We start from the raw sequence: 56,629 nt of genomic DNA, 5'->3' as shown, positions 1-56,629 counted from the left end.
TGTCCCCGACCAGGATCACGTGGCCGCGGGACGTCGAGAACTGCTTGGACTCCATCGTCATGAACTCGCTGGAGACCACCTCGGTCGGCAGGTTCAGCGTGCCGTACCGGCCCGGCTCGCCGCCCCGGTCGCCCTGGCCGTTGTAGCCGAGCAGCTCGGCCGGCCAGATCTGGGAGTGGAAGACGATGTTGTCCTTGCCCATGAAGTAGTACGACAGGGCCTCGGGGTCGTTCCACCAGTCACGCCAGCGCTCGGGGTCGCCGAGGCGGCGCGCCCACTCGATGCTCGCCGAGAGGTACCCGATCACCGCGTCGAACCAGACGTACAGCCGCTTCGTCGGCTGCTCACGCCACCCCTCGAGGGGGATCGGGATGCCCCAGTCGATGTCCCGGGTCATCGCCCGGGGGCGGACCTCCTCGAGCAGGTGCTGGCTGAACTTGATCACGTTCGGGCGCCACAGCCCGGTGGCCTCGCGGCCGTCGAGCCAGGTACCCAGCGCGCCGGCCAGCGCCGGCAGGTCGAGGAAGAAGTGCTGCGTCTCGACGAACTCGGGCGTCTCGCCGTTGATCTTCGAGCGCGGGTCGATCAGGTCGGTCGGGTCGAGCTGGTTGCCGCAGTTGTCGCACTGGTCGCCGCGGGCCTCGGTGTAGCCGCAGATCGGGCAGGTGCCCTCGATGTAGCGGTCCGGCAGCGTGCGACCGGTCGACGGGCTGATCGCCGCCTGGGTGGTCTGCTCGACCATGTAGCCGTTGCGGTGCACCGTGGTGAACAGCTCCTGCACCGTGCCGTAGTGGTTGCCGGTCGTGGTGCGGGTGAACAGGTCGTAGGACAGCCCGAGGTCCACCAGGTCCTGGACGATGATCGCGTTGTTCTTGTCCGCGAGGTCCTTGGCGGAGACGCCCTCCTTGTCGGCCTGCACCAGGATCGGTGTGCCGTGCTCGTCGGTGCCGGAGACCATCAGCACGTCGTGGCCGGCCATCCGCATGTAGCGGCTGAACACGTCGGACGGGACACCGAAGCCGGCGACGTGGCCGATGTGACGAGGACCGTTCGCGTAGGGCCATGCGACGGCGGACAGGATGTGGGCCATGGCCCCCGATCCTAGTGATCGCGCAGCAGGACCCCGGACCGTGCGCTCGGACGCCCCGCGAGGTCGACGGACGGGCCGCTAGAGCTCGCCCACCCGGCGCAGCACGCGCATCGCCAGCCAGCCGATCGGGATCTGCAGCCAGTAGGTCGCGACCCGGAACAGGAGGACCGCGGACGCTGCGACACCGGCGTTCACGCCGGCCGCGGAGAGCAGACCGATCAGCGCCAGCTCGATGCCGCCGACCCCGCCCGGGGTCGGCACGGCAGACCCCGCGAGGTTCCCCGCGAAGTAGATGACGGCGACCTGGATGAGCGAGAGATGGACGCCGAACGCCGCGAGCGCGGTGTCGAACGCGAGCACCCAGCCGAGCGTGAGGATCGCGTTGCCGGCCACCGCGACGACGACCCGCCCGGGCTGACCCATCACGTCGATCAGCCGCGGCCACACCTGCTCGAGCATCGGCATGACCTTGGCCAGCGCCCAGCGCCGGATCTGCGGGACCAGCAGCAGCGCTGCGACCAGCAGCACCGCCGCGGCGATCAGCTCGAGGGTCCCACCGCTGGGGATCAGCGCCGTGGCGGCCTCCGACCCCGAGGCCACCGAGACCACGACCAGCAGCACCACGGTGACCACGAACTGCGACAGCTGGACGAGCGCCACCGTCGCCACGGCGAGCGCCCCGTTCACGCCGCGACGCATCATCATCCGCACGTTCAACGCACCGGCGCCCAGGTGCGCCGGTGTCGCCAGCGCGAGGAACGCTCCCCCGGCCTGGACCAGCGTCACCCGCCACAACGGCAACGACACCGGCGAGAACGCCTGCACGGTCAGGGCCGCACCGAAGAACGTCGCGATCCCGAGCAGGAAGGAGGCCAGGGCCCAGCGCCAGTCGCTCTGCTCGACTGCCGCGACCACCTCGTCGACGTTGATCTTCGCCAGCACCACGACGATCGCGACCACGGGCAGCACGACCGTGATCAGCGTGCCGAGCGAGAACCTGGTGAGCCGTACCGGTGCGATCTCGGCGTCGCCGAGGTCCTCGGCGAGTGCCTCGCGGAGCCGGGCGAGGACGTCCTGGTGATCCCGCAACGCCGTGCGGGTCGTGCGAGGCATGACGACCGGCTGCAGCAGCGGCGCCAGCGCGGCGAGCTCACCGCCGGGCAGCACCGCACGGGCGGCGTCGAGCGCCCGGGCCTCGCCGGCGGTCAGCGCCTGGACCGCGAGGAGCTGCGCCGCGTCGATCCGCCGGGTCAGGTCCGGGACCGCGATGTCGCCGTCGGCCCAGCCCACCAGCCAGGCCTGGCCGTCGTTGGTGACCCGGACCGCGGACGCGTCCAGCGACCGGTGCGCGAGACCGGCCCGGTGCGCCGTGCGGAGCTGGCGCCACGCGTCGACCAGCGCTTCGTCGGCGACCTCGGCCGGCAGGTCGTCGAGGTCCGCCAGGGTTCGCTCCGGCGCGGGTTCGGTGACCAGCAGCATCGAGTCTCGCGACTGCCCGACCGCGACGACCTGGGGGGTGCGGGTGCCCGCGGTGCGCGCCGCGTGCGCCACCAGCGCCGCGCGCTCGGCGGCCTGCCGCAACGACTGCCAGGCGCGGCCCTCGATGCCGCGCAGGCGCAGCGACCGCCACAGTCGGGTCAGCACACCGAGCACCTGCCGGTCGCCGTCGAGCACGGTGAGCACAAGAGGCCCGTCGGACGTGGTCATGGCGTAGGTGCGCGGACCGTCACCGGGCTGACGCACGAGCCGCAGCGGTGCGATGCCGACCCGGCCGAGCCCCTCGACGAGCGCCGGGCCGTAGGCGCGTGCGGTCGGCACGCCGGAGACCAGCCGCACGACGCTGCCGGCCAGTCGCCCGAGCAGGACCGCGATCACGACGCCGGGCAGCGACACCCGGCCGGCCACGAGCTGGACGCCGATCGCGACCGCGAGCGCGTTCTGCGACCAGGCGACCGGACGCCGCGCCGAGCGCGGCCCCGCGACGGTGAGCAGTCCGGCGAGCGTCGCCCACTCGAGCGGGATCGAGCTTCCACCGCGGGGCGCGGCGAGCCCCCGCACGAGGGCGTCCGAGCCGACCCACTGCACGACGAGCACCACGACGCCCGCGAGGACGGCCCCACCGACCGCGCCGAGCAGCGCGTCGAGGACCTGACGCCCCGAACCGCGGACCGCGAGGTCCACCAGCACGATCACCGGCACGGTGATCGCGACGATCCCCGCGATCACCGCGACCGGCACGACGAGGATCTGCCCGAGCAGCGCGTCGATGCCCTGGACGTCCTCGGCGACCCCGGTGGTCGTGGCGTGCGCGTAGACCGCCAGCAGCATCACCGCGGCCACGCCGAGCGCGGAGAGCACGGCGCCGACCGCGTCCTCGGCGCTGTGCACCCGCACGGACGAGCGGTCGACGACCTGTACGCCGGTCGCCGTCATGGCCGGGAGTCTAGGCAGCGCGCGCGGCGGGGCGGCGTGTGGCGCACCGGGCCCGGGCGACCGTCACGGAGGCGTGATCCGGACGATCCGGTCGTCCCCGGCTCGTGGGTTCCCCCGGCCGTCGGTGTTGTTGGTCACGATCCACAGGGCGCCGTCCGGCCCGACCTCGACGTCCCGGAGCCGGCCGAGGCCGTCGAGCCCGACCACGGGGGTGCCGACCGCCCCGTCGGCGAGCGGGACCTTCCAGAGCCGCTCACCGCGCAGCGCCGCGAGGTAGACCGCGTCGTCGGTCACCGCGATGCCGCTCGGCGACGCGTCGTCGGTGGGCCAGGTCACCACGGGGTCCACGTACCCGCTGCGGTGCCCGACGCCCTCGACGACCGGCCAGCCGTAGTTCGACCCGGGCGTGATCACGTTGAGCTCGTCCCAGGTGTCCCAGCCGAACTCGCTGGCGTACATCGTGCCGTCGCTCGTCCAGCCGACGCCCTGCACGTTGCGGTGCCCGTAGGACCACATCGGGTTGCCGTCGATCGGGTTGCCTGGCGCAGCCTGGCCCTCGGCCGTGATCCGCAGGATCTTGCCCGCCGGTGAGCCGGTGTCCTGCGACAGCGGGCGGTCGCCCGCGTCCCCCGTGGTGACGTAGAGGTACCCGTCGGGGCCGAACGCGAGTCGGCCGCCGTCGTGGTAGCTGTTGTGCGGGATCCCGTCGAGCAGCACCTGGAGGTCGCCGAGCGTGCCGTCGGGCGACAGCTCGGCGCGCACCACCTGGTTCCCGGACGGCGTCGACCGGTAGAGGTAGACCAGGCGGTCGTCGAGGAAGTCCGGGGACACCTCGATGCCGAGCAGCCCGGCCTCGCTCTCGGTGTACGCGTCCGTGGCCAGCAGGTCCGCGCCCGGGCCGGTCAGCGTGACCGGGCCGTCGGCGGTGAGCATCGAGACGGTGGTCAGGTCCCGGTAGGTGACCAGCACCGCGCCGGACGGCAGGAAGGCGAGGTCCCACGGCGCGTCCAGCCCGGTGACGACGTCCTGCGGTGTCGCCGTGGCCGCGGGCAGCGTCGGCCCGGCCGGGAAGGGGTCGGCGGGTGTCGCAGGAGCTGCGGGCGACGTGCTCGTCGACGCCGGTGCCGTGGCGCTCGTCGAGGCGCGGGCCGGCGCGCTCGTCGTGGCCGTCGGGCCGGCGCCGCCTACGGTGCACGCGCCGAGGGCCACGACGAGGGTCGCGGCGAGGGCCGTGGCGAGCGCGGCCCTGATCACGCCGCCGGTGTGCGTGCGCATGACGGCAGTCTCACCGCCCTGCCCGCGTCCCGCACGCCGCCTAGGGTGAGGTCCATGGCCGACACCCGCCGTGCGCTGATCGTGGTCGACGTCCAGCCGACGTTCTGCGAGGGCGGTGAGCTGCCGGTCGACGGCGGCAACGCGGTCGCCCTGGCGATCGCCGGCTACGCCGCGGCGCACCGCGACCGTTACGACCTCGTGGTGACGACGCAGGACTGGCACGTCGAACCGGGACGGCACTTCGCGACCCCGCCCGACGAACCCGACTTCGTCGACACCTGGCCGCCGCACGGGCGTGCCGGGACCCCGACCGCCGCGCTGCACCCGGCGCTCTCGGGGCTCGCGGCCGACGCCGCGGTGAAGAAGGGCCAGTACTCGGCGGGCTACTCGGGTTTCGACGGCAGCACCGGGGACGACCGCGACCTGCGCACGGTGCTGGCCGACGCGGGCATCACCGACGTCGACGTGGTGGGGATCGCCGAGTCGCACTGCGTGCGCGCGACCGCGCTCGACGCGCTGGCCGCGGGGCTGGGCACGCGGGTGCTGACCGACCTCACCGTCCCGGTCTCGGCCGAGCTGGGTGCCGCCGCGCGAGCCGAGATGGCTGCGGCCGGGGCCCTTCTGGTGCCGTCCGAGAAGGCTTGACGCGCACCTCTCGGGACGCGCGCGCAGCGCTGACCGGGCACGCCCCCGGGGCCCGCCCGGTCAGCGTCCGCGTGCGGCGAGCGCGGCGGCGTAGAGCTCGCGCTTGGCGACCCCGGTCGCCTCGGCCACGGCGGCGACCGCGTCCTTGAGCCGTTCGCCGGCGTCGGTCCGGGCCAGCACCTCCGGGACGAGGTCCTCGAGCGCCGGGGGCGCGTCGGTCGCACCCCCCACCACGAGCACGATCTCGCCCCGTGGCTCGTGCTCGACCGCCCACCGGGCCAGCTCGCCGAGCGGCGCCCGGACGACCTCCTCGTGGGTCTTGGTCAGCTCGCGGCACACTGCGGCGGGCCGGTCGGCACCGAAGGCCTGAGCGGCGGCGGCGAGCGTCGCGGCGAGCCGGTGCGGCGCCTCGAACAGCACGATCGTGCGCGGCTCGTGTGCGAGCGCGCCGAGTGCGGCCGCTCGAGGACCGGCCTTGCGCGGCACGAAACCCTCGAAGCAGAACCGATCGGTGGGCAGGCCGGAGAGCGCGAGCGCGGTCAGGACGGCCGACGGCCCGGGCAGCGCGGTGACCCGGACCCCGGCCTCGACGGCCGCACGCACCAGCACCAGCCCGGGGTCGGACACGGTCGGCATGCCGGCGTCGCTGACCACCGCGACGGTGCCACCGGCGCCGGCCACCTCGAGCAGCTCCGCGACCCGGCCCGCCTCGTTGTGCTCGTGGTGACTGACCAGCCGACCCGTGATCGTCAGGTCCAGCCGCCGCGCCAGGTCACGGACGGTCCGGGTGTCCTCGGCGGCGACCACGTCGGCGGTCGCGAGCAGCTCACGCAGCCGGGCCGAGGCGTCGCCGACGTCACCGATCGGCGTCGCGGCCAGCACCACGGGACTCACCGGGCCAGGGTACGGGCCCAGGACCCCGGCCGACGCCGTAGCCTGTGCCCGTGCGTCCCGCCTCGGTCCTGCGCGAGCACCGGTTGCGTGGGTGGCTCGTCGCAGCCGGGGTGACGGCCCTCGCAGCCGCGCTGCGGCTGCCGGCGCTCGGCCGTCCCCACGCGCTGGTCTTCGACGAGACCTACTACGTCAAGGACGCCTGGACCTTGATGCACCTCGGCTACGAGGCGCAGTGGCCGGAGGACCCGAACGCCGCGTTCGAGGCGGGTGACGTCAACAGCTACCTCGACAAGGCGTCCTACGTCGTCCACCCGCAGATCGGCAAGTGGATCCTGTCGGGCGGCCTGCGTCTGCTGGGCGCCGAGAGCAGCGTCGGGTGGCGCCTGTCCTCGGTGGTCGCCGGGATCCTCGCGGTGCTGCTGCTGACCCGGATCGCGCGGCGGTTGTTCCGCTCGGACGCGCTCGGCGCGGCGGCCGGGCTGATCCTGGCCCTGGACGGCCTGGCCATCGTGCACAGCCGGACAGCGCTGCTGGACGGCGTCCTGATGCCGCTGCTGCTGGCCGCGTTCGGGGCGCTGCTGATCGACCGCGACCGGACCGCCGAACGGCTGGAGCGGCTCGTCGCGGCCGGCGGCGTCGGCGCGCTCGGGCCACCGCTGGGCTTCCGTGGTTGGCGGCTCCTCGCGGGCGTGCTGCTCGGCCTGGCCTGCGGGGTGAAGTGGTCGGCGATCTGGTACGTCGCGTTCTTCGGCCTGCTCACGGTGGGCTGGGACGCGGTCGCCCGGCGTCGGGTCGGGCTGCGCTCGTGGTGGCAGGGCGCGTTCCTGCGCGACGCCGGACCGGCCTTCGTGTCGCTGGTCGGGGTCTCGGTGGTGGTCTACCTCGCGGGCTGGTTCAGCTGGTTCCGCACCCCGGGCGCCTACGGCAAGACCTGGGCGGTGCGCCATCCCGGCGAGGGGGTGACCTGGCTCCCGGACGTGCTGCGCTCCTTCGTCGAGTACCACCGGCAGATGTGGGAGTTCCACACCCACCTCACGTCCGAGCACACCTACGCCGCGAAGGCCGTCGGCTGGCTCATCCAGTGGCGGCCGACGTCGTTCTACTACGAGTCGCCGACCCCCGCGCAGGAGCTGTGCGGCGCCGACAAGTGCTCGCAGGCCATCACGTCGCTCGGCAACCCGCTGATCTGGTGGCTCGGCACCATCGCGGTGGCGGCGTGCGTGTGGTGGGCGATCCGGCGGCACGACGGGATCGCGGTCGCGGCGGTGAGCGGCCTGTTCGCCGGCTGGCTGCCCTGGTTCCTGTACTGGGACCGCACGATCTTCACGTTCTACGCGATCGTCATGCTGCCCTGGCTCGCGCTCAGCCTGACCTGGGCGGGGGCACGCTTCCTGCGGATGCACGATCCCGGGGCACCGCCGGCGCCCCGCTGGCGTCTGTACGCGGTGATCGCCGCCGCGGTGCTCATCGTCGTGGTGACGGCGTTCTACTACCCGATCTGGACGGCGATGACGGTGCCGTTCCGGTTCTGGCAGCTGCACATGTGGCTGCCGAGCTGGGTCTGAGCGGGCACGGCTGAGCGGGCATGCCCGGGCGGGCCGGGCCCCGGGCGGCCGGCGCCGCCGACGCTAGGCCAGCGCCGCGTCCAGAGCCGCCGCGAGCGGGACGTCGCCCTCGGTCACGACGAGCTCGTGGCCGACGGCGCGTGGGTCGTCGAGCGCCAGCACGACGAGCGCCGCGATGTCGGCGCGGCGCGTCGCAGCACCGCGCGCGCCGTCGGCGGTGCTCACCTCACCGCTGCCCGACCCGGGCCCGTCGAGCAGGCGACCCGGCTTGACGATCGTCCAGTCCAGGCCGGAGCCCCGCAGCGCGTCGTCCGCCTGGCGCTTCGCGTCCCAGTAGGCCGCGAACACCGGGTCGGTGCCCGGCGCCGTCGGCAGTGCGGCTCCGAGGAACGAGACCTGCACCAGCCGTGCGACCCCGGCCTGCTTGGCGGCGTCGATGGTCGCGAGCGCCCCGCCGAGATCGACGGTCCGCTTGCGCAGCACACCGGAACCGGCGCCGGCACCCGCGGAGAACACCACCGCGTCGGCCCCCGCCAGGACCGCCGCGAGGTCCGCCGCCGCACCGGTCTCCAGGTCGTGCACCACGACCTCGGCGCCCGCCGCGCGCACGTCGTCGGCGTGCTCCGGGTTCCGCACCACCGACCTCACCCGGTCGCCGCGCCCGCTGAGCCGGCGCGCCAGCTCGAGCGCGATCCGGCCGTGCCCACCCACGATCACGACGGTTGCCATCGGTCCTCCAGTCCTGGCCGCCCGGGAGACGCCGCCCGACGCACGCTCGGCAACCCGGGAACGACGAACGGCCCGGCGGGTCCGCCGGGCCGTTCTGGGGTGGAGCTGAGGGGATTCGAACCCCTGACCTTCTCATTGCGAACGAGACGCGCTACCAACTGCGCCACAGCCCCAGAGCGTGGACAAGGCTAGCACCCCATCGACGCCGGCCCGAACTCGGGATCGGTCACTCCCCGGATGCCCGGCGCCGGGCCAGGATCGCGTCGAGCTCCATGCCTCCGGTCGTGGGGCGACGCTCGGGCTCCTCACCGCCGTGGCCGTCCTCGGTCGCGGCCACGCCGGTCGCGACGGGCTGCTGCCCGGTCAGCGGACGAGGCTCCGGACGACGCGCCTCGGGCTTGAGGGTGTAGGCGGGCGGCGGCACGGGCACCGGCACCCACACGGCCGGGTCGTCCTCGTCCGCGGAGGCCGCAGGTCGTGCCGGCCGCGGGTCGCTCGACACCCGGTCCGGCTCCCCCACCATCGGCACCTCGCCGACGACGGGGACCTCACCGGTCGCCAGGACCCTGGACGCGGTCGCCCGCACCGGGCCGGTGGGCACCTTGGCCATCACCTCGGTGATCGCTTCCGACGGGTGCACGGCGCGGCCCACGGCCACGGGACGCCCGGGTACGTGCGGACGTGGGCGTGCCGCACGACGCGCTGCGCCCTCGGCCCAGGCCACGTCGGCACGCTGCCCCGCGAGGACCGCGCGACGGCCGGCGACCAGCACCGCGGTCAGCAGCGCGGTCGGCGCGACCGCGAGCGCCACGGACACCGAACCCAGCGCGGCACCCACCCAGGCACCGGCGGTGAGCATCAGCAGGGTGAGGGCCAGGGCCGCGCGCCGCCGTGCAGCAGCAGCGCGACGGGTCAGCGCCGCGGCACGTGCGGCGTGCTCCGCGGCGGTGAGGTGGGCGGCGTCCGCGCTCACGCGGTCGCCCACGGACTGTGGTCGGTACATCGTCCGTTCCCCTCCTCGTGGGTGCAGCTGCACCCGGCCGTGCGACGGGGCGTGCGCCCCGGACGGTAGGTCCGGATCGGCCACCCGGAGCACCCGGAGATGCTCCGAGAACCGGTCGTCGAGCCTGGCCTCGGCGAGCTGCTGACGGTGCCGGAGCAGCTGCGGGACCAGGTAGACGATCCACAGCGCGGCCAGCGCGGTCACCACGAGGCCGCCCGTGTCCTTCCCCACACGCTGACGGTAGGCGCCCGGGGATCGCCCCTAGCGGACGCGTCGCGGCGTGTCGGGCCCCGTGCCGGGCTCGGTGCCCCGGACGGCGCGCCACCGGGCGATCAGACTGCCCGGGACCTCCTCCGTCGTCACCGCGAACGTGCGGTGGTCGCGCCAACCGCCCTGGATGTGCAGGAAGCGCTCGCGCAGCCCCTCCTCGCGCAGGCCGAGCTTGGCCACGACCCGCAGGCTGGCGGCGTTCTCCGGCCGGATCGCGATCTCGACGCGGTGCAGACCGACGGGCCCGAAGCAGTGGTCGACGGCGAGCGCGACCGACGTCGGGATGATGCCGCGGCCCGCGACCTGCCGGCTCACCCAGTACCCGATCGACGCCGACAGCGCGGAGCCCCGCTGGATCCCCGAGACGGTCAGCTGACCGACGAGCTCGCCCTGGTGGACGACGGCGAACGGCAGCGCCTCACCGCGTCGCCCCTGGCGCTGGAGCATCCGGACGTACTGGCCGAAGGTCGGCGCCGGGCCGCGCGCCGGCTCGGGCGAGGTCGCCTCCCACGGCGCGAGCCAGTCGGCGTTGTCGCGCCGCACGGCCATCCAGGCGCGAGCGTCGGAGCGCCGCAGCGGACGCAGCACCACGTCGCCCTCGCGGAGCACGGCCGGCCAACCCCTCGCCATGCTCATCCGTCCAGCACCAGGCAGGCGAGCGTGTCGCCGGCCCTGACCCGGGTGGTGTCCTCGCCCACCACCAGCAGCGCGTTGGCCGCGGACAACCCGGCGAGCGACGGGTCGCCTGCCCCACCGAGCGGGTCGACGACGTAGCCCTCGGACGGCGAGCCGCTCAGACGGGCGGGCACGAACTGGCGCAGCCCTGCCGGCGAGCTGATCGGGCGTGCGACGGCCGCCCGCAGCGAGGGACGGTAGACGTCCGAGTGGCCGCCCATCGCGCGCAGCGCGGGCCGGACGAACACCTCGTAGCAGACCAGCGCTGCCACGGGATCCCCGGGCAGCGCGAACAGCGGGACCCCCGAGCCCCCGGTGCCGAGGCCGCCCGGGTGCAGCAGGTCCGTCGCGTCGTCGAGCACCCGGACCGTGCCGAAGCCCTGCCGCCCTCCAGGGGCCATCGCGACCTGGTCGAAGCGCACGGTGCCGAGCGGCGCGAGCACGTCCGCGACCGTGTCCCATGGCCCCGGGCTCAGTCCGCCGGTCAGCACCAGCAGGTCGGCCCGGACCAGCTGGTCCGCGATCGCCTCGCGCAGCCCGCCGCGCTCGTCGCCCACCGGTCCGACGCGCAGCGCGCTCGCACCGGCGTCCCTAGCGGCAGCGGCGAGCGCGTGCCCGTTGGCGTCCGGGCGGGTGCCCGGACGGGCGGCGCGCCCCGGCTCGGCGAGCTCGTCGCCGACCGTCATCACCACGACGCGCGGCCGGGGGTGCACCGCGAGGCGTCCCCGCCCGACGGCGGCCGCCACGGCGAGGTGCCGCGCCGCGAGTCGGGTCCCGCGCGTGAGGACCGTGGCTCCGACCGGCACGTCGTGCCCGGCGGGGCGGAGGTTCTCCCCCGGCTCCGCGCCGCCTCGGATCACCACCCGTGCCCGGCCACGGTCGGTGCGGTCCAGCGGCACGACCGCGTCGGCACCGGCCGGCACCGGCGCACCGGCTGCGACCAGGGCAGCGGCCCCGGCGACGAGCCGCAGCGGCTCGGGTGCGGTGACCGCGACGTCCTCGACCACCGGGAGGGTCACCTCGCTCGCGGGACCGGGCCCGCGCAGGCCGACGTCGGAGGCGTGCACGGCGTAGCCGTCGCAGGCGGCCACGGTGAACCCGGGGACGTCGTGCGGAGCGTGCACGTCCTCGGCGAGGACGCAGCCCTCGGCGTCGGCGAGCACCACGTCGAGGGCCGCGACCGGACGCGCCGCGTCCAGGACGGCGGCGAGGTGGTCTGCGACGCTTCTCATCAGGGCGCCATCATGGCAGCGTCACACCGGCAGCGGGGGGACCCGTCGCCCGGCGTGCTTCAGCCGCCGGGAGCGGGCGATCCCTCGGGCACTCGACCGTCGGGCAGCGCGTCGTCGAGCACGGCACCGTCCGGGATCGTCCCGCCCTCGCCGGCCACGTGCACCACACCGCGCACCCGGACGTCGCGACCGAACGTCCAGTCGCCGGTCACCACGAGGCTCTCGCAGCCCACCAGCGAGGGCGCCCCGGACGGGAAGCGCGCGTCGAAGTCGGGGAGCAGCCTGTACGCGTCGCCGAGGTGCACCAGCGGCGCGACGCCGCCCGTCGCGAGCTCAAGCTCGCCGCCGTCGTTCAGCCGGTAGGCGTCGGAGCGGAGCACCAGCAGGTCGCTCGTCGTCTTCACGGGCAGGAAGCGCGAGCGGTCGACCTCGATGGCCGCCGCCCCGTCGAACACCCCGATCGCGGCGCCCATCGCGGTCTCGATCTGCACGACCCGCGGCGAGCTCGGGTCGGACGGGTCGACGTTCTTCACGTTCCGGATCAGCGGGAGCCCGAGCACGTCGTGCCCGGCCCGCAGGTGCTCGTCCAGTGCGTGCAGGTCGAGCCACAGGTTGTTGGTGTTGAAGAACCGGTGCCGGTCCACGTCGCCGAAGGCCTCGGCGTCCTCGTCGTGAGTCTGGGCGAGCTCCCGCAGCACGAGCTGGCCGTCGGCGCGGCGGCGCGCGAGGTGCCCGCCCTTCCGGTCGGCCGCGGTCCGGCGGCAGAACTCGGCGGCGAACGGGAACCCGCCGCCGGCGAACCACTCGGCCAGGCGCGGGTCCGGCCAGGCACCGAGGTTGTCCGCGTTCGACACGAACATGTACCGGTAGCCGCGCTCGAGCAGCATCGCGAGCACGCCCGAGGTCTCCAGGGCCGTGTAGATGTCCCCATGGCCCGGCGGGCACCACTCCAGGGACGGGTCCGCCGGCCAGCTCACCGGCGTGAGGTCGTCCACCAGCAGCTTCGGCTCCTGGTGCTGCAGGAAGTCCAGCGGCAGCCCGTCGATCGGCAGCTCGGGGTGCGCGCCGAGGGCCGCGAGCGTGTCCTCGCGGGTGCGGAAGCTGTTCATCATCAGCAGCGGCAGGTCGGCGTCGTACCGGGATCGCAGGTCGAGCACCTGCTGGGCGATCAGGTCCAGGAAGCTCCGGCCGGGACGGACCTCGACGAGCGACTTCGCCCGGTCCATGCCCATCGACGTGCCCAGGCCGCCGTTGAGCTTGACCACGACCGTGCGGCGCAGCGCCTCGGCCGCCGCGTCGTCGTCCACCTCGAGGTCGTCGATGTGCGGCAGCTCGGCGACCGGTTCGAGGTCACTCTCGGCGAGCACCCCGGTCTCGCCCTCCGCCAGCACCCGGTAGTAGTAGGAGAACACCTCGATCGCGTGCGGGTGCACACCGATGTCACGCATCAGCGATCGGGCACGGGCGAGGCCGTCGAACTCCATGATGAGCATGCTAGGCAGTGCCCGCGGCCGACCTCATCCCGAGAGGTGCGCGCCACGCCCTCGCTGATCCGCGCCACGGCGCCACCGGGTGTGCGAGGGTGGCGCCATGAGTTCGATCGGCCAGCCGTACGTGCCGTTCGGCGACGGCGACGAACTCCCGGTGGTGAAGGACCAGCTGCGCCGCGCCATCATCGCCGAGCGGGACAAGCGCTCGCCGCGCGAGCGCGAACGCTCGGCGCTGGACTTCGCCCAGGTGGTCGGTGACCTCGACGAGGTCAGGGGTGCGACGACGGTCGCCGCCTACGCATCGCGCGCGAACGAGCCCGGCATGGTCCCGTTGCTCGACCGGCTCGCCGGTCGCGGCGCCCGCGTCCTGCTCCCCGTGCTCGGCACCGGGCTGCAGCGCCAGTGGGCCTGGCTGACCAGCACCGACGAGCTCGAGCAGCGGGCACCCGGACGCCCGCCCGAGCCGCCCGGACCGACGATGGACGCCGAGGTCCTGGCGCAGGCCGACGCGGTCGTCGTCCCGGCGCTCGCGGTCGACACCTCGGGGCAGCGCCTGGGCCACGGCGGCGGCTGGTACGACCGGGTCCTCGAGCACGTGCGGCCCGGCGTCGTCGTGCTCGCCGTGGTCTGGCCCGAGGAGATCTACGACGTCGACACGCACCCGTTGCCGGTCGAGGCGCACGACCGCAAGGTCGACGGGGTGGCCACCCCGTCCGGCTGGCGGATGCTGCCCGTCTGACCGCCGGCGGGCCTCTCCGCCGGACGGCTGGTCACGGCGGCGGCGGCAGCCCGACGCTCCCTGCGCGCGGCGACCGGACGCGGCGTCCGCGTGGGCCTAGCCGGCGGGGCGCAGCGTGAGCGTCGCCCGCTCCGCCTCGTCGACCGCGTCCGCGGTGAACGGCCAGGGGTACTGCCGGCCCTCCGCCCAGGCGCCGATCTGGTCGGTGTAGTGCCTGCTCCCGGGGTGACCGGACGTCCCGGTGCTCACGACCCACGTCGCGGCGTCCCAGTCGGCCAGGTCGGTCACCATCCGCATCGACGGTCCGGACACCGCGTCGTACGAGCCGGACGCGGCGTCCCAGGCCATCGCGTCGATGATCGAGCTACCGCCGGGCACCGACACCGGGGTCGGGTCGACGACGTAGCCCACCGGCCAGGGTGCGGTGCCGTTGCCGAGCACGGGGTGGTGCAGCGCGGCGCGGTGCAGGCGGCCCCACTGCCAGCCGGACGGGTCCTTGCCGAGCTGCACGGTGAGCTCGAGCCGGGCCTGCACGAGGGAGCGCGAGAGCACCTCGTCGCGGGTCTCGACGACGTTCACCGTCGTCCGGTCGTCCCACCACGGGCTGGCGGGCTGCTCGAGCAGCGCGGCGACCACGGCGTACCAGCGGTCGCCTCCGTCCGGCCACTGGGACTCGGGCAGGTCGTCGTCGAAGGTCTCGGAGAGCAGCTCGTCCCAGACCGCGGCGACGTACGCGGCAGCCGCGCTGTCCTGGTCCATCCGACCGTCCCAGTCCCGCAGCAGCGCCACGGCCTCACGGGTGAACTCGTCCGGCACGGGAGCGGCCAGGAGGGCAGGCACCAGGAAGTCGGCCAGCCCGGTGCGGTCGTCGACCTGGATCTGCTGCATGGCGGCGACGTCGAGCGGTGTGCCGTCGGCGATCGCGGTCTCGAGGAGGTCCCGGATCCGCGCGGCGCGGTAGCCGTAGTCCCAGTCCCGCGCGAGGAACGGCCCCTCGCCGCTCGCCGTGACCTGCTGGTTCGCGGCGACGATGAACCCCTCGGGCGGGTCGACCTCGGCGGGCAGCTGGTCGACCGGCACCCAGCCCTGCCAGTCGTACCGCGAGTCCCAGCCCGGACGGGGCCAGGTGCCGTCGGAGGGCACCGGGCCGTCGGTCACCCGGGCACGCACCGGGATGCGCCCGGGCGCCTGGTAGCCGATCTGCCCGTCCGTGGTGGCGAACACGATGTTCTGCGCCGGCACCTCGAACAGCCCGGCGACCTGCGCGACGTCCTGGGCGTCGCTCGCGGTGTCCATCGCGAAGATCGCGGCGGCTGTCGTGCCGGGCTCCAGGCCCGTCCAGGCGAGCGCGACCGCGGAGGTGCCCGTCCCGCCGCTCGGCACCGGGGCGCCGAGCAGAGGGTCGAGGACGTCGGAGACGATCGGGCCGTGCACCGTGGTGCGCACCTCGAGCTGGACCGGGTCCCCGCCGGCGACCTCGATCGTCTCGGTGCGCCGCTCCAGGGCGATCTGCTCGCCGTCCCGAAGGTACGTCCTGGCCTCCGGGTCCGTCCGCTCGAGGAAGAAGTCCGAGGTGTCCGCCCCCATGTTCGTCAGCCCCCAGGCGAGGTCCGCGTTGTGGCCGACGACCACGCCGGGCAGACCCGCGAACGAGAAGCCGGAGACGTCGAACGGGCAGGAGGTGCCCACCTGGGTGCAGTGCAGGCCCACCTGGGACCAGACCCCCGGCGCGGACAGCCCGAGGTGCGGGTCGTTCGCGAGCATCGGGGCGCCGCTCGCGGTGTGCTCGCCGGAGACCACCCACGAGTTGGAGCCGAGCCCGTCGCCGCTGCCGAGCAGGTGGGGCACCGCGGCCAGTGCCTCGTCCGCGAGCTCCATCGCGCGCTGCGCACCGCTGCCCAGCACCACATCGGTGACCGACGAGGCAGCCTCGACCTCACCGCCGACGATCGGCGTGGCGGCGCTCGCGGTCGGGAAGAGCTCGTCGGTGAGGCTCACGTCGCCGACGGCGGCGTAGACCTGCACCCGGGAGACCTCGTCGCGGTCGTTGCTGCGCAGGTCCCAGGCGATCGCCTTGAGCCACGCGAGCGAGTCGATCGGGTCCCAGGGCTCGGGCTGGTCGAGCGTGACGCGCGCGCCGAGCACCTCGTACTCGACGCCGAGCCCGGTCAGGTCGCGCGACTCGACGTAGGCGTTGACCCCGTCGGCGTAGGCCTGCAGGTAGCCGCGCGTCGTGTCGTCGAGCATCTCCCACTCGGCCGCCGCGACCCGCCGCCAGCCGAGCGTGCGGACGACCTTGTCCGAGGCGATCGCCTGCTCGTCGTCGCCGACCAGCTCGGCGAGCCGGCCCGCGGTCACGTGCCGGCGAAGGTCCATCTGGAAGAACCTGTCCTGTGCGTCGGTGTAGCCCTGCGCCCGGAAGAGGTCCTCGGGGGTGTCGGCGTAGATCGACGGCACACCGCGGGCGTCGCGAAGCACTGTCACCTCGGCGTCGAGCCCCGGGAGCGTCGCGGAGCCGGAGTGGTCCGGCAGGGGTCGGCGAACCAGGACGACGCCCACCGCGACGACCGCCACCAGGGCGACGACAACGGCGGCGGCGACCACGGCGAGGACGCGGAGAGCGCGACGGCGGGGCACGGTGCGAGACTAACGGGCGGAAACCCGACCTCGGAGGAAGAGTGCCGACCTACTCCTACGCCTGCACGGCGTGCGACCACCGATTCGACGCGCAGCAGGCGTTCAGCGACGACGCGCTCACCGAGTGCCCCCAGTGCGGCGGGCCGCTGCGCAAGCTGTTCGGCAACGTCGGCGTGGTCTTCAAGGGTTCGGGCTTCTACCGGAACGACTCCCGCAACGGCGGCAAGAAGCCCGGCGCCCGGTCCGGCTCGTCGTCCGGCGGAGGATCGTCGTCGGGCTCGGGCTCGTCGTCGGGCTCGGGCTCGGGCTCGGGTTCGTCGGGTCCGTCGGGCAGCGGGTCCTCGTCCGGCAGCGGGTCCTCCGGCTCCACAGGTGGCTCAGGCTCGGGCGGGTCCGGTTCGGGTGGCTCGGGCTCGGGCGGGTCCGGTTCGGGTGGCTCGGGCTCGGGCGGGTCCGGTTCGGGTGGCTCGGCGAAGGCAGCTTCCTCGGCCGGCTGAGCCGGTCCACGGACCCGCCTGGGCCAGGCCGATCCACTGCGACCGCGCACCCAGCACGACGGGTCGCCGTCCGCGCCGAGGATGCACCGGTGCCCGTGCTGCTACTCGTCCGGATCTGGTTCTGGCGCGCCCGCCCGGTGCTGGCCGCCCTGGTCGCCGTGGCCGTGCTGCTCACCGCGGTGCGGGTCGCGACGGCTCCGCAGAGCCCTGGCACCGAGGTGCTCGTCGCCGCGCGTGACGTGCCCGCGGGCGCCGAGCTGACCGCAGGCGACCTCCGGCTCGCCACGCTCGCGTCGCCTCCGTCCGCGAGCGGCGCGGACCCGTCCGGGCTGCTGGGCCGCGCCGTCGCGGTCGCCGTGCCCGAGGGCCTGCCCCTGGTGCCGACCCTGCTCGCGGGCGAGCGCTTCGCCGTGGACCCTCCCGAGGGGAGCGTCGTGCTGCCGGTCGAGGTCGACGCCGCGGCCCTGCTCAGACCGGGTGACCGGGTGGATCTGCTCGCGCCGGGATGCACCCCGGAGGGTGCCCTCGCCCACGCCGCCGTCGTGGTCGACCAGCCCGACGACCGCTCGGTGCTCGTCGCAGTCACCTCCTCCGAGGCCCAGGCCGTGATCGGCGTACGGGCCGACTGCTCGCTCGCGGCGGTCGTCGTGACATGATCACCCGCGCACGGCCGTCACCCGTTCGGACCAGTCGCCGGACTCGCGGCGTCGCCGGGCTCGCGGCCTTCACCTCGACCTCTGGAGGGCACCAGTGCTCAAGGGCTTCAAGGACTTCATCATGCGGGGCAACGTCGTCGACCTCGCGGTCGCCGTGGTCATCGGCGCCGCCTTCGGCGCCGTCGTCGCGAGCGTCGTGGACGGCTTCCTCAACCCGCTCATCGCGGCGGTCTTCGGCCAGCCCGACCTCACGAACCTGTGGGACATCACGCTGCGCGAGGGCACCGCGCCGCTCCAGATCGGAGTCGTCCTGAACGCGGCGCTCAACTTCGCGCTGATCGCCGCGGCCGTCTACTTCATCGTCGTCCTGCCGATGAACACCCTGGCTGCACGCCGCAAGAAGGCCGAGGAGGCCCCCGTGGAACCCGAGGCCCCGGCGGCGGACATCCAGCTGCTCACCGAGATCCGCGACCTGCTCGCGAGGGACGCCTCGGCCTGAGCCGCCCGTCTCACCAGTGCGGCGGCACCTCCCGCAGGATGCGTTCGTCGTCGTCGCCGTCGGGGCGCTCGCCCCAGGCGGTGTCGGTGTCCTCCGGCGCCCGCGGCGCTCGTGGCTCGGGCTCGTCCTGGTCGGTCGGCCGGGTCCCGCCCACCGCGCGGCGATAGCCGCGGCGCCGGGGACGCGACGTGCCGTCCGGAGCGGCGTCGGCCGCCTCGGTGTCGCCGGTGCGCTCGGCGGCCTCTGGCCTCTCGGTGGCGTCGGCCGGCGCAGGGTCGCCGGTGTGCTCGGCGGCTTCAGGCCTCCCGGCGGCGTCGGGCGCGTCGAGCTCGCCGGGACCACCGGCCGGGTCGGTCTCTCCGCTCATCGTGCGAGGGCGCGACTCACCGCCGCGCGGACCGTCGCGTCGATCCGGCTGCCGTGCCGGGTCAGGCCGAGCTCCGAGCGCAGCGCCGCTGCCAGCTGAGCCTCGTCGCGCTCTGCGTCGTCGGAGAGCAACCACGCCATGAGCTCGTCGAGCTGGTCGTCGGTGTACGCGGCGATCGGGAGCCCTCGCGGCACCTCCGGACGCTGCGGTCGCAGCTCCAGGACACCCTGGTCACCGGCCCCGCCCGCCGTCACCACGTCCCCGTGCGGCGAACCGGCGGGTGCGTCCGGCTCGCTGGAGACCTCGCTCGGCCCGGGCTCCGGGTCCGCGCTCGCGTCGGGCTCCGGTGCCTCGCTCGGGTCGGGCTCGAGCACGTCGGGCGACTCGGGCTCCGGCACGTCATCGGTCACAGCGGCGGAGACCCCGTCGACCGCAGGCTCGGGAACGCCCGCGGTCTGCGGCTCGCTGACGGCCACCACGTCGTCGGCCCGATCCGGCTCCGCCTCGGCGACCGCGGGGACAGCACGCGGCTGGACGACGGGGCGGTGGCGGGTGCGCTCGGCGTAGGCGTCGACCACGGCCTGGCAGACCGCGTCGGCCTCACCCTGGGGGTCGAGGAACGCCGCGGCGGACCAGACCTGGACGGCGTGCCACCCGAGGCGCTCGAGGCGCTCGGCGACCTGACGGTCGCGCACCCGCACGCTCGGCTCGGCGAGGTACTCCTCGTCGTCGGTCAGCACCGCGACCAGCAACGTGTCCGGCAGGTCGGGGTGCCCCACGGCCAGCGGGATGCGGGGTCCACCCGGAGACCCGTGGTCGATGGCCACCGTGAGGCCCATCCGCCACAACCGCTCGGCGAGGTCGAGCACCAGGCGGTCCGGGCCCTGCGGCGGCTGCCCGGCATCCTCGGAGTCAGTCTCGGCGGCGGCGAGCAGCAGCTCGCGCAGCAGCACCGGCCCGGGCGACGTGAGCCGCTCGGGATCGAGGTCGTCGGCGCCGAAGGTCGACACCACGGTCAGGCGTCGCCGCACCCCGCCGACCGCCTGGAGCAGCCGCACCCGGCCGTCGTCGTCGGCCAGCGCACCGAACCGGTGCAGCACCCGGCCGTGCGGGGTCCGGCCGAAGCCGACCGAGAGCACGATCGCGTCGCGACGCAGTCCCTCGGTCGCGTAGAGGTCGAGCACGGCGAAGGGTTCACGCGCGGCCGGGTCGAAGAACGGACCGAGCGCCGGGTTCTCCCGCACCGCGGCGAGGACCGCCTCGCGCACGCGGTCGGCGTGCGCGCTGGACGGCGAGACCACCGCGAGCGACTCCGTCGGGCGGGTCAGGGCGTGGTCGACGACCAGCTCGACGACTCGATCGACCTCGGCCCGGGTCGAGGCGACCGAGCCGTCGGGCCCCGGCATGCCGCTGCCGTCCACCCGCTCCGCGCGGAGCAGGCCGGCGGCGGACGGGACCGGCGTCGGGGTGAGCGCGTCGCCGTAGCCCGCGGCCGCGAGGAAGTCCGTCAGGCGCGGGTGACGCGGAACGGCGTCGGACCGCAGTGCGACGGTCGGCAGGATCTCGGCGAGGTCGCGGACGGCCGATCCCGTGGAGCACCGCACGTCGCCGACCACGAGGACCTGCTTGGCCCGCGCCAGGGCGCCGACCACGAGCTCGGTCGACAGGTGCTCGGCCGCGTCGAGGATCAGCAGGTCCTCGTCACGCGTCGGTGGCAGGACGTGCGGGACGAGCATCGGACCGACGACGAGGCACGGGCGCAGGTGGCGCGTGACGTCGGGGTACCGCTCGACCGCGGTGCGCAGGCTGGTGAACCGCTCCTCGACGATCTCGCCGAACAGCGACTGGGTCTGCTCGTCGCAGCGGTGCAGCCGCTGGCGCAGCGACTCGCGGAACGCCGCCACGTGCAGCACGGCCCGGTCGGACAGGTGGCGCCGGTCGAGCGTGCGGTACTCCGCGGCGAGCCGGGCCAACGCCGCACCGTCGTAGGCCGCCATCGCCGGGTCGTCCCGGACGATCTCCTCGAACACCGTGCTCCACCACGCCAGATCCAGCTCGGCGGAGACCACACCGGCCGCCACGTGCCGCGCGTCGAGGTCGTCGAGCAGCTCGCCGAGCCCGCGCTTGCGCAGGTCCTGGAGCATCGCGGTTCGCTCCGGGAGCGTCACGAGCGCGGCCTGGTCGTCGTGCAGCCGCTGCAGCCGGTCGATCAGCGCCGCCCACGGCAGGGACGCCAGGTCACCGCCGGCGGACGTGCCGGCCAGCGTGGCGCCGAGCAGCTCGAGGTCCTCCGCGACCTGGCGGTGGTCCGCCTCGATCCGGGCGAGTCCCTCGGGAAGCCGTGGCCAGCCCCCCGCCGGGCAGTGCGCCTGCCACACCTCACGCTGGTGCTGCACGTCGACGAGCGCGGCGTGCAGGTCGGCGACCGGCCGACCCGGACGCAGCAGGTCCTTGGCCTGCCGGCGCAGCCGGCGGCGGACCCGGCCCGGCATCGAGACGTCGTGCTCGGTCCGCCACTGCGCACTGGCCGTCGCCGCGATCATGTCCGCAGCGGAGCGTTCGAAGGCGATCGGCTGGAACACGTCGAGCGCGTGCCGCACGCCGCCGAGCATCCGCAGCTGCTCGGCCCACTCGGCCGGCGTCTCGGCCTGCACGAGGCCGGTCGACCGCGCGACGGCGATCGTCTCGAGGTGCAGCTGGGGCAACGTGTCGCGGAGCCGCTCCACCCGCGCCAGCGTCGCCTTCGCCCGCTCCGGCGTGGCCAGGTCGGCGCCGTACCAGGCCGTGGTGGTCGTGCTCGTGGTGAATGCGCCGAGCCCGGCGACGGTCACCAGGTCGGCGGCGGCCTGAGCACGGCGCTCGGCCGTCAGCGACTCGGCGACGGGCGCGGTCAGCCGGACCGTCGTGCGCGGTGCGGGCCGCGTGGCGGTGAGCCGGGCGAGCGCCTGGAGCGCGTCGTACGCCGAGCAGCCCCAGGGCTCGCGCCGGGTGTGCAGCGCGGCCACGTAGCCGGCCAGCCGGGAACGTCGGGCGAGCAGCTCGCGGTCGACGATGTCGACCTTCTCCCCGTCGACCAGGATCGGCTCGATCGTCATCGCGCCGAGCAGGCGCCGCGCGACCTGACCGCGCCACCCCGAGTCCGGCGCGACGTCGAGCGCGAGGTCGTCCAGGCCGAGCGCGGCGAGGCGCTCGGTCAGCGCGAGGGCCGCACGCCGGTGGCCCGCCACGTAGAGCACGCGACGGCCCGCGGCCGCGGCATCCGCCACGACGGCGGCCAGGGTGCCGGCGACGTCGGCACCTGCCGGAGCGTCGAGCAGCAGGTGGTGACCGGCGGCCAGGACGTCCAGCACGTAGGCCTGGGTCTGGTCGAGGTCGCCGACACCGCGCTCCTGGTCCAGGCCCCGGTCACCGCGCAGCACCGCGGGCAGCGGGTGGGCCAGCGCGCCGGAGGCCCGCCGATCGCCGGCGAGCGCCGCGACCACCTCGTGCTCGGCGAGCCGTGGGGCGAGCGCGTCGAGGTCGTCGACCAGCATCTGCTCCGGGTGCACGAACGTCCCGACCACGACCCGGTCCTCGAGCGTGAAGTCGGTCAGGACCGCGTCGCCGAGCGAGGCGAGCCGGTCCAGTGCGGGTCGGGGGTCGAAGCCGGCGGCGGTGAAGGCGCCCCGGGCGAGCGAGGTGGGGTCCAGGAGCGCGCCCCGGCGGCGCAGGGCCGCCGCGAGCAGCGGGTTGATCTCGAGCGAGGGTTCGAGGACCAGGTCGTAGTCGGCCTCGCCGCGGCCACGCGGCGTCACCGTCACCGGACGCAGCAGCACGGGCGCCCGCATCTGCCGAGGCTCGGCAGGCGAGGTCCTCGGCACGGTGTCACCGTCGATCTCGCGCGGCACCGTGTCGTCGCCGGGCGGTGTCGCCGAGTCGACGGTGCCACCGGTGTTGCCGACGTCGCCGGGGTCGTTCCAGGTCGCGACGCCGATCGCGAGGAACGCGGTCGCCAGACCGCTGCGCAGCGCGTGCTCCTCGGCCGCTGCGCCGACCGCCCGCGCGCGCCGCTTTGCCTGGGCGAGCGCGGCCCCCTCCCGGACCAGGTTGGACAACCGCGTCGGACGGCCCGCGAAGAGCTGCGCGATGCCCGAGGGGTGCGCGGCCGACAGGTCGAGCTGCGCGTCCCCCAGCCGGCCGACGTCGCTCAGCGCCGAGTCCCCGGCAGCCCCCACCAGGAGCTCGCGCCACCTCGCCAGCGAACCGGCGACCAGATCCGCGGTCGTCACTGGCGCGACCGGCGGAGCGCTCGGGCCGCGATCGGGCTGCAGCCCGGAGTCGTGCGCGGGGATCACGTCAGCACGCTAACCGCGGCCCGGCCCGGTCCGCGGTCACCACGCCGCACAGCGCCCGAGCCCGCCACGGACGGCGGTGTCCCGCTTCGGCGCAGGCGGCGGCCGCTGCACGAGCCCGGGCAGAAAAAAGGACAGTGCGCGCCGCGCAGGGGGCAGGCGACGCGCACTGTCTGGGCTCAATAGTGCTCGTTCCGTTGGCCCGCGTCAAACAAGGTCACCCGTCTGGGTCTTCCGTCCCGAAAAATGAGCATGATCAGGTCGGATGCGGGCGAACCGCGGCTCTCGACGCGTCGCCGGACGGCGCGCGCAGCGTCGGTGCACGGGGCCGGCCGCGACGAACCGGCCCCGCGTCGTCGGCCCCACGACCTCACTCGCCGCGCGTGACCGGAACGGTCCGTGCGGTCGGTGTCGGGGGCTCGGCCGGAACCGGCACGCGAACCTCGAGGACCCCGTCCTTGTAGGTCGCGGTGACGTCGGCGTCGGTGGCTCCGCTCGGCAGCGGCAGGGTCCGGCTGAACGAGCCGTAGTGGAACTCGCTCCGGTAGGAGTCCTTCTCCTTCTCCTCCGAACGCGCGGTCCGCTCGGCCGAGATGGTCAGCACCCCGTCGTCGATCGTGATCGCCACGTCCTTGTCCGGGTCGATCCCCGGAAGCTCGGCCCGCACCACCAGGTGCTCGCCGTCACGCACCTCTTCCACCCGCATCGGCTCGGCCCCGACCAGGCTCGTCATCAGCTCGGGCCACCACGGGTCCAGTCGACTCGAGAGCCAGCTCGGCATGTCCAGGGCCGCCGGCTCGCGCCGGACCAGCCGTGTCATGGCTGCTCACCTCTCCTCGCTGCATCCCGGCCCGGTGGGGGCCGGGGTCGCCGGGGAGGCGGTGGCACGCGACCGTCTGAAGGACGGGGAGGAAGGGCGGGCGAGCGGTAGCAGCGCCCGGAGGCCCGAGGGTCTCGTCGCCGGCACGCCTCGTCGTCCTCGTGCCCGGCCGGCCTTCCCGGTGACAGGACCAGCATGCGCCCGACCCGGGCCGGGTGTGAAGAGGCGAACGTCCCCGGCAGGGGCGGGCTCCACGGGGAGACCTGGTCGGTCTCGTCCGTCGCCCGCCCGGGCTCCTCGTGCGGCTCAGCCGGTGATGTAAGCCGTCAGGTGGTCCCGCTCGAGCTGCACCTCGGCGATCCGGTGCTTGACCACGTCACCGATGCTGACGATCCCCGCCAGGTGCTCGTCGACGACCACCGGCACGTGCCGGAACCGCCGCTCGGTCATGACCTCCATGAGCTCCTCGACAGTGGCGCTCGGCTCGCACGTGTAGACGTCCGCGGTCATGATCGCGGACACCGGCAGGTCGAGGACGCCGGCCCCGTCGGTGCGCAGCCGCCGCACCACGTCGCGCTCGCTGACGATCCCGTGGATGCTCCGGCCGTCGATCGAGACCACGAGGGCACCCACGCCCTGCTCGCCGAGCTCGACGACCAGGTCACGCACGAGCCTGGTCGGGTCGATCGTCGCGACCCGGTCGCCCTTGAGCTTGAGGACGTCGCTGATCCGCATGGCCGACCTCCCTGCAACCCGCCGCGACCTCGTCGTCACGGCTCCTGTCGCGAACCTACGACACGGTTGCTGCCGGGGAAACCCGTGAGGGGCGCGAGTCTCACAGCGGACTCCCGGGATTCGCTCAGCACCGCGGCAGGACCGTCGGCCACTGTGGTCCCATCTCACCGAAGGAGTCAGCACCCATGAAGCGCATCCTGCTCGCGGCCACCGGCACGACGGCCGCCGTGATCGCCGCACTGCTCTACCCGACGAGCACGAACCAGTCCGTCACCGCGTCGAGCGCGGAGAGCTCCGCGGTGAGCACGGACGCCGGCGCCTCGAGCACGGGGTCGTCCAGCACCGACTCCTCCAGCACCGACTCCTCCAGCACCGACTCGTCCAGCACCGGCTCGTCGAGCACGGACACCTCGTCCGGCAGCTCGTCGAGCTCGTCCGACTCCTCGACCTCGTCCGGCAGCTCCTCCGACTCGTCGTCGAGCTCGTCGAGCTCCTCCGACACGTCGTCGTCGAGCACCGCCGCCGACGGCACGTACACCGCCACGACGAGCATGCGGTACGGGACCGTGACCGTGACGATCACGGTGAGCAACGGTTCGATCACCGACGCGAGCGGCACGCAGAGCTCGAACGACTCGAAGTCGCAGATGATCTCCTCGCAGGCGATCCCGACCCTGAACTCCGAGGCCGTGAGCGCGCAGAGCGCGTCGATCGCGATGGTCTCGCACGCGACGTACACCAGCGAGGCGTACGCGCAGTCGCTGCAGCAGGCCATCGACCAGGCGTTCGGCGCCTGACCCGACCCGTACGCACGACGTCGGTCTTCCGGCCCGAGCCGCGCGGTCCCGGCCGCGCGGCTGGACCGACGGCCCGCCGGACCCGCCCGCCGGCGCTCAGCGAGCCGCGAGCGCGGCGGCGAACGACGGGACGAGCGGGACCGTGGGAAGCAGCGCGGCCTGGTAGGCGTGGTAGGTGTCCGGCTTGCCGGGCCACACCGTCGCCGACGGGCGGTTCTGCGGGTCGAGCTCGTGGTGCCAGGACCCCAGCTCGTGGTCGATCAAGTACGCGTCCGCGTAGGCCCACCAGCTCGCCTCGTCGGTGAGGTAGCGCGCGTCGCCGGTCACGCCGTGCAGCGCGTGCGCGGTGTTCACGCCCTCGGCCAGCACCCAGTGCATCCGCTCGCGCACCACCGGCCGCCCCTCCCAGTCCGTCGTGTAGACGAACCCGTCGGCGCCGTCGGAGGCCCAGCCGTCCGCGACGGCACGGTCGTACAGCGCGACGGCCGCGTCGACCAGACCGGCGGGCGCCGCCGGGCCGAGCGTCCCGTCGACGGCCAGCAGCAGACGCGCCCACTCCAGGCCGTGCCCGACCGTGGCGCCGTAGGGCCGGAACGGGTGCGCCGGCTGGTCGCGGTGGTGCTCCAGCATGGGCTGCCACGCGGCGTCGAAGTGCTCGGGGATCCGCCACTCGTTGGCCCGCGCCCAGGCGACCACGTGCGCGGCGACCCGTCCGGCCCGCTCGTGCCAGACCCGGTCACCGGTCACGTCACCGGCGGCGAGGTAGGCCTCCACCGTGTGCATGTTCGCGTTGACCCCGCGATAGGTGTCCAGCGCGGTCCAGGCACGGTCCCACTCCTCGACGCTCAACCCGGTCTCGTCGTCGAAGAACCGCGACGCGGAGACCTCGAGCGCCTCGGCCAGCAGCTCGTCGGAGCCGGCGGCACCAGCGGCGGCCGCGGACGACGCGGCGAGCACGACGAACGCGTGGCCGTAGGCCTGCTTCGCGGTCGCGACCGGACCCGAGGCGTCCACGGCGGCGAACCAGCCACCGTGCTCGGCGTCGCGCAGCGGCCCGCGCAGCGACGCGACCCCGTGGTCGACGAGCGCAGCGAGCGCGGTGCGGTCCGGCCCGCCCGCGGCCGGCTCCTCGCCGGCGAGCAGACCGAGCGCCGCCACGTGCGTCATCCGGCACGTGATCCACAGCTCCACCGGCCGGGTGGTGTCGACCACGCCGTCGTCACCCAGCCAGCCGAAACCCTCGGGGCGCACGGCCCCGGTCGTGAACCGCAGCAGGTCTGCGCGCTGCGCAGCCAGGTAGGCACCGTCGCCCGGCACGTTCATCGTCTCTCCTCCCGGCGGCGCGTCCGCACCGCTCCAGCCTGCCACCGTCGTCGGTCGCGCGTCGTGGGCCGCGCGCCGTGACCCATCCGTCGTGGCTCGCGGCGCCCCACCGGCACGACGACGGGGGCGGGTCCGCTGCGGACCCGCCCCCGCCTGCCGGGTCAGAACCCGGTCATGCTCTCGCTCAGCCCTGGGTCAGCGGGAAGAGCGTGGTGTCGTTCGCGTACACCGTGGCCGCGTTGTCCTTGGTCACGATCAGCGGGGTGAGCAGGTAGGACGGCACGATCTTGACGCCGTTGTCGTAGGACTCGGTGTCGTTGATCTCCGGGTCCTGGCCCTGCTGCAGGAGGGTGATCTCCTTGATCGTCTGGGCAACCAGCTCGCGGGTGTCCTTGTAGATCGTGGAGTACTGCTCACCGGCCATGATCGACTTGACCGACTCGACCTCGGAGTCCTGGCCGGTGACGACCGGGGTCTCCTTGCCGGCCTGCGCCACGGCGGTCATCGCCGCGCGGCCCAGGGTGTCGTTCGGCGACAGGATGCCGTCGAGCTCGGTGTCGGTGTAGAAGCCGGCCAGAACGGTGTCCATGCGCTTCTGGGCGTTCTCAGCCTTCCAGCCCTGGGTCGCGACCTCTTCGAACGAGGTCTGGCCCGAGACGACCACGAGCGTGCCGTCGTCGATCTTCGGCTGCAGGACGCTCATCGCGCCCAGGAAGAACGGCGTGGCGTTCGCGTCGTCCGGCGAGCCAGCGATGAGCTCGATGTTGTACGGGCCGTCACCCTTGCGCTCGGCAAGGCCCTGGAGCAGCGCGGTGCCCTGCAGCACGCCGACCTGGTAGTTGTCGAACGCCACGTACATGTCGACGGCCTCGGTGTTCTTCACCAGGCGGTCGTACGCGATCACCTTGATGCCGTCGGCCGCGGCGGCCTCGAGCTGGGTGCCCAGCTGCGAGCCGTCGATCGCACCGACGACGATGACCTTGGCGCCCTGCTCGATCATGGCCGAGATCTGGTTCTGCTGCTCGGTCACACCACCGTTCGCGAACTGCACGATCGGGTTGAAGCCCGCGTCCGCGAGACCGGTGTTGAACAGGTCCTCGGCGAGGACCCAGTTCTCCGAGGTCTTCTGCGGCAGGGCGACACCGATGGTGGCGTCCGCCGCGAAGCCCGCGGCCTCCGAGGCCGACTCGGTCGACGACGAGGTCGAGTCGGTGCGGTCGGACGAGGAGCAGCCGGTGAGGAGGAGGGCCCCGGCCGCGCTCGCGGCCACCAGCCCGAGTGTCAACTTCTTCATGTGTGGTGTCACCACTTCCTGATTGGGCACCCATCTTTGGGTGCGGTCGGGCAGCCCCGCCGGGTCCGGCCGGGGTCAGCTTGGGGTTGGGATCAGCCCTGCATCGAGGTCGTTCCGGCCACCGCGGGCGTCAGGTTCGCGGTGCCGTCACCGCCCCGCGACTTGAACAGCCTCGAGAAGATCGAGGTGCGTCCGCCCTTGTTGTAGACGTCGAAGGCGACCGCGGCGAGCAGCACGAGGCCCTTGATCATCTGGGTGAGGTCGGAGCCGACGCCCATCAGCTGCAGGCCGTTGTTCAGCACCGCCATGACCAGACCACCGATGACCGATCCGGCCACGGTGCCGACACCGCCGGAGACCGCCGCGCCACCGATGAAGACCGCGGCGATCGCGTCCAGCTCCCAGTTGGTGCCGTCGAACGGACCGGACGCGGTGGACCGGCCGATGAAGACGATGCCGGCCAGCGCGGCGAGCACCGACATGTTCATCATCACGAAGAAGTTCGTGCGGCGGATGTTCACGCCGGACAGCGACGCAGCCACCTTGTTGCCACCCACGGCGTAGACGTGCCGGCCGGTGACGGTGCGGGTCGACAGGAAGCCGTAGATCAGCACGAGCGCGGCGAGGATCACGCCGGAGAACGGGAACGAGGTGCCGACCCGGCCGCCGCCGAACAGGAACGTGAGGTAGGCGATGACCGCGCCGAGCGCGACGACCCGCACAGCGGACACCCACACCGGGGCCGGCTCGGCACCCAGGCGGACCGCAGACCGGCGGCGACGCGTCTCGACCCACACCACCGCGGCGATCGCGGCGATGCCGAGCACGAGCGTGGAGTTGTTCAGACCGGTGTTCGGGCCCCACTCGGGCAGGTAGCCGGCGCCGAGGTACTGGATCTCCTTGGGGACCGGGATGGTGTTCGACTTGCCGATGTACTGGTTGGCGCCGCGGAAGAACATCATGCCCGCGAGCGTCGTGATGAAGCCTGGGATCCCTACGTACGCCACCCAGAATCCCTGCCAGGCGCCGATCACGGCCCCGACGGCGAGGCCGAGCAGGACGCCCAGCCACCACGGGATCCCCCAGTCCCGGATCGCGAGGGCGACGATGATGCCGACCACGGCCGCGACCGAGCCGACCGACAGGTCGATGTGCCCGGCGATGATCACCAGCACCATGCCGATCGCGAGGATCAGCACGTAGCTGTTGCCGTTGATGATGTTCTGCACGTTCGTCGGCGTCAGCACCTTGCCGCCCGTGCTGATCTGGAAGATCAGCACCAGCGCCAGAAGGGCGAACACCATGCCGAACTGGCGGGCGCCGCCGCCGAAGAGCTCCTTGAGCGACTTCATCGTCTGAGGTCCTTTAGCCGTTATCAGTGGGTCGTGGTCTGGGTCGCGCCGGTCATGAGGCGCATGAGGTTCTCCTGGGTGGCGTCCGCGCGGTCCACCACGCCCGTGATCTGACCTTCGAAGATGGTGTAGATCCGGTCGCACATGCCGAGCAGCTCGGGCAGCTCGGAGGAGATCACGATGACGCCCTTGCCGGCGTCGGCGAGCCGGTGCACGAGACCGTAGATCTCGTACTTGGCGCCCACGTCGATGCCGCGGGTCGGCTCGTCCAGGATCAGCAGGTCGGGCTCGGGGAACATCCACTTGCCGAGCAGCACCTTCTGCTGGTTGCCGCCCGAGAGCTTCGCGACGCCTTCACGCACCGACGGGGTCTTGATGTTCAGCGACGTGCGGTACTCCTCGGCGGCCAGGTGTGCGGCGTCGAAGTCGAGGACCCCACGGTTGGTGATCTTATGCAGATCGGCCGAGACGATCGTGTCGGTGATGGTGTCCAGCAGGTTCAGGCCCTGGATCTTGCGGTCCTCGGGCACGTAGGCGACCTTGTGGTCGATCGCCTGCTGCACCGTGTGCAGCTCGACGGCCCGACCGTCGATCCAGATCTGGCCGCCCAGGTAGCGCCCGTACGAACGTCCGAACAACGAGCGGGCGAGCTCGGTGCGACCGGCCCCCATGATCCCGGCGAAGCCGACGATCTCGCCGTGGCGCACGTGGAAGGTCGAGGCCTTGCACACCAGCCGGCCCGGCACCTGCGGGTGCTCGACGGTCCAGTCCTGGACCTGGAAGAACGTCTCGCCGATCTTCGGGGTGTGCTCGGGGAACCGGTGGTCCAGGGTCCGGCCGACCATGCCGCGAATGATCCGGTCCTCGTCGACCTGCCCGGTCGCCGTGTCGAGGGTCTCGACCGTCTTGCCGTCCCGGATGATCGTGATCGAGTCCGCGATCGCGGTGATCTCGTTGAGCTTGTGGCTGATCATGATGCTGGTCATGCCCTTGCTGCGCAGACCGCGCAGCAGGTCCAGCAGGTGCTCGGAGTCCTCCTCGTTCAGCGCCGAGGTCGGCTCGTCCAGGATCAGCAGCCGCACGTCCTTGGACAGCGCACGGGCGATCTCGACCAGCTGCTGCTTGCCGACGCCGATGTTCTTGACCTGCTCGTCCGGCGAGGCGTCCAGGCCCACCCGGGCCATCAGCTCCGCGGCCCGGACCCGCGCGGTGTCCCAGTCGATCCCGAACCGGCCGCCGACCTCGTTGCCCAGGAAGATGTTCTCGGTGATCGACAGCTCGGGGATGAGCGCGAGCTCCTGGTGGATGATGACGATCCCGGCGCGCTCGGAGGACTTGATGTCCTTGAAGCGCATCTCCTCGCCGTGGTAGACGATCTCGCCCTCGTAGGTGCCGTGCGGGTACACGCCCGAGAGCACCTTCATCAGGGTGGACTTGCCCGCACCGTTCTCGCCGCAGATCGCGTGGATCTCGCCGGCGCGCACCGTCATCGACACATCGTCGAGTGCCCGGACACCCGGGAAGACCTTCGTGATCGACCTCATCTCGAGGACGACTGGCGTGTCTGCCATGACCTGCCGCTCCTTGCTGCGTCCCGCCAGGCACCACTGCCTGGTCGTCGACGTCGCTCCGGACGCTAGGGGCCGCGAGAGTTTGTCGTCAACTTCTGAAGGCAAGGCTCCGGTTGTCGTTACCGAACCGTGACGGCGATGTGTCCGAGGCGCGTCTCAACAACCCATTCGGGCGCAGGCGGGCAGGTCCGGGCGGCCGCCCGGCAATTGGGTACAACCGCTGAACGCAATCACGGAGCGGTCGACCAGCGCGGCTCGGGCACCCTGCCGGCCCCGGCGATCGCCGCGATGATCTCCTCCGGATGCGCCGTCGCGGACTCGAACGAGCCGTTGTTCCGGCCGTGCCGGAGCACCTCGATCCGGTCCGAGACCGCGCGCAGGTCGGCGAGGTTGTGGCCGATGATGATCACGCCCAGTCCGAGGTCGCGGAGCCGCTGCACCAGGGTGAGCACCTCGGCGGTCTGGACCACCGACAGCGCGGCGGTCGGCTCGTCCAGCACCAGCAGGCGCGGCTCGCTCGTCAGGGTCCGCGCGATCGCGACGGCCTGACGCTGCCCTGCCGAGAGCTCGCGCACCGGCGTCCGGACCGACGGGATGTTCACCGTGAGGTCCCGCAGGATCGAGCGCGCCGCCAGCTCCATGCCGTCCCGGTCCATCGGGCCACCGCGCATCACCCGCCGCTCGCGGCCCAGGAAGATGTTGTCGGCGACGCTGAGGTTCTCGCACAGCGCGAGGTCCTGGAAGACGATCGAGATGCCGAGCGCGTGGGCCGCGGCCGGCGTCGGGACGGTCACCTCCTCGCCGCCGAGCTCGATCAGTCCCGCCTCGGGCTGGAGCACACCGGCGATCACCTTCGCGAGGGTGGACTTGCCCGCGCCGTTGTCGCCGACCATGGCGACCACCTCACCCGCGTGCACGTCCAGGTCCACGCCGACCAGCGCCTCGACCGCGCCGAATCGCTTGGTGATCTGCCGCATCGACAGCAGCGGCCGGCGCTGCGTCGTGCCTGCGGTCATCGGTTCCTCCTGGGCAGGTCCGGTGCCCTGCTGTGGGGTCGTCATGTCAGCTCCCCGTCTGGTCGTCGAACCAGTGGGTCAACAGGTCGGTGCTCTCGAGCACGAGCAGCACCGCGCCGAGCGACTCGGCGCGCGTGCCGAGCTCGGCCTTGAGCACCTCGAGCGGTGCGATGTGGTTCAGCGGTACGCGGCGGCGGATCACCTCGCGCATCGGGGCCAGCAGGGTCTCACCGGTCTCGGCCAGCTCGCCGCCGACGACCACGCACTGCGGGTTGACCGCGATCGCCAGACCGGCGACCACGGTGCCGATCAGCGCACCGGCATCGCCCACGACCTGCCGGCACCCCGGGTCGCCACGCCTGGCCAGGCCGATGATGTCCGCCATCGTGAGCGGTCCGCGGCTGGCACGGAGCGTCTCGATCAGCGCCGGCCCACCGGTGACCGTGTTGAGGCACCCCCGGCTGCCGCACATGCAGACGTCCCCCGCGGCGTCGACCTGCACGTGGCCGATCTCGCCCGCGGTTCCCGCGAAGCCACGGTGCAGCTGGCCGGCGAGCACGATGCCCGCACCCGTGCCGTGCGCGACCCGGACGTACACCGAGTCCTGGAATGGCCGGGACGCGCCGAGCCGGCTCTCCGCGAGCGCACCCAGGTTCGCGTCGTTGTCCACGAAGACCGGCACGCCGAGCCGCTTGGACATCACCTGCGCCACCGGGACGTCGTCCCAGCCGCGCAGGATCCCGGGCACCGAGATGGTCCCGGTGGCGACGTCGACCGGTGCGGGGAGCCCGATGCCGATCCCGAGCAGCTCGCCGAGCGACGAGCCGACCCGCTCGAGCAGGTCCACGACCATGAGCGCGGCACGGTCCAGGCTCGTGTCCGCGCGGTGCTCGTGCGGCAGCGGGAGGCTCTGCTCGATGAGCACCTCGTGGGCCGAGTCGGCGAGGGTCAGCGACATCTGCCGCACCCCGATGTGCACGCCGACCGCGAGACCCGTGCCGCGCGCCATCGTGACGAGCTGGGCGCGGCGACCGCTGCGGATCGTGGTGCGCACGTCCACCGCGCCCGCGCCCTGCAGCTCGCGCACGATGTTCGACACGGTCGCGGCGGACAGCCCGGTGGCGGCGGCGAGCTCGACCTGGGTGAGACCCCCGTAGCGGCGGATGGTCTCGACGACCATCGCCCGGTTCGCCTCGCGCAGGGCGGACTGCGAGCCAGCCATCGCGGGTCGCCTCCCGTCTGCACCCCGTCGGACCCGGCCGGAACGCTGCCGGCCGGCGCGGCGTCGTCCGCGGGCGACCGCCGCACGCGGAACAGAACCTACCTCCACCACGCGCCCACCTCGGCACCCGTGGGATGGTTTGGCGCCGCGGGGCGCCCCGCGTAGCGTGATCGACCAACGCGACCGGAGGAGTCAGGTGACCGTCCCGTTCTGGGTGTGGGCCGCGACCGTGGCCGGCGTGCTGGCCGTGGTCGCGTTCGACTTCTTCGTCCACCTGCGCACGCCGCACGAGCCCCGGTTCCGCGAGGCGGCGGCGTGGTCGGCCGGGTACGTGGGTCTCGCCGTGCTCTTCGGGATCGGGATGCTCGTGACGGCCGGCGCGGCGCGGGCGACCGAGTTCTTCGCGGGCTACCTGACGGAGTGGTCGCTCAGCGTCGACAACCTGTTCGTCTTCCTGCTGATCCTGGGCCGGTTCGCGGTGCCGCGCGAGTACCAGCAGAAGGTGCTGCTCGTCGGGATCGCGATCGCGCTCGTGCTCCGGGGCGCCTTCATCGCCGTCGGCGCGGTCGTGATCGCCCAGTTCAGCTGGGTCTTCTACCTGTTCGGCGCGTTCCTGGTGTACGCGGCGATCCAGCTGGCCCGGGAGGACCACGACACCGAGGCGGAGTTCCACGAGAACGCGCTGCTGCGCTGGGTCCGGCACGTGGTCCCCTCGACCACCGCGTATCACGGCGACCGCCTCACCGTGGTCGAGCACGGCAGGCGCCTGGTGACCCCGATGCTCGTGGTGATGCTCGCGATCGGCACGACCGACGTGCTCTTCGCCCTGGACTCGATCCCGGCGATCTTCGGGCTGACCAAGGAGCCGTACATCGTCTTCACCGCGAACGCCTTCGCGCTGCTCGGGCTCCGCCAGCTGTTCTTCCTGCTCGGCGGCCTGCTCGAGCGGCTCGTGTACCTGTCCGAGGGCCTGGCCGTGGTGCTCGGCTTCATCGGGGTCAAGCTCGTGCTCGAGGCGCTGCACACGAACGAGGTCCCGTTCATCAACGGCGGCGAGCCCGTCGAGTGGGCGCCGGCCATCCCGACCCTCGTCTCGCTCGGCGTCATCGTCGTGGTGCTCGCCGTCGCCGCCATCGCCTCCCTGATCAAGACCCGCCGGGACGCGGACGACGCGCGGCTGGCGGGCGCGGACACGGAGTAGCCGTGATGCGTCGAGGAGTCGGGCAAGTCATCGGATGTCACCCGCACGGAGGCTCAGCCCAGCGCCGCCAGGCACCGATGGCACTGTCATGAGCCACGCCACGCCCCCGACCGGTGACGACGATCTCGTGCGCCTGCGCCGGCTCGCGGACGCGCTGCCCACCGGCGTCATGCAGGTCGACGGCGAGCACCGGGTCGTCTTCGCCAACCCCCGGCTCACCCAGATCCTCGGGTCGGCGTCGGGCACGGCGCTGGACGACCACGTCGAGCCCCTCGTCCCGGCGGACCGGGCCAGGCTCGTGGCGGCCGTCGTCGAGGCACTCGGGTCCGGGGCGCAGCAGGAGCTCGAGGTCGAGGTGAGCGCCGTCGGGGACCGCGAGGCCCGCCGCTGCGCCGCGACGGTGGTCGCGGTGACCGGCCCACGGGACGCCCGCGAGGCCCTCGTCTCCCTGCACGACGTGACCGCGACCGCGCGGGTCCTCGAGGAGGAGCGCGAACGGGCCTCGCACGACGCCCTGACCGGGTGCCTCAACCGCGACTCGGTGATCCTCGCGCTCGGTGCCGCGCTCGAGGCCGCCCGCGGCGCCCTCACCGGCGTGGTGTGCGTCGACCTCGACGAGTTCGCCCGGCTCAACGAGACCTTCGGCCGGGCGGTGGGCGACGAGATGCTGCTCGAGGTCGCCGAGCGGATCGGCACCGTGCTGCGCGGAGGCGACCACGTCGGGCGGCTCGGGGCCGACGAGTTCCTCGTCGTGTGCCCGGACCTCGCCGACCCGGACCAGGTGACGGCGATCGCGGAGCGGCTCCGCGAACGCCTCAGCGGACCCGTCGCGCTGTCGGAGGGGATCGTCGGGCTCCGCGCGAGCATCGGCGTCGCGATCGGCTCGCCGGGCACCTCGGCGGACGACCTGGCCGCACGCGCGGACGCCGCGATGCACGTCTCCAAGGGCGAGGGGCGCGGCCGGGTCGTGCTGGGCTAGCACCGCAGAGCACCTGCGAGCACCGCAGAGCACCAGCGGCACCGGGCTTCCGGCCCGGGCCCGGGCCCGAGTCCGACTTGCACCGCACACTTCTGGTCAGCGATCATTGACTCAATGACCACTGACCAAAGTGCCGACGTCGTGCGGCGCGCCGCGCTGCACGCGGTGCTCGGCGACCCCGGGCGCCTCGCCGTGGTGGACCTGCTCGCGTGGAGCGACCGGTCCCCGTCCGAGCTCGCCGAGTCCCTCGGCATGACGTCCAACCTGCTCGCCCACCACGTCAACCTGCTCCTCGAGCACGGCCTGGTGCGCCGTCGCCGGTCCGAGGGCGACCGGCGACGCACCTACCTGAGCCTCGTGCCCGGCGCGCTCGCCGAGCTCGTGCCGGTCCGCAGCGCGACGGCACTCCCCCCCGAGCGGGTCGTCTTCGTGTGCACCGCGAACTCCGCACGGTCGCAGCTCGCGGCCGCGCTCTGGCGGCGGACCAGCCCGCTGCCAGCCACCTCGGCCGGCACTCACCCGGCGCGCAGCGTCGCCCCCGGGGCGGCGCGCGCCGCGGCCCGGCACCACCTCGGGACGCTCGAGCCGCCCCGCGCGGTCCAGGACGTGCTCGCCGCGACCGACCTCGTCGTCACGGTGTGCGACCGCGCGCACGAGGAGACCGGACGGCTCGCCGACGCGCACTGGTCCGTGCCCGACCCGGTCCCGGCCGGTCGCGACGCCGCGTTCGAGGCGGCGATCGCCGAGCTCGGCCGCCGGGTCGACGACCTGGCACCCCGACTCGACCCCGCCCGCATCACCGTCCGCCCCGACCCCGAGGAGACCCCGTGACCGACACGACCCCCACCCGCCCGTCCGTGCTGTTCGTCTGCGTGCACAACGCGGGCCGCTCGCAGATGGCCGCCGGCTGGCTGCGGCACCTGGGCGGCGACGCCGTCGAGGTGCGATCCGCCGGCTCGATGCCCGCCGACCAGATCAACCCGGTCGCGGTCGAGGCGATGCTCGAGGAGGGCGTCGACATCCGGGCCGAGCAGCCCAAGGTGCTGACCACGGGCGCGGTCCAGGCCTCGGACGTCGTGATCACGATGGGCTGCGGCGACGTGTGCCCGGTCTTCCCGGGCAAGCGCTACGAGGACTGGGCGCTCGACGACCCGGCCGGTCAGGGCATCGACGCGGTGCGACCGATCCGCGACGAGATCCGCCGCCGGATCGAGGCCCTGCTCGGCGAGCTCGGTGTGACGCCGGTCGCCTGAGCGGCCCGCGGCGGGCGACGGCCGGGCGGTCAGCGGCCACTCAGCTCCAGTGGCTGGCCTTCCAGTCGACCACCTCGAGGGGCACCACCAGGACCGGTCGGTGCTGATGATGGCTCAGGCCTGCGACCAGCGAGCCCTCGAGCACCTCGCGCACCTTGGCGCCGGGCCCCGGCGCGCGGGTCCCCACCACGAACCCCGCCGCGTCCACGGCGCGGGCCAGGTGGGTCAGCGCCCGGTCCGCCCGGCCCGCGAGGTAGCGGAACTCCCACGGCACGCCGTCGGTCCCCAGCACCTCGCGCAGGTGGGCCTCCACGTGCGCCTGGGTCTCCTGCCAGCCCTCGTCCACGCCGTCCGGGTCGATCGGGCGGTGCAGGACGGTGCCGTCCGGGTACTCCTCGAGCGTGTAGCGCCCCGGGTCGACGAAGGCGAAGTAGAGCGCCGACGCGCCGGACGCGGTGGCCCACATCGCCGCGGTCAGCGCGACCAGCTCCGGCTGGCCGAGCTCGATCTCCACGACCAGCGGGTGGCCGGCGAGCGGCACCATCCGCTCGACTGCGGGCTGCGGCACGCGCGTCACAGGAGCCTCTCTCCAGCTGGGTCGGCACGCGCCTCGTCGCGCGGGTCGGTGCTCGCCACGGTAGCCCTACGCGAACGGCTCCGCGCGCTTCTCCAGGTCGGGCAGGCCGGGCTCGTTCGGGTTGCGTGGACGGCCCGGGTGGATGATCGCGACCTGGCAGCTCTCCGCCGCCAGCACGAGCTCGGCGTACGTCCCCGCGTCCGGGTCGGCGATGTAGGCCTGCCGGTTGTCGTTGTACGTGAACATCCGGTCGTTGATCGCGGTGCACTCGTTGCAGGTCGCGCAGCGCGCGGTCTCGATCCACGGCAGGTAGGGGTCGCGCGCGTCGGGTTCGCCGAGGTCGTCCACCTCGGTCGCGCCCGGCACGCTCGCATCCCCGGCTCCGCCGGTCGCCGCGGACCCGCCCGGCGCCGTCGTCGCCGTCGTGGCGGACGGGACCGAGGCAGCCCACCGGGCCCGCTCGGCCTCGAACGCCTCGCGCTGCCAGGCGAGCTCCCGGGTCACGTACGAGTTGTGGATGCCGCCGAGCTCCTGCAACCGCCGCCAGGCCTCCACGCTCCGCTGCGTCATGTGCACCAGCGGCCGGTCGACCAGCACGCGGTGCAGCCGGTCGTCACGCGAGATCATCAGCAGGTACGGCAGCTCGTCGGCCCACGCCCCCGGGTTGGCCGCGACGTGCTCGGCGAACGGCACCACGGTGCCGTCCGAACCGTCCTCCGCCGCGACCGCGAGGTGCGGCGCCAGCCGCGCGTCGCACGCCCAGAAGTCGGCCGCGGTGAACGGCACGTCCTGCGTCACGCGCTGCAGGTCGGCGCCCGACCAGGTGAGCCGGTGCACCGGCCAGTCCCGCTCGGGCTGGACGTTGCAGGCCAGCGCGAAGCGCTCGGCCCAGGTGTCCCCGGCCGACGGGTCGTAGGAGAACGACGGGAAGACGCGGGACTCGATCGCCGCGGCCGACGCCAGGTAGTGCGGCAGGTCGTCGAGCCACTCCCCCTCGCCGGAGTAGACCACGAACAACGCGGCCCCCGGCGCGCTCGCGCCGGCGATGATCCGGTCGCGCGCGTGGAAGAGCGCCGCGCTCGCGCACTGCAGCACGAACGACTCGCCGGACGTCAGTGCCGCGCTCGCGAGCATCCGGGCGGACACCCCGCTGTGCGCCTGGCGCTCGCTCGGGTAGTAGCCCCGCAGCAGGTCGTTCACCTGGACCATCACCTTGAGCGGGATGCCGGCGGCGAGCGCCTCGAGCAGGGCCACGCTCTCCTCGGCGCTCATCTGCTCGGCGTCCACCCGCACCAGGTACTCGGGGAAGATCGCCAGCGTCTCCGCGTCCAGGTCGGCGACGCTCCAGGACGCGAAGAGCGAGTCGTGGATCTCGTCGCGGTAGCGGCCGTCGGCCTCCATCTCGGCCACGACGAGGGCCTTCGCGAGCTCCGCGGTCGGCTCGTACCGCTCGTGGTAGGCCGCGATCGCCTCACCGACGTCGGTGTACTCGAAGCCGTACAGCTCGGTGCCCTCGAGACCGCCCTCCAGGTCGCACGGCACGAACCGCTGCGAGGTGAGCACGTCGAGCAGCCCCTGGACGCGCTCGCGCCGGCTGTCCGGCAGCACGAACCTCGGCCGGTTCTCGGTGAGCAGCCGGGACAGCGCCGCCGCGTCCACCTCCGCGCCGACCACCGGGCCCAACGACCCGGCCAGCCGGGCCGCGGCCAGCCCCGCCGGGGAGTCGGCCTGCTCGGCGTCCAGGATGTCCTGCAGCGCGCCGCGCAGGCGCGCGACCCTGGCCGTGAGGTGCCCCATCCGCTCACGCTGGACGAGCCGCCACAGGTGCCCGACGACGTGCCGCGGGGTCTCGCGGGTGCAGGCCACCACGGCGCCGTCGACGTCCCGGGCCACGGTCAGCCGCGCGAGGCTGTCCGCGAGGTCGTCCGACCCGTGCTCGGCGACCAGCGCGTCGACCGCCTGGTCCCACAGCGCCGACAGGCGGGCGCGTCCGCCGTTCGCGCGGACCCGCACCTCGTGCTCGAGAAGCATCGCGTGGTGACGCAGCCGGTCCGCGTCGTCGCCGGTGGCCACCCGGGCCAGCAGGTCGTCGACCAGACCGGACAGCGACGTCATCGTGCCGTGCACGTCGTCGCCGTCGGCCAGCACCAGCGGATAGTCGTACCGCAGCTCGTCGAGCCGCCGGAACGGGGCGAAGTGCGCCGAGCGGAGCCCGAACGCGACGTCCCCGAGGTGGGTGTGCATCCGGTGACCGGCGAGGTAGAACGACGCCCGGTCCTGCGAGCTGGTCCGTTCCGGGCGGCCCTCCGGCCCGGCCGCACGGTCGGTCTGCAAGGTCTCAGACACGGGTGCCACCTCCCTGGACCGCGAACTTGTCGAACTCGGCGTCGAGCAGCCGGCGCACCGCGGTGCCCGAGTGGGTCGCGTCCGCCCGGAGGATCTCGTCGTACCTCGGCACGGTCGGGTCGTGGTAGAGGATGCCGATCGGCACCGGGTCCTGCACCGAGGCGAGCTCGCGGGCCCGGTGGATGTTCGACGGGTCGTGCTCGAGGTGGTTGGGGTAGAGCCGCGCCAGGGCAGGACTGATCGACAGCGACGTCGGGTGGTGCAGCAGCGTCACCTTGGCCGGGTCGTGCAGCCACCGGTCGAAGTTGTCCGGCATCCACTCCGGGCAGCGCTGGACGATCCGGATGAACGACAGCCCGTCGTGGTGGAAGGCGGCCTGGATCACGTCGTACAGCACCTCGGGGATCCAGTCGGCGACCTGCGCGACGAACGAGACGTTCTGCACGCCGAGCGTGACGGTGAGCGGGTTGAGGCCCTCGAGGTAGGAACCCCGGGGCGTCGTGTTGCTCTTGGTGCCCCGGGGCGAGGTCGGCGAGGCCTGCTTCTTGGTGAGGCCGTAGATCTGGTTGTCGTGCACCATCACGACCATCCGCATGTTGTAGCGGATGGCATGCAGCCAGTGGGCGGCACCGATGCTGAACGAGTCGCCGTCGCCGGTGTTGACGAAGACGTTGAGGTCGGGCCGGGCCAGCCGGATGCCCTCCGCCACCGGCAGCGCGCGACCGTGGATGCCGTGGAAGCCGTAGGTGTTCATGTAGTGCGGCAGCCGGCTCGAGCAGCCGATCCCGGAGACGAACACGGTCTTCTCGGGGCGCAGCCCCTCGTCGCGCAGCAGGCGCTGCAGCGCGGCGAGCACCGCGTTGTCGCCGCAGCCGGCGCACCAGCGCGGCACGCCCTTCTGGAACCCCTCGATCTCGACCCGCTCGTCGTAGAGGCGGAGCAAGCACTCGGCGACGCCGTCGCGACTGAAGTCGATCATGACCGGCCCAGCTTCCTGGTGATCACCCGGTGCACCCGCCCGGGCTTGAGGGGTTGGCCACCGACCTCGCTCCAGCAGTCGACGTCGACCAGGTAGCGCGAGCGCAGCAGCATCGCGAGCGCGGTGTACCGACGGTTCGACTCGTCGATGATCCGGTCGTCGGGCCGGTCGCCCCAGTTCCCCTCCACGGTCATCACGCGGCCGAAGCGGTCCATGATCTCCTTCAGGCCCGAGGGCAGCGGGTTCACGAAGCGCAGGTGCAGCGAGGACACCCGCAGCCCGTCGTCGCGGGCCCGGTCCACGGCCTCCTCGATCGCACCCTTGGTGGAGCCCCAGCCGATCACCAGCAGGTCGCCGGACTCGTCGCCGTGCACCGTCGGCGTGGTGAGCGTGCGCTGCAGCGCAGCGAGCTTGAGGCTGCGCGCGTGCAGACCCTGCTCGTTGGCGTCCGGGTCGTAGGCCACGCTGCCCGCGGTGTCGTGCGCGAGGCCGGTGAGGGTGTACATGCCGCCCGGCTGACCCGGCACGAAGCGTCGGGACAGGCCGGTGGTCTCGTCCCAGGCGTACGGCGCGAGGCCCTCGGGCACCTGGCTCTGGTCGACCGGCGGGGCGAGCCACGCGGGGTCGAACTCCGGGCGCGGGAACGGCTGCTGCGCGGTCGCGAGGCTGGCGTCGGACAGCACGACGACCACCATGTTGAAGGTCTCCGCGATCCGCCGTGCGGTGATCACCGAGTAGAAGCAGTCCTCGATCGAGCTCGGCGCGATGACCACCTTCGGCGCGTCGCCGTGGCTGCCGAAGACCGTCGTGAGCAGGTCGCCCTGCTCGACCTTGGTCGGCTGCCCCGTGCTCGGTCCGCCACGCTGCACGTCGACCACGACGAGCGGGATCTCGGCCATCACCGCGAGGCCGATCGCCTCCTGCTTGAGCGAGTAGCCCGGTCCGGAGGTGATCGTCACGGCGCACTTGCCGGCGTACGACGCGCCGATCGCGAAGGTGCACGCGGCGATCTCGTCCTCGGCCTGGTGCACCACGCCGCCGACCTTGGGGAAGATCTCGCTGAGGTAGTGCGAGGCGGACGTCGCCGGCGTGATCGGGTACATCGAGCAGACCTCCATGCCGGAGGCCACGACGCCGAGCGCGAGAGCCATGTTGCCGTTGAGGACCACCTGGTCCTGCGCGGCAGGCGCGGCCGGGATGTGGAACGCGAGGTCGAGGTGCTCGCGGGCCCACTCGTAGCCCGCGACCAGCAGCCGCGTGTTCGTCTCGATCAGGGCTCGGGTCTTCTTGCGGAAGGTGAGCGCCACCTGGTCGCGCGCGAGGTCGAGGTCGAGCCGGTAGATCGAGCACAGCATCCCGAGGGCGAACATGTTCTTGCCGCGCCGCGTGTCCGGCACCAGCTTGCGGCACTCCCGCTCCATCGGGACCTCGACGACCCGGTAGCCGGACGCGACCAGCGCGTCGAACGCCTCGGCGTAGGACGCCGCGATCGACGGGTTGCGGTGGGCGCGCCACATGCTCTCCAGCAGGATCGTGCAGCCGGGCTTGAGCTCGTTGGCGTGCACCCGGCCGAGCAGCACCTGCTCGTTGAACGCGACCACGAGGTCGGCCGCGTCCCCGCCGTTGGTGATCCGGCTCGAGCCGAGACGCACCCGGTTGCCGCTCGCACCGGCGACGCTGCGGGCGGGCGGCTGGATCTCGGCAGGGATGATCTCGACGGTCCACACACCGTTGCCGGTGCGCGCCGCGATCGCGCCGAACGACTGGCCGCAGCGCTGCGCACCCTCGCCGGAGTCGCTGATGATCTCCACCACGTGCTCCGGGACGGTGGTCACCTGCGCGCCGGCACCTGCCGGGTGCGCACCCGGCAGCGGGACGGACTCGGACGTCGTGGTCATCGTGCGGTCACCGCCGTGGAGGTCGAGGGGACGGTCGGGGCACCCGACGCGGGTCCGGCCGAGTACGCCGGCTCGCGCTCGGCCAGGCGCAGACGGACGAAGTTGCGTTCGTGCGCCGCGATCCCGAACCGTGCACCCTCGGGGTCGTCGTACCAGAGGCTCGTGTCGCGGATGCCGAGGTGCCGCTTGATGCTCGCGGCGGCCTTCCGCCCGGCACCCATCGCCTCGATCACCGTCGCGGCACCGGTGACGATGTCGCCCCCGGCGAACACGCCCACCATCGAGGTCGCGAAGGCGTCGTCGACCTGGAGGTAGCCGCGTCGGTTGAGCACGAGCTTCGAGGTCTGCCCGATGATCGGGTTGGCGTTCGTGCCGATCGCGAAGACCACCTGGTCGCACGGCAGTGCGAACTCGCTGCCCGGGACGGGGACCGGGCGCCGGCGGCCGGACTCGTCCGGCTCGCCGAGCTCCATGCGCTGGCAGCGCAGGCCGCGGACGTTGCCCTCGCCGTCGTCCAGCACGGCGACCGGGTTGGTCAGCCAGTGGAACTCGACGCCCTCCTGCTCGGCGTGGTGCAGCTCCTCCGCGCGAGCGGGCGCCTCGGCCCGCGAACGCCGGTAGACGCACTGGACCGACTCGGCGCCGAGCCGCAGGCAGACCCGCATCGCGTCCATCGCGGTGTTCCCCGCGCCGACCACCGCGACGCGGGTGCCGAGCGGGATGGGGGTGTCGTGCATCGGGAAGTCCCGGGCCTTCATCAGGTTCGCCCGGGTCAGCAGCTCGTTGGCGGACAGCACGCCGCCGAGCGAGTCGCCCGGGATGCCGAGCATCGTCGGGTAGCCGGCGCCGGTGCCGATGAACACCGCGTCGAAGCCCATCTCGTCGACCATCTGCTCGACGGTGAACAGCCGGCCGACCACGGTGTTGGTCCGGAACTCGACGCCGAGGCGCTCGAGTGCCGCGATCTCGGCGTCGATCACCTCGTTGGGCAGCCGGAAGTCCGGGATCCCGTAGCGCAGCACGCCGCCGGCCAGGTGCAGCGCCTCGAACACCGTGACCTGGCAGCCGGCCTTCGCGAGGTCGGCGGCGCAGGCCATCCCGGCCGGGCCGGACCCGACGATGCCGACCCGGTACGGGGTCGGGACCACGTAGGGACGCTGCGACCAGCCCTCGCTGATCGCCAGGTCGCCGACGTACCGCTCGAGCCGCCCGATCGCCACGGGTTCGAGGGCGCCGCCGACGGTGCACACGCTCTCGCACTGCGACTCCTGCGGGCAGACCCGCCCGCAGACGGCGGGCAGCAGGTTCGTCCGGGCGATCGTCTCGTAGGCGCCCTGGACGTCCTTGTCGGAGACCTTGCGGATGAACTCCGGGATGTCGACCGAGACCGGGCAGCCCGACATGCACGGCGCGTCGGCGCAGAACAGGCAACGCTGCGCCTCGCGGGCGGCCTCGTCGGCGTCGTAGCCGAGGTTCACCTCGTCGAAGCTGCCGATCCGCTCGGCGGCGGGCTGCTCGCGGACCGGGGTTCGGTCCTGCGGGATGCTGCGGATGGTTCGCTTGGCCATGTCACGCTCCCTGGCCGGTCGGCGCCGGGATCAGGTCGTCGGCCACGGCGTTCTCGGCCCGCCGGCACGCGTGGTACCAGTGGTCCAGGGCCTGGGCCTCCTCGCCGCGGTAGCGACCGAGCCTGGAGCGGAGGTCGGCGAAGTCGACGGCGTGGCCGTCGAAGTCCGGCCCGTCCACGCAGGCGAAGCGCACCTGGTCGCCCACCCGGACGCGGCAGCCGCCGCACATCCCGGTCCCGTCCACCATGATCGGGTTGAGGCTGACGACCGTCTTGATGCCGTGCGGCCGGGTCGCCTCGGCGCACGCCTGCATCATCACCGGCGGTCCGATCGCGACGACCTCCGCCACGTCGGGGTGCTGCTCGAGCGCGAGCCGCAGCCCGTCGGTGACCAGGCCCTGGATGCCGGCCGAGCCGTCGTCGGTGCACAGGATCAGCTCGTCGCACACCTCGCGGAACTTGTCCTCCCAGAACACCAGGTCGGCGTTGCGGAAGCCGAGCACGCCGATCACGGTCGCACCGCGCTCGTGGAACGCGCGGGCCTGCGGGTAGACCGGCGCCACCCCGAGCCCACCGCCGACGCACACCACGGTCCGCGCGCTGCCGATCGTGCTCGGCACGCCGAGCGGCCCGGCCATGCCGTGCAGGTCCGTGCCGACCTGGCAGAGCTGCTGCATCTCGCGGGTGGTCTTGCCGACCGCCTGGACGACGAGCGTGACGGTCCCGCGGTCCCGGTCGAAGTCGGCGATCGTGAGCGGCACCCGTTCGCCCTCGGGGTGGGTCATCACGATGACGAACTGGCCGGCCCGCGCGGCGCGCGCCATCTGTGGATGGAGCACCTCGAGGCTGAAGGTGACGTCGGAGATGTCCACGCGGTCGACGACCGGGAGGCCCGGCCCGGCGCCAGGGATGGGTGGGGTAGGGGCAGGGTCCGACCTCAGGGCGTCGGAAGAGCTCGTCATTGCGCTCCGTCCAGTGCTGACCACCCGCAGGGCACGAGGCGCGGAGGCACGAGGCACGCGTCACGCGCCACGCGGGCAACGAGACGTCTTTCACTCTGACTCCGGTCCGGCCCTATGTCACGCCGCCATCCGTGGAATGCGGCGAAGAACACACCCCTGGGGGTATGCGGACGGTGCAGGGGCAGGGCCGCCAGGGCCTGACGTCCCGCAATCGAGGCCCGCGGGCCTGGTCAGAGTCGCCGCCACTAACGATAATGAGACTCGATTGCTACCGCGACCCACCAGGGAGACCCGCCATGTCCACGACGAAGACGCCGCGCCCCCGCCTGACCCGGGAGTGCTGCATCCACGAGGCGATCCACAGCCGCAAGATGGAGGGGATCCACACCGGCGCGACGGCGCGGCCGTCGGCCGGCCACGACCGCGAGCGCCCCGCACCGGCGAGCTCGCCCAGGACCTGACCGACCCGGCGTCGACCGCGGCGCACGCTCGGCCCCCTCCCCCGCCGCGCCGCTCGGGCCCTCCACGCGCCCCACACTCACCCGCTCGGACGACCGGGGTTGTGCCGTCGACCCAATTTCGGAGTACGCTCATTTTTGAGCACGATCCGAAATGCCCGACGGACCACGTCGCGGCACGCAGCGACAGGGAGGCGTCGTGGTGGGTTCCGGAGACCGGACGGGCCACGTCACGGCCGGCACGCGCACGAAGCGCGATCCCGGCCTCGCCGAGCGGTCGACGACCCCCGGCCGCCGCGAACGGTCCAAGCAGGACAAGCGCGACCGGATCTTCTCGGCCGCCGCGGAGCTGTTCGCCGAGCGCGGCTTCGAGAACGTCACGACCCAGGCGATCGCCGACCGCGCAGACGTCGGCACGGGCACGGTGTTCCGCTACGCCGCGACCAAGGGCGAGCTCTTCCTCATGGTCTTCAACGAGCGGCTCGCGGCGGCCGTCGCGGAGGGCGCCGGGGCCGCCGCCGACGAACCCGACGTCACCCGCGCGGTGTGCGCGCTCGTCGAGCCGGTCCTGACCTGGGGGCACGACCTGGGCGACGCCGCCGACTACCAGCGCGAGCTGCTGTTCGGCCCGCCCACCGAGCGCTACCGCGCCGAAGGTCTGCAGATCGTCGCCGATCTCGAGCTCCGCATCACGGAGCGGCTGCTGAGCTCGGCCGGCACCACCACGCCCGCCGCGCGTCAGGGCGCCGAGCGCGCGGCGCGGACGGTCTTCGCCGTGCTCAACCTCCTGCTCGTCCAGCCGCTGAACGGCCTCCACCCGGGTACCGATCCGGGACGCGAGCTGCGCGCCCAGGTCGCGCAGGTCGTGCGGGGCTTCCTCCTGTCCGCGGCGGGCCCGGACACGGCCGCCACCGGTGACGTCGGCTGAGCGCTCCGCCCGACGCACCACCCCACCGCCCTGCGCGCGCCCGCGCGCGCCGACGACCCGACCACCAGGAAGGACATCCCATGCGATACACCAGCGGCAACTACGAGGCGTTCGCCCGCCCACGCAAGCCCGCGGGCGTGGAGGACAAGACCGCGCTGTTCGTCGGCGCGGGCCTGGCCTCGCTCGCCGGCGCCGCGTTCCTGATCCGGGACGGCCACATGCCGGGCGAGAAGATCACGATCCTCGAACGCCTCGAGCTGCCGGGAGGCGCCCTGGACGGGATCAAGGAGCCCGAGCGCGGTTTCGTGATCCGCGGCGGCCGGGAGATGGAGGACCACTTCGAGTGCCTGTGGGACCTGTTCCGGTCCATCCCGTCGCTCGAGGTCGAGGGCGCGAGCGTGCTCGACGAGTTCTACTGGCTCAACCTGGACGACCCGAACTACTCGCTGCAGCGGGCCACCGTCGACCGCGGCCAGGACGCGCACACCGACGGGCTGTTCACCCTCGGCGAGAAGGCGCAGAAGGAGGTCGTCAAGGTCTTCCTCGCGACCCGCGAGGAGATGGAGAACAAGCGCATCGACGAGGTGTTCGGCCGCGAGTTCCTCGACTCCAACTTCTGGCTCTACTGGCGGACGATGTTCGCGTTCGAGGAGTGGCACTCCGCGCTGGAGATGAAGCTCTACCTGCACCGGTTCATCCACCACATCGGCGGGCTGCCCGACTTCACCGCGCTGAAGTTCACCAAGTACAACCAGTACGACTCGCTCGTGCTGCCGCTCTACACCTGGTTGCTCGACCACGGCGTGCGGTTCGAGTTCGGCACCGAGGTCACCGACGTCGACTTCGACATCGCGGGCGAGCGCAAGCAGGCCACCCGGGTGCACTGGCTGCGCCACGGCGAGCAGGGGTCGACCGAGCTCGGTGCCGACGACCTGCTGCTCATGACGATCGGGTCGCTCACGGAGAACTCCGACAACGGGGACCAGCACACCCCCGCCCGGCTCGACGAAGGACCGGCGCCCGCGTGGGACCTGTGGCGCCGGATCGCCGCGAAGGACCCCGCGTTCGGCCGTCCCGACGTGTTCGGGGCGCACATCCCGCAGACCAAGTGGGAGTCGGCCACCGTGACGACGCACGACCCGCGCATCCCCGGGTACATCGAGAAGGTCGCCAAGCGCGACCCGCTCAGCGGCAAGGTCGTGACCGGCGGGATCGTCACCGCCCGAGACTCGGCATGGCTGCTCAGCTGGACCGTGAACCGCCAGCCGCACTTCAAGCAGCAGAAGCCCGGCGAGGTCGTCGTGTGGGTGTACTCGCTGTTCGTCGACCGCCCCGGCGACTACGTCAAGAAGCCGATGCAGGACTGCACGGGTGAGGAGATCACCCGTGAGTGGCTCTACCACCTCGGGGTGCCGGTCGACCAGATCGACGAGCTCGCGGCCTCCGGCGCCACGACGGTGCCGGTGATGATGCCGTACGTCACCTCGTTCTTCATGCCGCGTCAGGCCGGCGACCGACCCGACGTGGTCCCCGCCGGCTCGGTCAACTTCGCGTTCATCGGCCAGTTCGCCGAGAGCGGCCGGGACTGCATCTTCACCACCGAGTACTCGGTCCGCACCCCGATGGAGGCCGTCTACACGCTGCTCGGTGTGGAGCGCGGTGTGCCCGAGGTGTTCGGCTCGACCTACGACATCCGCACGCTGCTCGCCGCGACGAACCGGCTGCGCGACGGGGCCGAGGTGAAGGTCCCGGGCGGCGCTCTGGGCCGCAGGCTGGTGGCCAGCAAGATCGACGACAACCAGATCGGCGAGCTGCTGCGCGAGTTCGGCATCGTCCGATAGGCCGCGGGGTCACCCGAACCGGGCCCTCACCGGGCGTCGGTTCGGGTGACCCGGGCAGTCAAGGCCGTTGGTCCCCTGCGCGTGCGGGGGTGGACAGTGCCAGGATCGGACCAACGCGTGCGCGACGGCGCGCACGAGGGAGGTGGCACACATGCCCGAGACGACGGAGACCATCTGCCACTGGGAGCAGGTCCAGCGCCAATGGAAGTGGGAGTGGGCCAGCTACCACCCCCACCCCGGGGTGTTCTGGACCGCCGGTGGCGAGGACGGCACGACCGAGCTCCTGGAGGACGCCACCTTGGCGCCTGAGCCACCCGAGCTCAAGGTCGACGTCACCTACGGCAGCAGGTGGGAGAAGGTCTCCGGGACCGGGACGAACGTCGTCATCGCGGCGGTCGACCTGCCCGAGAGCGAGACACCCGTCGGCGACGGGTGGCACATGGTGGAGACCGTCGGCCGCTGACCGGCTCGACCACCACAGATCGACCGGCACCCGCCGCCCGAGACCCGGGCGGGCCAGGTGGGACGTTCAGGCTTGCGTCTCGCTGCGGTCGCCCGACCAGAGGGTGTGGTAGGTGCCGGGCTTGTCGGTGCGCTGGTAGGTGTGTGCGCCGAAGAAGTCACGCTGTGCCTGGATGAGCGCGGCGGGGAGCCGGTCGGCACGCAACGCGTCGTAGTACGCCAGCGACGACGCGAACGCCGGAGCGGGCACGCCGTTGAGCGCGGCGGCGGAGACCACCCTCCGCCAGGCCGCGACACCGTCGGCCACGGCCTCGGCGAAGTAGGCGTCGGCGATCAGCAGCGGCAGGTCCGGGGTGCGTTCGTAGGCCTCGGTGATCCGGTCCAGGAACTTGGCGCGGATGATGCACCCACCTCGCCAGATCCGGGCCATCGCCCCGCGGTCGATGTCCCACCCGTGCTCGGCCGAGGCGGCGGCGATCTGGTCGAACCCCTGGGAGTACGCCACCACCTTCGACGCGTACAGCGCCTTGCGCACGTCCTCGACGAACGCGTCGGCGTCGGCGACCTCCCAGGTGCCGGCGTGCCCCGGGAGGTCCTTGGCCGCCTCACGCTGGGGCACCGAGGACGACACCGCACGGGCGAACGTCGCCTCGGCGATCCCGGTCACCGGCACCCCGAGGTCGAGGGCGGCCTGCACGGTCCACCGCCCGGTGCCCTTCTGCCCGGCCTGGTCCACGATCACGTCCACCAACGCCTTGCCGGTCGCCGCATCGGTCTGCGCCAGCACCTCGGCGGTGATCTCGATCAGGAACGAGTCCAGATCCCCCTGGTTCCAGGTGGCGAACACCTGCGCGAGCTCGGCCGGCGCGGCACCCAGCGCGTGGCGCATCAGGTCGTAGGCCTCACCGATCAGCTGCATGTCGGCGTACTCGATGCCGTTGTGCACCATCTTCACGAAGTGCCCCGCACCGTCCGGGCCCACGTGCGTGCAGCACGGCACCCCGTCCACGTGCGCGGAGATCTCCTCCAGCATCGGACCCAACGCCGCATACGACTCCGCCGGCCCGCCGGGCATGATCGACGGACCGTTCAGCGCCCCCTCCTCACCACCGGAGATGCCCGCACCCACGAAGTGCAGACCCTTCTCCCGCAGCGCGGCCTCCCGCCGGATCGTGTCCGGGAAGTGCGAGTTCCCGCCGTCGACGACGATGTCCCCGTCCTCCAGCAGCGGCACCAGCTCGTCGATCACCGCGTCGGTCGGCCCACCCGCCTTGACCATGATCACCACCCGGCGCGGCCGCTCGAGGCTCGCCACGAAGGCCGCGAGCTCGTGGGCAGGCACGAACTCGCCGTCGTCCCCGTGCGCCGCCACCACCTCGTCGGTCTTCGCTGCCGTGCGGTTGTACAGCGCGACCCGGTACCCGTGACGCGCGAAGTTCCGCGCCAGGTTCGAGCCCATCACCGCCATCCCGACGACGCCGATCTGGGCGAGCGGGGCGGGCTGCTGGGTGGTCATCGACGTGGTCATCTCCTGTGGCGAGCGCAGCCGGCGGGCTGCGGGGTTTGTGCGCTGCCAGTCACGCACACCACCACCCGCTCCGCAACGCGGTGAGCCGACGCACCGCCCCGGCGCGGCGCGGGGGCCGCGAAGGGGCGCCGGGTGGCCGCCTCAGGCGCCGGGTGGCCGCCTCAGGCGCCGGGTGGCCGCCTCAGGCGCCGGGCGGCCGCCTCAGGCGCCGGGCGCTTGCAGCGGCGCGGTGTCCATCCAGATGGCGAGCCTCGCGACCCGCGCCGCACCGGGGCTGACCGGCCGGAGGAGCTGCCCGAGCGCCCGGACCACCGGGAGCGGCACGTGCCGAGGCCGGGTACCCGACGCGCTGATCGATGCGGCGAGCGCGTCGAGCGTGAGGTTCTGGTCGGCGGGCAGGTCGACCACCCGGCCGCGCAGGCGGTCGTCGAGGCACACGTCGGCCACCGCCCGCGCGACCGCATCCACGCCGACCATCGCGATCGGGTTCACCCCCCGTCCGAGCACGACCGGTCGCCCGCCGCGCCCGGCGGACCGGCGCAGCACGTCCTGCCAGAGCTCGAGGTACGCGGGCGCGCGCACCACGGTCCACGGGATCCCGCTGGCCCGCAGATGCTCCTCGGCCCGCCACTTGGCGCGCTGCAGCTCGTTGCCCGCGGGTCCGGCGCCGCGGACCGAGACCAGCACCACCCCGGCCCCGCCCGCCCGGGCCGCGTCGACGAGGGCGACGTTGCCTCGGTGATCGACCGACTCCGGTGACACGCCGCGACCCGTGAGGCCGTGCACGGCGGAGACCACGAGCTCGGCGCCGGCGACCGCGGCGGCGAGGCTCGCCGGCTCGCGCACGTCGGCGCGGACCACGTCGCGGACGAGGCCACCGAGCCCGCCGGGGAGATCGCCGCGGCGCGAGACAACGCGCACCTCGGCCCCGGTGGCCGTGAGCATCGGCACGAGCGCTGCGCCGAGCCGCCCCGTTCCACCGACGACGCTGATCACCGGCCCTGCGCCCCCATGGCGGCGCGCACCGCCGCGTCGCTGTCGACCGCCGCGTGGTCCACCGGTTCGAGGAAGAACCGTCCGGAGGCGATCGCGCCGTCCCGGACGCCGAAGACCATGACCCCGACGAGCTCGTGCGGCGCGCCGTCCCGGCGCGTCCCGGTCATCGACATCTCGAGCCACACCGTGGTGGTTCCCGAGCCGGCCGGGGCGTCGGCCCGGGCGTGCACCGTGCAGGTCAGGTCCGGGACTCCCGCGAGGATCGCCGCCCAGTTGCGCCTGACCTGCTCGTTCCCGGTGAAGCCGCGGGACGGGTGCACCGGGTCGGTCAGCACGTAGTCCGGCGCGAAGCACGCGACGAGGGCATCGAGGTCGTGCGCGTTGGTGGCCGCCATGAGCCGGTCGACCACATCAGGTTCGAGGACGTGCGGCGAGTGCTCCACAGGGACGACCACCTTTCGATACAGTTTCCTGTAACGAAAGGAGTCTGCGCCGTGGACAGCACACCCGTCAAGGGGCGCCGGTACGACGCGAGCGGGCGCCGCCGCGCTGCCGAGGAGCGGCGGCGGACCACGGTGGACCAGGCCCGCGCACTCTTCCTCGAGCGAGGCTTCGCCGGGACGACCGTCGCCGCGGTGGCCGAGCGCGCCGAGGTCTCGGTCGAGACGATCTACAAGTCCTTCGGCGGCAAGGCCGGGCTGGTCCGGGCCGTGTGGCAGCAGGCGCTCGAAGGAACGGGGCCGGTCCCGGCGGAGGAACGGTCGGACGCTGTCTCGTCCGTGGCCGACGACCCGCTCGAGGTGATCGGGACCTGGGCGCGCCTGTCGGCCGAGGTCGGCGAGCGGGCCGCGCCCGTGCTCGCGCTGGTCCGCGAGGCGGCCGCCGCGGACCCCGAGGCAGCAGACCTGCTCACCGAGATCGACGACGGTCGGCTCGCCCGCATGGTGCACAACGCCGAGGCGCTCGCTCGCCACGGCCACCTTCGCCCGAGCCTCTCGACGCGACGCGCGGCGGAGGCGATGACGGTACTCAGCAGCTCGCTGCACGACCCGCTGGTCGACGGCTTCGGGTGGAGCGCGGCGGAGTACTCCGCCCTCATGGCGCGACTGCTGGCGGCGGCCCTGCTGGACGACCGCGCGACCGGCGGCAGCGACTGAGCGACCGTGGTGCACCCCGACCCGGGAGCCCCTGCCGTCAGTCGAGGTCCTCGCCGGCCAGCGCCTTGGCGGCGAGGCGCTCTTCCTCGCTGACCTCCCAGACCTCGTACGCGGCGTGGAACGCCAGGGCGATGATGAAGCAGCCGAGCAGCAGGTCGGGCCAGCCCGAGCCGGTCCACACGGTCACGACGCCCATCGTGATGATCGCGAGGTTGACCAGCACGTCGTTGCGCGCCGAGAGGAACGCGGCCCGGCTCAGCGACCCGCCGTGGTGCCGGACCGACGCGAGCAGCCACGCGCTCGCGCCGTTGACCACGATCGCACCGAGCGACGCGAGCACGAGCGGCACCACCTCCGGTGCCACCGGGTCCGAGAAGCGCCGGATCGCCTCGATCCCGGCCAGTGCCGCAGGCCCGAGGATGATCAGTGCCATGCCCTTGCCGACCATGGCGCGCCGGGCGAGCGGCCAGCCCAGAGCGATGAAGATCAGCAGGTTGACGGCGGTGTCCTCGAGGAAGTCGACACTGTCCGCGAGCAGCGCGATCGACCCGGCGACGAGCGCGACCGAGAACTCGACGAAGAAGTAGCCGAAGTTCAGGCCGGCGACCACGAGCACCGCGCGCCGCAACCGGCGGGCGTCCAGGGGTTCGGCCGAGGAGTCCTCGGCGCGGTCGGGCTCGCTCACGCCGGGGACTCTACCGAGCCGTCGCCGGCCCAGACCGCGGGGTCCAGCAGCACCCGCGTCCAGGCGTCCGCGAGGTGGCGTCCGAACCGGTCCGGGCTCCAGCCGCGACGGGCCAGCACGGTGAAGTACTCGGCGCTGTTCATCGACCAGACGACGTCGGCGACGGCCTGGTCGTCCAGGTCGGCGCGGAGCTCGCCGGTGCCCCGCAGGTCCTGCGCGAAGAGCAGCATGTTCCGAGCGCGGCGCTCGTCGAGCGCGGCCCACCCGTCGGCACAGCCCGCGTCGGTCTGCCCCGCCTCGCGCAGTGCCTCCTGCAGCGGCGCCGTGGCCGGAAGCAGGTGCGCGAGGGACGCGGCGTAGATCTCGATCTTCTCGCGCGCCGTGGCCGCCGCCCGGATGCGTTGCACGTACTCGCGCTGCTCGGCCGGGATCGGTCGGTCGGAGTCGCCCAGCACCATGTCGATCACGGCGAGCACGACATCCGGCTTGCGCCCGACGCTCGCGTAGACGGTGTCCAGCGCGACGCCCGCACGCTCGGCGATCCGGCTGATCGGGACGGAGTACCCCTCGTCGGTGAACAGCTCCCGCGCGGCGAGCAGGACGGTGTCCCGCGTCTCGGCGGCCCGGGCCGCGCGCACGTCGGACCGATAGCTCCGCCTCTTGACTCCGCCTGCCACGGACCTATCCTATATTTGTCCGAAGGTGCTTCGGGTGAATTTCCGTTCCGAGGAGGAGCGATGGTCACCGAGCAGTTCGACGAGCGGTTCCACAGCGAGACGTTCGACACCGTGGTCGTCGGGGGCGGGCAGGCTGGTCTGGCGATGGGCTACCACCTGGCCCGGCTCGGTGAGTCGTTCGTGATCCTCGACGCGGGAGCCCGCGTCGGTGACGCCTGGCGCACCCGCTGGGACTCGTTGCGACTGTTCACCCCGGCCCGCTACAGCGGGCTCCCCGGGACGCCGTACCCCGGCTCACCGTGGGCGTTCCCGGGACGCGAGGAGTTCTCCGACTACCTCGAGGCGTACGCGACCGAGCACCAGCTGCCCGTGCGCACGGGGACGCGCGTGACGCGGGTCGGGCGCGAGGACGACCGCTTCGTGGTCGAGACGCCGGACGGGCGGGTCCTGGCCCGGCGGGTCGTGCTCGCGGCGGGCTTCGACGCCCTGCCCCGCGTCCCGGCGTTCGCCGCCGAGCTCGACCCGGCGATCGCGCAGCTGCACTCGTCCGCTTACCACCGGCCGTCCGACCTGCCCGACGGCGACGCGCTCGTGGTGGGCGCCGGCAACTCCGGAGCCGACATCGCACTCGAGCTGTCCGCCACGCGGCGCGTCCTGCTGGCCGGCCGGCACCCGGGCCAGATCCCGTTCCGGATCGAGAGCCCCGCGGCACGGTTGGCGACGCTCGTGGTGTTCGCGGCGTTCTCGCACGTCCTGACGTTGCGCACGCCGATCGGGCGGCGCGCCCGCGCGGGCGTCCTCGGGCACAGCGGGCCACTGGTCCGGGTCAAGAGCGCCGACCTCGCCGCCGCCGGTGTGCACCGCGTGCCGCGGATCGCCGGGGTGGTGGACGGCCGGCCGGTGACCGACGACGGCACGACTCTCGACGTGGCCGCCGTGGTGTGGAGCACCGGGTTCCGGCCCGACTTCTCCTGGCTCGACCTGCCGGTGCTCGGACCGGACGGGCTACCCGTCCACGACCGCGGCGTCGTCGCCGGCCAACCCGGCCTGTACCTGCTCGGGCAGCTGTTCCAGTACTCGCTCGCGTCCTCGATGATCCACGGCGTCGGGCGTGACGCCGCGTACCTGGCCGACCGCCTCGCTCACGCGGCGGCGACCAGCACCGCGACCGGGATGACCCGGCCGGCCCGCTCCGCGTAGCGCGCCACCTCGGGCGCCTGGGCGAGGATCACGCCCTGCCAGACCTCGCCGTGCTCCGACCCGACGAGCTCGCGTGGCGCGACGCGGAACGCCCGCGCACCGACCTGGACCTCGGCGACCTCGACGCGGCGGAGGTTCTCGAACCAGTCCGGGTCGCGCCTCGACCCGGAACCGGTCCCCCAGACCACCAGGCCGCCGGCGGCCTCGAGGTAGCGGACGCACACCGACCGGGGCAGGCCGCTGCGCCGGCCCGGCACGGTCAGGAGCAGGACGTGCACGTCCTTGCCGGAGCTCGACAGCCGCCCGTCGAACCGCCGGTACAGCCACACGCCGAGGCCGTTGCCGGCCCGGGCGAACCACCCGTGGTGCGCCATCGCACTCCCCGTCAGCGGAGCAGGTCCGTGAGCCCATCGAACGTCTCGAGCAGGCCCGAGCGCAACGCGACCTGGAACTGTCCGTGCTGGTGCACCGCGATGACGACCTCGGGCCGGGCGTCGATCGCGGCCTGGTCCACCAGCTCGGGGTCGTGCAGCTCGAAGCGCAGCCGTGCCCAGCACCGGGTGAGCGACGCGACGTTCGCGCGCCCGCCGACGGCCTCCAGGAGCGCCTCCACAAGGGTCATGACCCGCCGCCCGCGACGGCCGCGTCGACCAGCCGGCTCACGTGCAGCGCGAGGTAGAGGATCTCGTCGGTGGTCACCGCCCAGCCGAACCGGTCGGCGAGCAGCGTGCCGATCCGGCCCGCCGAGGTGTACTCGTTGGGGCGCGCGCTGCGCAGGGCCGCGTGCAGCTCCTCAGGTGTCTCGCGCAGCTTCTTGCCCGCCCGCTGGCGCACGAAGAGGTACCGCAGGTGGGTCACGAACCGGGCGACGTCGACGCTGCCCTCGTCGATCTCGACCTGGTACTCCGACTCGATGATGTCGATCACCTCGCGCAGCAGCTCGGTCATCTGCACGGTGGTGCTCAGGTCGGCCGCGCCGAACTGGGCGTTCACCAGGTGCAGCGCGAGCGGCACGGCCTCGACGTCCGGCAGCCGCACACCCCGCTCGGCCGCCACGAGGTCGAGCGCCTCACGCGCGACCGCGACCTCGGCGGGGTAGAGCGAGTGCACCTCCCACTGCAACGGGTACTCGATCTCCCCGGCGCCCTCGGCGGCGCGACGCAGCGCGAAGCTGAGGTGGTCCGCCATCGGGATCAGCACGTTCTCGGTCACGTGCCCGCCGAGTCGCTGCCGGGCCAGGTCGACGACCCGCTCGGTGAGCTCGATGTCGGCCAGCGGGATCTCGTCGACGAAGGCCGCGATCCGCTCGGGCGTCGTCGCCCCGCTCGGGACGAAGCGCCGCTCGACCCGCTCCAGGTCGATCTCGGCGCCGGGGGCCATCTGGAATCCGAGCCCCCGACCCAGCAGCACCAGCTCGGCGCCGTGGTCGTCGACGCCGAGCACGACGTTGTTGTTGAAGACCTTGAGGACCTTCACGCCCATCCCCTCTCGCCCTCGAGAGCCGCGGCACCCCAGCCGATCCTGCCCGAGCGCCTGCCCGCGGTCGAGGCCCCGCAGCGGGACCTCGACCGTCGCCGTCGTCATCGCGTCAGGCTGGCGCCGTTGCTGCGGATGACCTCTCCGTACCAGTCGAAGGACTTCTTGCGGTACCGGGTGAGGGTGCCGCTGCCGTCGTCGTCCCGGTCCACGTAGATGAAGCCGTAGCGCTTGGACATCTGCGCGGTCGAGGCGCTGACCAGGTCGATCGGGCCCCACGAGGTGTACCCGAGCACCTGCAC

The 56,629-nt window shown here is 73.2% G+C and carries 53 protein-coding genes and 1 tRNA gene (2 of these 54 cut by a window edge); 17 read left to right on the top strand and 37 right to left on the bottom strand.

Going from position 1 to position 56,629, the window contains the following annotated elements:
- The 3 genes from metG to OEB99_RS15845 all read right to left on the bottom strand — a co-directional run.
- A protein-coding gene (gene metG / locus OEB99_RS15855) for a methionine--tRNA ligase (RefSeq protein WP_263578258.1) crosses the window boundary here: on the bottom strand, window positions 1-1,090 show its 5' portion. Its footprint begins 728 nt before the window's first position; only the first 1,090 of its 1,818 coding nucleotides appear in the window; the start codon lies at window positions 1,088-1,090; the stop codon falls past the left edge of the window.
- A gap of 78 nt (window positions 1,091-1,168) precedes the next feature.
- Window positions 1,169-3,523 (bottom strand): lysylphosphatidylglycerol synthase transmembrane domain-containing protein, encoded by a 2,355-nt coding sequence (locus tag OEB99_RS15850; RefSeq protein WP_263578257.1) that lies wholly within the window; start codon window positions 3,521-3,523, stop codon window positions 1,169-1,171.
- 63 nt (window positions 3,524-3,586) lie between these two features.
- Window positions 3,587-4,798, bottom strand: a complete 1,212-nt coding sequence (locus OEB99_RS15845) for a PQQ-dependent sugar dehydrogenase (protein ID WP_263578256.1) — start codon at window positions 4,796-4,798, stop codon at window positions 3,587-3,589.
- A gap of 54 nt (window positions 4,799-4,852) precedes the next feature.
- Here OEB99_RS15845 and OEB99_RS15840 point away from each other — a divergent pair, with 54 nt between their 5' ends.
- A complete protein-coding gene (locus OEB99_RS15840) occupies window positions 4,853-5,443 on the top strand; it encodes an isochorismatase family protein (protein WP_263578255.1) in 591 nt (196 codons plus the stop codon).
- A gap of 60 nt (window positions 5,444-5,503) precedes the next feature.
- Here the strand turns inward: OEB99_RS15840 and rsmI are convergent, their stop codons facing one another.
- Window positions 5,504-6,337 (bottom strand): 16S rRNA (cytidine(1402)-2'-O)-methyltransferase, encoded by an 834-nt coding sequence (gene rsmI, locus OEB99_RS15835; RefSeq protein ID WP_263578254.1) that lies wholly within the window; start codon window positions 6,335-6,337, stop codon window positions 5,504-5,506.
- 50 nt (window positions 6,338-6,387) lie between these two features.
- Here rsmI and OEB99_RS15830 point away from each other — a divergent pair, with 50 nt between their 5' ends.
- Window positions 6,388-7,902: a dolichyl-phosphate-mannose--protein mannosyltransferase gene (locus OEB99_RS15830; protein WP_263578253.1), complete on the top strand. Its 1,515-nt coding sequence runs from the start codon at window positions 6,388-6,390 to the stop codon at window positions 7,900-7,902.
- Between the two features lie 63 nt (window positions 7,903-7,965).
- Here the strand turns inward: OEB99_RS15830 and OEB99_RS15825 are convergent, their stop codons facing one another.
- The 6 genes from OEB99_RS15825 to OEB99_RS15800 all read right to left on the bottom strand — a co-directional run bounded on the left by OEB99_RS15825 (window position 7,966) and on the right by OEB99_RS15800 (window position 13,295).
- On the bottom strand, window positions 7,966-8,631 hold the full coding sequence (locus tag OEB99_RS15825) for an SDR family oxidoreductase (RefSeq protein ID WP_263578252.1): 666 nt from the start codon (window positions 8,629-8,631) through the stop codon (window positions 7,966-7,968).
- Window positions 8,632-8,731: 100 nt separating this feature from the next.
- Window positions 8,732-8,804 (bottom strand) — tRNA-Ala (locus tag OEB99_RS15820).
- Window positions 8,805-8,857: 53 nt separating this feature from the next.
- Entirely contained in the window at window positions 8,858-9,865 is a 1,008-nt protein-coding gene (locus OEB99_RS15815; protein WP_263578251.1) for a hypothetical protein, read from the bottom strand.
- 30 nt (window positions 9,866-9,895) lie between these two features.
- Window positions 9,896-10,534, bottom strand: a complete 639-nt coding sequence (locus tag OEB99_RS15810; RefSeq protein WP_263578250.1) for a GNAT family N-acetyltransferase — start codon at window positions 10,532-10,534, stop codon at window positions 9,896-9,898.
- 2 nt (window positions 10,535-10,536) lie between these two features.
- A complete protein-coding gene (locus tag OEB99_RS15805; RefSeq protein ID WP_263578249.1) occupies window positions 10,537-11,811 on the bottom strand; it encodes a molybdopterin molybdotransferase MoeA in 1,275 nt (424 codons plus the stop codon).
- A 59-nt stretch (window positions 11,812-11,870) separates the two neighbouring features.
- Window positions 11,871-13,295 (bottom strand): UTP--glucose-1-phosphate uridylyltransferase, encoded by a 1,425-nt coding sequence (locus tag OEB99_RS15800; RefSeq protein ID WP_263578248.1) that lies wholly within the window; start codon window positions 13,293-13,295, stop codon window positions 11,871-11,873.
- Window positions 13,296-13,401: 106 nt separating this feature from the next.
- Here OEB99_RS15800 and OEB99_RS15795 point away from each other — a divergent pair, with 106 nt between their 5' ends.
- A complete protein-coding gene (locus OEB99_RS15795; protein WP_263578247.1) occupies window positions 13,402-14,040 on the top strand; it encodes a 5-formyltetrahydrofolate cyclo-ligase in 639 nt (212 codons plus the stop codon).
- A 96-nt stretch (window positions 14,041-14,136) separates the two neighbouring features.
- Here the strand turns inward: OEB99_RS15795 and OEB99_RS15790 are convergent, their stop codons facing one another.
- Window positions 14,137-16,677: a penicillin acylase family protein gene (locus OEB99_RS15790; RefSeq protein ID WP_263578246.1), complete on the bottom strand. Its 2,541-nt coding sequence runs from the start codon at window positions 16,675-16,677 to the stop codon at window positions 14,137-14,139.
- A gap of 41 nt (window positions 16,678-16,718) precedes the next feature.
- Here OEB99_RS15790 and OEB99_RS15785 point away from each other — a divergent pair, with 41 nt between their 5' ends.
- From OEB99_RS15785 to mscL, 3 genes are all read left to right on the top strand, one after another.
- Complete coding sequence (locus OEB99_RS15785) at window positions 16,719-17,174, top strand: FmdB family zinc ribbon protein (protein WP_263578245.1); 456 nt, start codon at window positions 16,719-16,721, stop codon at window positions 17,172-17,174.
- A gap of 89 nt (window positions 17,175-17,263) precedes the next feature.
- Window positions 17,264-17,830, top strand: coding sequence for an SAF domain-containing protein (locus OEB99_RS15780; protein WP_263578244.1), 567 nt, complete (start codon window positions 17,264-17,266; stop codon window positions 17,828-17,830).
- Window positions 17,831-17,924: 94 nt separating this feature from the next.
- Complete coding sequence (mscL, locus tag OEB99_RS15775; RefSeq protein WP_263578243.1) at window positions 17,925-18,329, top strand: large conductance mechanosensitive channel protein MscL; 405 nt, start codon at window positions 17,925-17,927, stop codon at window positions 18,327-18,329.
- Window positions 18,330-18,339: 10 nt separating this feature from the next.
- Here mscL and OEB99_RS15770 read toward each other — a convergent pair whose 3' ends face one another.
- The 5 genes from OEB99_RS15770 to OEB99_RS15750 form a co-directional block, all read right to left on the bottom strand.
- Entirely contained in the window at window positions 18,340-18,696 is a 357-nt protein-coding gene (locus OEB99_RS15770; RefSeq protein ID WP_263578242.1) for a hypothetical protein, read from the bottom strand.
- Complete coding sequence (locus tag OEB99_RS15765) at window positions 18,693-23,030, bottom strand: hypothetical protein (RefSeq protein WP_263578241.1); 4,338 nt, start codon at window positions 23,028-23,030, stop codon at window positions 18,693-18,695. The genes OEB99_RS15770 and OEB99_RS15765 overlap by 4 nt, the downstream gene beginning before the upstream one ends.
- A 367-nt stretch (window positions 23,031-23,397) precedes the next feature.
- A complete protein-coding gene (locus tag OEB99_RS15760) occupies window positions 23,398-23,847 on the bottom strand; it encodes an Hsp20/alpha crystallin family protein (protein WP_318011429.1) in 450 nt (149 codons plus the stop codon).
- 306 nt (window positions 23,848-24,153) lie between these two features.
- On the bottom strand, window positions 24,154-24,582 hold the full coding sequence (locus tag OEB99_RS15755) for a CBS domain-containing protein (protein ID WP_263578240.1): 429 nt from the start codon (window positions 24,580-24,582) through the stop codon (window positions 24,154-24,156).
- A 244-nt stretch (window positions 24,583-24,826) separates the two neighbouring features.
- Entirely contained in the window at window positions 24,827-25,165 is a 339-nt protein-coding gene (locus OEB99_RS15750) for a hypothetical protein (protein WP_263578239.1), read from the bottom strand.
- Between OEB99_RS15750 and OEB99_RS15745 the strand changes: the two genes are divergently transcribed.
- Window positions 25,155-25,379 carry an FMN-binding protein gene (locus OEB99_RS15745; protein ID WP_263578238.1) on the top strand — a complete coding sequence of 75 codons (225 nt, stop codon included), beginning with the start codon at window positions 25,155-25,157 and terminating at the stop codon, window positions 25,377-25,379. The two genes, OEB99_RS15750 and OEB99_RS15745, sit on opposite strands and share 11 nt — an antisense overlap.
- Window positions 25,380-25,475: 96 nt before the next feature.
- Here OEB99_RS15745 and OEB99_RS15740 read toward each other — a convergent pair whose 3' ends face one another.
- The 6 genes from OEB99_RS15740 to OEB99_RS15715 form a co-directional block, all read right to left on the bottom strand.
- Window positions 25,476-26,702, bottom strand: coding sequence for an AGE family epimerase/isomerase (locus OEB99_RS15740; protein WP_263578237.1), 1,227 nt, complete (start codon window positions 26,700-26,702; stop codon window positions 25,476-25,478).
- A gap of 184 nt (window positions 26,703-26,886) precedes the next feature.
- The gene (locus OEB99_RS15735) at window positions 26,887-27,996 is read right to left on the bottom strand and encodes a substrate-binding domain-containing protein (RefSeq protein WP_263578236.1); all 1,110 of its coding nucleotides are present in this window, start codon (window positions 27,994-27,996) and stop codon (window positions 26,887-26,889) included.
- Window positions 27,997-28,088: 92 nt separating this feature from the next.
- Window positions 28,089-29,348 carry a multiple monosaccharide ABC transporter permease gene (gene mmsB, locus OEB99_RS15730; protein WP_263578235.1) on the bottom strand — a complete coding sequence of 420 codons (1,260 nt, stop codon included), beginning with the start codon at window positions 29,346-29,348 and terminating at the stop codon, window positions 28,089-28,091.
- Window positions 29,349-29,371: 23 nt separating this feature from the next.
- Window positions 29,372-30,919 carry a multiple monosaccharide ABC transporter ATP-binding protein gene (gene mmsA, locus OEB99_RS15725; protein WP_263578234.1) on the bottom strand — a complete coding sequence of 516 codons (1,548 nt, stop codon included), beginning with the start codon at window positions 30,917-30,919 and terminating at the stop codon, window positions 29,372-29,374.
- A gap of 230 nt (window positions 30,920-31,149) precedes the next feature.
- Window positions 31,150-31,935, bottom strand: a complete 786-nt coding sequence (locus OEB99_RS15720) for an ATP-binding cassette domain-containing protein (RefSeq protein ID WP_263578295.1) — start codon at window positions 31,933-31,935, stop codon at window positions 31,150-31,152.
- Window positions 31,936-31,981: 46 nt separating this feature from the next.
- The gene (locus OEB99_RS15715; protein WP_263578233.1) at window positions 31,982-33,157 is read right to left on the bottom strand and encodes an ROK family transcriptional regulator; all 1,176 of its coding nucleotides are present in this window, start codon (window positions 33,155-33,157) and stop codon (window positions 31,982-31,984) included.
- A 196-nt stretch (window positions 33,158-33,353) separates the two neighbouring features.
- Here OEB99_RS15715 and OEB99_RS15710 point away from each other — a divergent pair, with 196 nt between their 5' ends.
- The 4 genes from OEB99_RS15710 (at window position 33,354) to OEB99_RS15695 (ending at window position 36,590) form a co-directional block, all read left to right on the top strand.
- Window positions 33,354-34,358, top strand: a complete 1,005-nt coding sequence (locus OEB99_RS15710; protein ID WP_263578232.1) for a TerC family protein — start codon at window positions 33,354-33,356, stop codon at window positions 34,356-34,358.
- A gap of 88 nt (window positions 34,359-34,446) precedes the next feature.
- Window positions 34,447-35,337, top strand: a complete 891-nt coding sequence (locus OEB99_RS15705) for a GGDEF domain-containing protein (RefSeq protein WP_263578231.1) — start codon at window positions 34,447-34,449, stop codon at window positions 35,335-35,337.
- 114 nt (window positions 35,338-35,451) lie between these two features.
- Window positions 35,452-36,168 carry an arsenate reductase/protein-tyrosine-phosphatase family protein gene (locus OEB99_RS15700; protein WP_263578230.1) on the top strand — a complete coding sequence of 239 codons (717 nt, stop codon included), beginning with the start codon at window positions 35,452-35,454 and terminating at the stop codon, window positions 36,166-36,168.
- A complete protein-coding gene (locus tag OEB99_RS15695; protein ID WP_263578229.1) occupies window positions 36,165-36,590 on the top strand; it encodes an arsenate reductase ArsC in 426 nt (141 codons plus the stop codon). Before OEB99_RS15700 ends, OEB99_RS15695 begins: the two co-directional genes overlap by 4 nt.
- Window positions 36,591-36,630: 40 nt before the next feature.
- On the opposite strand, the gene OEB99_RS15690 is transcribed toward OEB99_RS15695, so the two are convergent.
- The 6 genes from OEB99_RS15690 to OEB99_RS15665 form a co-directional block, all read right to left on the bottom strand.
- Complete coding sequence (locus OEB99_RS15690; protein ID WP_318011428.1) at window positions 36,631-37,158, bottom strand: universal stress protein; 528 nt, start codon at window positions 37,156-37,158, stop codon at window positions 36,631-36,633.
- A gap of 75 nt (window positions 37,159-37,233) precedes the next feature.
- Window positions 37,234-39,513 carry a hypothetical protein gene (locus OEB99_RS15685; RefSeq protein WP_263578227.1) on the bottom strand — a complete coding sequence of 760 codons (2,280 nt, stop codon included), beginning with the start codon at window positions 39,511-39,513 and terminating at the stop codon, window positions 37,234-37,236.
- Window positions 39,506-40,492, bottom strand: a complete 987-nt coding sequence (locus tag OEB99_RS15680) for a thiamine pyrophosphate-dependent enzyme (RefSeq protein ID WP_263578226.1) — start codon at window positions 40,490-40,492, stop codon at window positions 39,506-39,508. The genes OEB99_RS15685 and OEB99_RS15680 overlap by 8 nt, the downstream gene beginning before the upstream one ends.
- Window positions 40,489-42,390, bottom strand: a complete 1,902-nt coding sequence (locus OEB99_RS15675; protein WP_263578225.1) for a 2-oxoacid:acceptor oxidoreductase subunit alpha — start codon at window positions 42,388-42,390, stop codon at window positions 40,489-40,491. The genes OEB99_RS15680 and OEB99_RS15675 overlap by 4 nt, the downstream gene beginning before the upstream one ends.
- Entirely contained in the window at window positions 42,387-43,958 is a 1,572-nt protein-coding gene (gene gltA / locus OEB99_RS15670; protein WP_263578224.1) for an NADPH-dependent glutamate synthase, read from the bottom strand. The genes OEB99_RS15675 and gltA overlap by 4 nt, the downstream gene beginning before the upstream one ends.
- A gap of 1 nt (window position 43,959) precedes the next feature.
- Window positions 43,960-44,829: a sulfide/dihydroorotate dehydrogenase-like FAD/NAD-binding protein gene (locus tag OEB99_RS15665; protein ID WP_263578223.1), complete on the bottom strand. Its 870-nt coding sequence runs from the start codon at window positions 44,827-44,829 to the stop codon at window positions 43,960-43,962.
- 386 nt (window positions 44,830-45,215) lie between these two features.
- On the opposite strand from OEB99_RS15665, the gene OEB99_RS15660 reads away from it, so the two are divergent.
- From OEB99_RS15660 to OEB99_RS15645, 4 genes are all read left to right on the top strand, one after another.
- On the top strand, window positions 45,216-45,380 hold the full coding sequence (locus OEB99_RS15660; RefSeq protein WP_263578222.1) for a hypothetical protein: 165 nt from the start codon (window positions 45,216-45,218) through the stop codon (window positions 45,378-45,380).
- Window positions 45,381-45,576: 196 nt separating this feature from the next.
- Window positions 45,577-46,305 (top strand): TetR/AcrR family transcriptional regulator, encoded by a 729-nt coding sequence (locus OEB99_RS15655; RefSeq protein WP_263578221.1) that lies wholly within the window; start codon window positions 45,577-45,579, stop codon window positions 46,303-46,305.
- An 80-nt stretch (window positions 46,306-46,385) separates the two neighbouring features.
- Window positions 46,386-48,146 (top strand): oleate hydratase, encoded by a 1,761-nt coding sequence (locus OEB99_RS15650; protein ID WP_263578220.1) that lies wholly within the window; start codon window positions 46,386-46,388, stop codon window positions 48,144-48,146.
- Between the two features lie 151 nt (window positions 48,147-48,297).
- Window positions 48,298-48,609, top strand: coding sequence for a hypothetical protein (locus OEB99_RS15645; RefSeq protein ID WP_263578219.1), 312 nt, complete (start codon window positions 48,298-48,300; stop codon window positions 48,607-48,609).
- 66 nt (window positions 48,610-48,675) lie between these two features.
- Here the strand turns inward: OEB99_RS15645 and gndA are convergent, their stop codons facing one another.
- The 3 genes from gndA to OEB99_RS15630 all read right to left on the bottom strand — a co-directional run bounded on the left by gndA (window position 48,676) and on the right by OEB99_RS15630 (window position 51,575).
- Window positions 48,676-50,124, bottom strand: coding sequence for an NADP-dependent phosphogluconate dehydrogenase (gndA, locus tag OEB99_RS15640; protein ID WP_263578218.1), 1,449 nt, complete (start codon window positions 50,122-50,124; stop codon window positions 48,676-48,678).
- Between the two features lie 213 nt (window positions 50,125-50,337).
- Window positions 50,338-51,132: an SDR family oxidoreductase gene (locus OEB99_RS15635; RefSeq protein WP_263578217.1), complete on the bottom strand. Its 795-nt coding sequence runs from the start codon at window positions 51,130-51,132 to the stop codon at window positions 50,338-50,340.
- Entirely contained in the window at window positions 51,129-51,575 is a 447-nt protein-coding gene (locus tag OEB99_RS15630) for a nuclear transport factor 2 family protein (RefSeq protein WP_263578216.1), read from the bottom strand. The genes OEB99_RS15635 and OEB99_RS15630 overlap by 4 nt, the downstream gene beginning before the upstream one ends.
- A gap of 51 nt (window positions 51,576-51,626) precedes the next feature.
- Here OEB99_RS15630 and OEB99_RS15625 point away from each other — a divergent pair, with 51 nt between their 5' ends.
- Window positions 51,627-52,289 (top strand): TetR/AcrR family transcriptional regulator, encoded by a 663-nt coding sequence (locus tag OEB99_RS15625; RefSeq protein ID WP_263578215.1) that lies wholly within the window; start codon window positions 51,627-51,629, stop codon window positions 52,287-52,289.
- Window positions 52,290-52,326: 37 nt separating this feature from the next.
- Here OEB99_RS15625 and OEB99_RS15620 read toward each other — a convergent pair whose 3' ends face one another.
- The gene (locus OEB99_RS15620) at window positions 52,327-52,974 is read right to left on the bottom strand and encodes a cation efflux transmembrane domain-containing protein (RefSeq protein ID WP_263578214.1); all 648 of its coding nucleotides are present in this window, start codon (window positions 52,972-52,974) and stop codon (window positions 52,327-52,329) included.
- Entirely contained in the window at window positions 52,971-53,651 is a 681-nt protein-coding gene (locus OEB99_RS15615; RefSeq protein WP_263578213.1) for a TetR/AcrR family transcriptional regulator, read from the bottom strand. Before OEB99_RS15615 ends, OEB99_RS15620 begins: the two co-directional genes overlap by 4 nt.
- A 60-nt stretch (window positions 53,652-53,711) precedes the next feature.
- On the opposite strand from OEB99_RS15615, the gene OEB99_RS15610 reads away from it, so the two are divergent.
- Entirely contained in the window at window positions 53,712-54,851 is a 1,140-nt protein-coding gene (locus tag OEB99_RS15610) for a flavin-containing monooxygenase (protein ID WP_263578212.1), read from the top strand.
- Here OEB99_RS15610 and OEB99_RS15605 read toward each other — a convergent pair.
- The 4 genes in view from OEB99_RS15605 to OEB99_RS15590 are tightly spaced (at most 11 nt apart) and all read right to left on the bottom strand, a layout consistent with a single transcriptional unit that may run on beyond the window.
- Window positions 54,794-55,225, bottom strand: a complete 432-nt coding sequence (locus OEB99_RS15605; protein WP_263578211.1) for a nitroreductase family deazaflavin-dependent oxidoreductase — start codon at window positions 55,223-55,225, stop codon at window positions 54,794-54,796. The two genes, OEB99_RS15610 and OEB99_RS15605, sit on opposite strands and share 58 nt — an antisense overlap.
- Window positions 55,226-55,236: 11 nt before the next feature.
- Complete coding sequence (locus tag OEB99_RS15600) at window positions 55,237-55,473, bottom strand: PTS transporter subunit EIIB (protein WP_263578210.1); 237 nt, start codon at window positions 55,471-55,473, stop codon at window positions 55,237-55,239.
- A complete protein-coding gene (locus OEB99_RS15595; protein WP_263578209.1) occupies window positions 55,470-56,435 on the bottom strand; it encodes a PRD domain-containing protein in 966 nt (321 codons plus the stop codon). The genes OEB99_RS15600 and OEB99_RS15595 overlap by 4 nt, the downstream gene beginning before the upstream one ends.
- Window positions 56,432-56,629 carry the end of a glycoside hydrolase family 1 protein gene (locus OEB99_RS15590; protein WP_263578208.1) on the bottom strand. Its footprint extends 1,224 nt past the window's final position, so 198 of the gene's 1,422 nt are visible here — the last part of the coding sequence; its start codon lies off the right edge, out of view — the gene reads right to left on this strand; the stop codon is at window positions 56,432-56,434. Before OEB99_RS15590 ends, OEB99_RS15595 begins: the two co-directional genes overlap by 4 nt.

Source organism: Actinotalea endophytica, from assembly GCF_025717005.1.
Classification (GTDB): Bacteria; Actinomycetota; Actinomycetes; order Actinomycetales; family Cellulomonadaceae; genus Actinotalea.
The sequence above is the reverse complement of the archived record's forward strand: the minus strand, read 5'-3'. Positions and strand labels throughout refer to the sequence as shown.

Coding starts and splice junctions, on each gene's coding strand:
- mmsA (WP_263578234.1), bottom strand. CDS start 30,919: ATGGCAGACACGCCAGTCGTCCTCGAGATGAGGTCGATCACGAAGGTC.
- OEB99_RS15810 (WP_263578250.1), bottom strand. CDS start 10,534: ATGGCGAGGGGTTGGCCGGCCGTGCTCCGCGAGGGCGACGTGGTGCTG.
- mmsB (WP_263578235.1), bottom strand. CDS start 29,348: ATGAAGTCGCTCAAGGAGCTCTTCGGCGGCGGCGCCCGCCAGTTCGGC.
- OEB99_RS15805 (WP_263578249.1), bottom strand. CDS start 11,811: ATGAGAAGCGTCGCAGACCACCTCGCCGCCGTCCTGGACGCGGCGCGT.
- OEB99_RS15845 (WP_263578256.1), bottom strand. CDS start 4,798: ATGCGCACGCACACCGGCGGCGTGATCAGGGCCGCGCTCGCCACGGCC.
- OEB99_RS15795 (WP_263578247.1), top strand. CDS start 13,402: ATGAGTTCGATCGGCCAGCCGTACGTGCCGTTCGGCGACGGCGACGAA.
- OEB99_RS15720 (WP_263578295.1), bottom strand. CDS start 31,935: ATGACCGCAGGCACGACGCAGCGCCGGCCGCTGCTGTCGATGCGGCAG.
- OEB99_RS15800 (WP_263578248.1), bottom strand. CDS start 13,295: ATGGAGTTCGACGGCCTCGCCCGTGCCCGATCGCTGATGCGTGACATC.
- OEB99_RS15650 (WP_263578220.1), top strand. CDS start 46,386: ATGCGATACACCAGCGGCAACTACGAGGCGTTCGCCCGCCCACGCAAG.
- OEB99_RS15825 (WP_263578252.1), bottom strand. CDS start 8,631: ATGGCAACCGTCGTGATCGTGGGTGGGCACGGCCGGATCGCGCTCGAG.
- OEB99_RS15735 (WP_263578236.1), bottom strand. CDS start 27,996: ATGAAGAAGTTGACACTCGGGCTGGTGGCCGCGAGCGCGGCCGGGGCC.
- OEB99_RS15605 (WP_263578211.1), bottom strand. CDS start 55,225: ATGGCGCACCACGGGTGGTTCGCCCGGGCCGGCAACGGCCTCGGCGTG.
- OEB99_RS15770 (WP_263578242.1), bottom strand. CDS start 18,696: ATGAGCGGAGAGACCGACCCGGCCGGTGGTCCCGGCGAGCTCGACGCG.
- OEB99_RS15660 (WP_263578222.1), top strand. CDS start 45,216: ATGTCCACGACGAAGACGCCGCGCCCCCGCCTGACCCGGGAGTGCTGC.
- OEB99_RS15645 (WP_263578219.1), top strand. CDS start 48,298: ATGCCCGAGACGACGGAGACCATCTGCCACTGGGAGCAGGTCCAGCGC.
- OEB99_RS15705 (WP_263578231.1), top strand. CDS start 34,447: ATGAGCCACGCCACGCCCCCGACCGGTGACGACGATCTCGTGCGCCTG.
- OEB99_RS15675 (WP_263578225.1), bottom strand. CDS start 42,390: ATGACCACGACGTCCGAGTCCGTCCCGCTGCCGGGTGCGCACCCGGCA.
- OEB99_RS15850 (WP_263578257.1), bottom strand. CDS start 3,523: ATGACGGCGACCGGCGTACAGGTCGTCGACCGCTCGTCCGTGCGGGTG.
- gndA (WP_263578218.1), bottom strand. CDS start 50,124: ATGACCACCCAGCAGCCCGCCCCGCTCGCCCAGATCGGCGTCGTCGGG.
- OEB99_RS15715 (WP_263578233.1), bottom strand. CDS start 33,157: ATGGCTGGCTCGCAGTCCGCCCTGCGCGAGGCGAACCGGGCGATGGTC.
- OEB99_RS15680 (WP_263578226.1), bottom strand. CDS start 40,492: ATGATCGACTTCAGTCGCGACGGCGTCGCCGAGTGCTTGCTCCGCCTC.
- OEB99_RS15600 (WP_263578210.1), bottom strand. CDS start 55,473: ATGACCCTTGTGGAGGCGCTCCTGGAGGCCGTCGGCGGGCGCGCGAAC.
- OEB99_RS15595 (WP_263578209.1), bottom strand. CDS start 56,435: ATGACGACGGCGACGGTCGAGGTCCCGCTGCGGGGCCTCGACCGCGGG.
- OEB99_RS15755 (WP_263578240.1), bottom strand. CDS start 24,582: ATGCGGATCAGCGACGTCCTCAAGCTCAAGGGCGACCGGGTCGCGACG.
- OEB99_RS15610 (WP_263578212.1), top strand. CDS start 53,712: ATGGTCACCGAGCAGTTCGACGAGCGGTTCCACAGCGAGACGTTCGAC.
- OEB99_RS15740 (WP_263578237.1), bottom strand. CDS start 26,702: ATGAACGTGCCGGGCGACGGTGCCTACCTGGCTGCGCAGCGCGCAGAC.
- gltA (WP_263578224.1), bottom strand. CDS start 43,958: ATGGCCAAGCGAACCATCCGCAGCATCCCGCAGGACCGAACCCCGGTC.
- OEB99_RS15840 (WP_263578255.1), top strand. CDS start 4,853: ATGGCCGACACCCGCCGTGCGCTGATCGTGGTCGACGTCCAGCCGACG.
- OEB99_RS15760 (WP_318011429.1), bottom strand. CDS start 23,847: ATGACACGGCTGGTCCGGCGCGAGCCGGCGGCCCTGGACATGCCGAGC.
- OEB99_RS15700 (WP_263578230.1), top strand. CDS start 35,452: ATGACCACTGACCAAAGTGCCGACGTCGTGCGGCGCGCCGCGCTGCAC.